The sequence below is a fragment of the Stenotrophomonas sp. DR822 genome (genome assembly GCF_019793815.1).
GTDB classification, from domain to species: domain Bacteria; phylum Pseudomonadota; class Gammaproteobacteria; order Xanthomonadales; family Xanthomonadaceae; genus Stenotrophomonas; species Stenotrophomonas indicatrix.
On the sequence record NZ_CP081826.1, the window covers coordinates 2387501 to 2444561 of the forward strand.

At 67.1% G+C, this 57061-nt stretch carries 52 protein-coding genes and 1 pseudogene (1 of these 53 only partly in view); 33 read left to right on the forward strand and 20 right to left on the reverse strand.

Annotated features, from left to right (window positions below):
- Nucleotides 1-111: 111 nt before the first annotated feature.
- On the reverse strand, nt 112-1320 hold the full coding sequence (gene tyrS / locus K5K93_RS11035) for a tyrosine--tRNA ligase (RefSeq protein WP_032977018.1): 1209 nt from the start codon (nt 1318-1320) through the stop codon (nt 112-114).
- A 167-nt stretch (nt 1321-1487) separates the two neighbouring features.
- On the opposite strand from tyrS, the gene K5K93_RS11040 reads away from it, so the two are divergent.
- Together K5K93_RS11040 and K5K93_RS11045 are read left to right on the forward strand one after the other, a co-directional pair.
- Entirely contained in the window at nt 1488-2957 is a 1470-nt protein-coding gene (locus K5K93_RS11040; RefSeq protein WP_222387893.1) for a peptidoglycan DD-metalloendopeptidase family protein, read from the forward strand.
- A 64-nt stretch (nt 2958-3021) separates the two neighbouring features.
- Nucleotides 3022-4149 carry an anhydro-N-acetylmuramic acid kinase gene (locus tag K5K93_RS11045; RefSeq protein WP_222387894.1) on the forward strand — a complete coding sequence of 376 codons (1128 nt, stop codon included), beginning with the start codon at nt 3022-3024 and terminating at the stop codon, nt 4147-4149.
- A gap of 87 nt (nt 4150-4236) precedes the next feature.
- On the opposite strand, the gene K5K93_RS11050 is transcribed toward K5K93_RS11045, so the two are convergent.
- From K5K93_RS11050 to K5K93_RS11060, 3 genes are all read right to left on the reverse strand, one after another.
- On the reverse strand, nt 4237-4467 hold the full coding sequence (locus tag K5K93_RS11050) for a hypothetical protein (RefSeq protein ID WP_025879428.1): 231 nt from the start codon (nt 4465-4467) through the stop codon (nt 4237-4239).
- 80 nt (nt 4468-4547) lie between these two features.
- Nucleotides 4548-5912: an MFS transporter gene (locus tag K5K93_RS11055; protein WP_222387895.1), complete on the reverse strand. Its 1365-nt coding sequence runs from the start codon at nt 5910-5912 to the stop codon at nt 4548-4550.
- Entirely contained in the window at nt 5909-6709 is an 801-nt protein-coding gene (locus K5K93_RS11060; protein WP_222387896.1) for an exodeoxyribonuclease III, read from the reverse strand. Before K5K93_RS11060 ends, K5K93_RS11055 begins: the two co-directional genes overlap by 4 nt.
- 163 nt (nt 6710-6872) lie before the next feature.
- Between K5K93_RS11060 and pyrE the strand changes: the two genes are divergently transcribed.
- From pyrE to K5K93_RS11100, 8 genes are all read left to right on the forward strand, one after another.
- Nucleotides 6873-7532, forward strand: a complete 660-nt coding sequence (gene pyrE, locus K5K93_RS11065; protein ID WP_025879424.1) for an orotate phosphoribosyltransferase — start codon at nt 6873-6875, stop codon at nt 7530-7532.
- Between the two features lie 19 nt (nt 7533-7551).
- Nucleotides 7552-8226 carry a hypothetical protein gene (locus K5K93_RS11070; RefSeq protein ID WP_093821298.1) on the forward strand — a complete coding sequence of 225 codons (675 nt, stop codon included), beginning with the start codon at nt 7552-7554 and terminating at the stop codon, nt 8224-8226.
- 174 nt (nt 8227-8400) lie between these two features.
- On the forward strand, nt 8401-8493 hold the full coding sequence (locus K5K93_RS11075) for a potassium-transporting ATPase subunit F (protein WP_005407770.1): 93 nt from the start codon (nt 8401-8403) through the stop codon (nt 8491-8493).
- Between the two features lie 12 nt (nt 8494-8505).
- Entirely contained in the window at nt 8506-10215 is a 1710-nt protein-coding gene (gene kdpA / locus K5K93_RS11080; protein ID WP_222387897.1) for a potassium-transporting ATPase subunit KdpA, read from the forward strand.
- A gap of 9 nt (nt 10216-10224) precedes the next feature.
- Nucleotides 10225-12285: a potassium-transporting ATPase subunit KdpB gene (kdpB, locus tag K5K93_RS11085; RefSeq protein WP_222387898.1), complete on the forward strand. Its 2061-nt coding sequence runs from the start codon at nt 10225-10227 to the stop codon at nt 12283-12285.
- Entirely contained in the window at nt 12282-12926 is a 645-nt protein-coding gene (gene kdpC / locus K5K93_RS11090; protein ID WP_222387899.1) for a potassium-transporting ATPase subunit KdpC, read from the forward strand. The genes kdpB and kdpC overlap by 4 nt, the downstream gene beginning before the upstream one ends.
- A 51-nt stretch (nt 12927-12977) precedes the next feature.
- Nucleotides 12978-15638, forward strand: coding sequence for a sensor histidine kinase KdpD (locus K5K93_RS11095; protein ID WP_222387900.1), 2661 nt, complete (start codon nt 12978-12980; stop codon nt 15636-15638).
- Nucleotides 15619-16332 carry a response regulator transcription factor gene (locus K5K93_RS11100; protein ID WP_080150427.1) on the forward strand — a complete coding sequence of 238 codons (714 nt, stop codon included), beginning with the start codon at nt 15619-15621 and terminating at the stop codon, nt 16330-16332. The genes K5K93_RS11095 and K5K93_RS11100 overlap by 20 nt, the downstream gene beginning before the upstream one ends.
- 336 nt (nt 16333-16668) lie before the next feature.
- Here K5K93_RS11100 and K5K93_RS11105 read toward each other — a convergent pair whose 3' ends face one another.
- The 3 genes from K5K93_RS11105 to coaBC are packed head-to-tail and all read right to left on the reverse strand — an operon-like array spanning nt 16669 to nt 20771.
- Nucleotides 16669-19017, reverse strand: a complete 2349-nt coding sequence (locus K5K93_RS11105) for a phosphomannomutase/phosphoglucomutase (RefSeq protein WP_222387901.1) — start codon at nt 19015-19017, stop codon at nt 16669-16671.
- A 12-nt stretch (nt 19018-19029) separates the two neighbouring features.
- Nucleotides 19030-19518, reverse strand: a complete 489-nt coding sequence (gene dut / locus K5K93_RS11110; protein WP_108264953.1) for a dUTP diphosphatase — start codon at nt 19516-19518, stop codon at nt 19030-19032.
- Nucleotides 19515-20771, reverse strand: coding sequence for a bifunctional phosphopantothenoylcysteine decarboxylase/phosphopantothenate--cysteine ligase CoaBC (gene coaBC, locus K5K93_RS11115; protein ID WP_222387902.1), 1257 nt, complete (start codon nt 20769-20771; stop codon nt 19515-19517). Before coaBC ends, dut begins: the two co-directional genes overlap by 4 nt.
- A 225-nt stretch (nt 20772-20996) precedes the next feature.
- On the opposite strand from coaBC, the gene K5K93_RS11120 reads away from it, so the two are divergent.
- The 4 genes from K5K93_RS11120 to K5K93_RS11135 all read left to right on the forward strand — a co-directional run bounded on the left by K5K93_RS11120 (nt 20997) and on the right by K5K93_RS11135 (nt 25117).
- Nucleotides 20997-21623, forward strand: a complete 627-nt coding sequence (locus K5K93_RS11120; RefSeq protein WP_093821309.1) for a response regulator transcription factor — start codon at nt 20997-20999, stop codon at nt 21621-21623.
- A gap of 71 nt (nt 21624-21694) precedes the next feature.
- Nucleotides 21695-22399 carry a DNA repair protein RadC gene (gene radC, locus K5K93_RS11125; RefSeq protein ID WP_222387903.1) on the forward strand — a complete coding sequence of 235 codons (705 nt, stop codon included), beginning with the start codon at nt 21695-21697 and terminating at the stop codon, nt 22397-22399.
- Nucleotides 22400-22513: 114 nt separating this feature from the next.
- Complete coding sequence (gene argS, locus K5K93_RS11130) at nt 22514-24202, forward strand: arginine--tRNA ligase (protein ID WP_222387904.1); 1689 nt, start codon at nt 22514-22516, stop codon at nt 24200-24202.
- 21 nt (nt 24203-24223) lie between these two features.
- Nucleotides 24224-25117 carry an SPOR domain-containing protein gene (locus tag K5K93_RS11135; protein ID WP_222387905.1) on the forward strand — a complete coding sequence of 298 codons (894 nt, stop codon included), beginning with the start codon at nt 24224-24226 and terminating at the stop codon, nt 25115-25117.
- Nucleotides 25118-25202: 85 nt separating this feature from the next.
- Here the strand turns inward: K5K93_RS11135 and K5K93_RS11140 are convergent, their stop codons facing one another.
- The gene (locus tag K5K93_RS11140; protein WP_222387906.1) at nt 25203-25955 is read right to left on the reverse strand and encodes an SDR family NAD(P)-dependent oxidoreductase; all 753 of its coding nucleotides are present in this window, start codon (nt 25953-25955) and stop codon (nt 25203-25205) included.
- Between the two features lie 88 nt (nt 25956-26043).
- Complete coding sequence (locus tag K5K93_RS11145; RefSeq protein WP_222387907.1) at nt 26044-26538, reverse strand: hypothetical protein; 495 nt, start codon at nt 26536-26538, stop codon at nt 26044-26046.
- 85 nt (nt 26539-26623) lie between these two features.
- Between K5K93_RS11145 and K5K93_RS11150 the strand changes: the two genes are divergently transcribed.
- Nucleotides 26624-27091, forward strand: coding sequence for a DUF1456 family protein (locus tag K5K93_RS11150; protein ID WP_033832824.1), 468 nt, complete (start codon nt 26624-26626; stop codon nt 27089-27091).
- On the opposite strand, the gene K5K93_RS11155 is transcribed toward K5K93_RS11150, so the two are convergent.
- Entirely contained in the window at nt 27060-27947 is an 888-nt protein-coding gene (locus K5K93_RS11155) for a LysR family transcriptional regulator (RefSeq protein ID WP_222387908.1), read from the reverse strand. The two genes, K5K93_RS11150 and K5K93_RS11155, sit on opposite strands and share 32 nt — an antisense overlap.
- Nucleotides 27948-28046: 99 nt before the next feature.
- Between K5K93_RS11155 and K5K93_RS11160 the strand changes: the two genes are divergently transcribed.
- Nucleotides 28047-29240 carry an MFS transporter gene (locus K5K93_RS11160; RefSeq protein WP_222387909.1) on the forward strand — a complete coding sequence of 398 codons (1194 nt, stop codon included), beginning with the start codon at nt 28047-28049 and terminating at the stop codon, nt 29238-29240.
- Here the strand turns inward: K5K93_RS11160 and K5K93_RS11165 are convergent.
- Entirely contained in the window at nt 29237-29935 is a 699-nt protein-coding gene (locus K5K93_RS11165; protein WP_261311834.1) for a TorF family putative porin, read from the reverse strand. The two genes, K5K93_RS11160 and K5K93_RS11165, sit on opposite strands and share 4 nt — an antisense overlap.
- A gap of 165 nt (nt 29936-30100) precedes the next feature.
- Here K5K93_RS11165 and K5K93_RS11170 point away from each other — a divergent pair, with 165 nt between their 5' ends.
- Nucleotides 30101-30490 carry a DUF6165 family protein gene (locus K5K93_RS11170; protein WP_025878366.1) on the forward strand — a complete coding sequence of 130 codons (390 nt, stop codon included), beginning with the start codon at nt 30101-30103 and terminating at the stop codon, nt 30488-30490.
- 9 nt (nt 30491-30499) lie between these two features.
- Here K5K93_RS11170 and K5K93_RS11175 read toward each other — a convergent pair whose 3' ends face one another.
- Together K5K93_RS11175 and K5K93_RS11180 are read right to left on the reverse strand one after the other, a co-directional pair.
- On the reverse strand, nt 30500-31177 hold the full coding sequence (locus K5K93_RS11175; protein WP_093821277.1) for a response regulator transcription factor: 678 nt from the start codon (nt 31175-31177) through the stop codon (nt 30500-30502).
- Between the two features lie 191 nt (nt 31178-31368).
- On the reverse strand, nt 31369-31941 hold the full coding sequence (locus K5K93_RS11180) for an Ax21 family protein (protein ID WP_093821275.1): 573 nt from the start codon (nt 31939-31941) through the stop codon (nt 31369-31371).
- Between the two features lie 278 nt (nt 31942-32219).
- Here K5K93_RS11180 and K5K93_RS11185 point away from each other — a divergent pair, with 278 nt between their 5' ends.
- Nucleotides 32220-32579, forward strand: a complete 360-nt coding sequence (locus tag K5K93_RS11185) for a DUF1428 domain-containing protein (protein ID WP_222387911.1) — start codon at nt 32220-32222, stop codon at nt 32577-32579.
- Nucleotides 32580-32594: 15 nt separating this feature from the next.
- Here the strand turns inward: K5K93_RS11185 and K5K93_RS11190 are convergent, their stop codons facing one another.
- Both K5K93_RS11190 and K5K93_RS11195 read right to left on the reverse strand, forming a co-directional pair.
- Nucleotides 32595-33290 carry a hypothetical protein gene (locus tag K5K93_RS11190; protein WP_222387912.1) on the reverse strand — a complete coding sequence of 232 codons (696 nt, stop codon included), beginning with the start codon at nt 33288-33290 and terminating at the stop codon, nt 32595-32597.
- Between the two features lie 137 nt (nt 33291-33427).
- On the reverse strand, nt 33428-34309 hold the full coding sequence (locus K5K93_RS11195; protein WP_222387913.1) for a histone: 882 nt from the start codon (nt 34307-34309) through the stop codon (nt 33428-33430).
- Between the two features lie 489 nt (nt 34310-34798).
- Here K5K93_RS11195 and K5K93_RS11200 point away from each other — a divergent pair, with 489 nt between their 5' ends.
- The 9 genes from K5K93_RS11200 to K5K93_RS11240 all read left to right on the forward strand — a co-directional run bounded on the left by K5K93_RS11200 (nt 34799) and on the right by K5K93_RS11240 (nt 42783).
- On the forward strand, nt 34799-36232 hold the full coding sequence (locus tag K5K93_RS11200) for a Do family serine endopeptidase (RefSeq protein ID WP_093821269.1): 1434 nt from the start codon (nt 34799-34801) through the stop codon (nt 36230-36232).
- Between the two features lie 104 nt (nt 36233-36336).
- A complete protein-coding gene (locus K5K93_RS11205; RefSeq protein ID WP_025878359.1) occupies nt 36337-36699 on the forward strand; it encodes a hypothetical protein in 363 nt (120 codons plus the stop codon).
- A gap of 8 nt (nt 36700-36707) precedes the next feature.
- The gene (locus K5K93_RS11210) at nt 36708-37178 is read left to right on the forward strand and encodes a phage holin family protein (RefSeq protein ID WP_222387914.1); all 471 of its coding nucleotides are present in this window, start codon (nt 36708-36710) and stop codon (nt 37176-37178) included.
- Entirely contained in the window at nt 37175-37615 is a 441-nt protein-coding gene (locus K5K93_RS11215; protein ID WP_222387915.1) for a protein sip-5, read from the forward strand. Before K5K93_RS11210 ends, K5K93_RS11215 begins: the two co-directional genes overlap by 4 nt.
- A gap of 67 nt (nt 37616-37682) precedes the next feature.
- Nucleotides 37683-38789, forward strand: coding sequence for an AI-2E family transporter (locus tag K5K93_RS11220; RefSeq protein WP_222387916.1), 1107 nt, complete (start codon nt 37683-37685; stop codon nt 38787-38789).
- 86 nt (nt 38790-38875) lie between these two features.
- Complete coding sequence (locus K5K93_RS11225) at nt 38876-39604, forward strand: HAD-IA family hydrolase (RefSeq protein ID WP_025878355.1); 729 nt, start codon at nt 38876-38878, stop codon at nt 39602-39604.
- A gap of 3 nt (nt 39605-39607) precedes the next feature.
- Entirely contained in the window at nt 39608-40975 is a 1368-nt protein-coding gene (locus tag K5K93_RS11230; protein ID WP_222387917.1) for a M17 family metallopeptidase, read from the forward strand.
- Between the two features lie 168 nt (nt 40976-41143).
- Nucleotides 41144-42250, forward strand: coding sequence for a catalase family peroxidase (locus tag K5K93_RS11235; RefSeq protein ID WP_222387918.1), 1107 nt, complete (start codon nt 41144-41146; stop codon nt 42248-42250).
- Entirely contained in the window at nt 42247-42783 is a 537-nt protein-coding gene (locus K5K93_RS11240; protein WP_222387919.1) for a cytochrome b, read from the forward strand. The genes K5K93_RS11235 and K5K93_RS11240 overlap by 4 nt, the downstream gene beginning before the upstream one ends.
- Nucleotides 42784-43387: 604 nt before the next feature.
- On the opposite strand, the gene K5K93_RS11245 is transcribed toward K5K93_RS11240, so the two are convergent.
- From K5K93_RS11245 to K5K93_RS11255, 3 genes and pseudogenes are all read right to left on the reverse strand, one after another.
- On the reverse strand, nt 43388-43990 hold the full coding sequence (locus K5K93_RS11245) for a response regulator transcription factor (RefSeq protein ID WP_025878350.1): 603 nt from the start codon (nt 43988-43990) through the stop codon (nt 43388-43390).
- Nucleotides 43987-45201, reverse strand: a complete 1215-nt coding sequence (locus K5K93_RS11250) for a sensor histidine kinase (RefSeq protein WP_222387920.1) — start codon at nt 45199-45201, stop codon at nt 43987-43989. Before K5K93_RS11250 ends, K5K93_RS11245 begins: the two co-directional genes overlap by 4 nt.
- Nucleotides 45202-45234: 33 nt before the next feature.
- Nucleotides 45235-45542 (reverse strand): annotated as a pseudogene (locus tag K5K93_RS11255) (ATP-binding cassette domain-containing protein); the annotation flags it as partial.
- A gap of 202 nt (nt 45543-45744) precedes the next feature.
- Between K5K93_RS11255 and K5K93_RS11260 the strand changes: the two are divergent.
- The 5 genes from K5K93_RS11260 to K5K93_RS11280 all read left to right on the forward strand — a co-directional run bounded on the left by K5K93_RS11260 (nt 45745) and on the right by K5K93_RS11280 (nt 53791).
- Nucleotides 45745-46992, forward strand: coding sequence for an efflux RND transporter periplasmic adaptor subunit (locus K5K93_RS11260; protein ID WP_222387921.1), 1248 nt, complete (start codon nt 45745-45747; stop codon nt 46990-46992).
- A gap of 117 nt (nt 46993-47109) precedes the next feature.
- Entirely contained in the window at nt 47110-47799 is a 690-nt protein-coding gene (locus K5K93_RS11265) for an ABC transporter ATP-binding protein (protein WP_025878346.1), read from the forward strand.
- 14 nt (nt 47800-47813) lie between these two features.
- Nucleotides 47814-48971 (forward strand): FtsX-like permease family protein, encoded by a 1158-nt coding sequence (locus K5K93_RS11270; RefSeq protein ID WP_222387922.1) that lies wholly within the window; start codon nt 47814-47816, stop codon nt 48969-48971.
- A gap of 13 nt (nt 48972-48984) precedes the next feature.
- Entirely contained in the window at nt 48985-50301 is a 1317-nt protein-coding gene (locus tag K5K93_RS11275) for an ABC transporter permease (protein ID WP_093821259.1), read from the forward strand.
- A 631-nt stretch (nt 50302-50932) separates the two neighbouring features.
- Nucleotides 50933-53791, forward strand: a complete 2859-nt coding sequence (locus tag K5K93_RS11280; RefSeq protein ID WP_222387923.1) for a TonB-dependent receptor — start codon at nt 50933-50935, stop codon at nt 53789-53791.
- Nucleotides 53792-53927: 136 nt separating this feature from the next.
- On the opposite strand, the gene rarD is transcribed toward K5K93_RS11280, so the two are convergent.
- Together rarD and yedA are read right to left on the reverse strand one after the other, a co-directional pair.
- The gene (gene rarD, locus K5K93_RS11285; RefSeq protein WP_222387924.1) at nt 53928-54827 is read right to left on the reverse strand and encodes an EamA family transporter RarD; all 900 of its coding nucleotides are present in this window, start codon (nt 54825-54827) and stop codon (nt 53928-53930) included.
- A complete protein-coding gene (gene yedA, locus K5K93_RS11290) occupies nt 54824-55729 on the reverse strand; it encodes a drug/metabolite exporter YedA (protein ID WP_222387925.1) in 906 nt (301 codons plus the stop codon). Before yedA ends, rarD begins: the two co-directional genes overlap by 4 nt.
- Nucleotides 55730-56380: 651 nt before the next feature.
- On the opposite strand from yedA, the gene K5K93_RS11295 reads away from it, so the two are divergent.
- Nucleotides 56381-57061 carry the 5' portion of a HEAT repeat domain-containing protein gene (locus tag K5K93_RS11295; RefSeq protein ID WP_222387926.1) on the forward strand. It continues 255 nt past the right edge of the window, so 681 of the gene's 936 nt are visible here — the first part of the coding sequence; its start codon is at nt 56381-56383; its stop codon lies beyond the right edge, outside the window.

The following is a 57061-nucleotide window of genomic DNA, read 5'->3' on the forward strand; positions in this document are numbered from 1 at the left end:
CATCCGTTCATGCAAAGGCGCCGCCGCAGGACCCCGCGAACAGCGGCAGAGCGCCAGCGCCGCTCTGCAGGAGCAGAAGCAGGGGCCGGCTGCGCCGGCCCCTGCCTCCGGTCAGGCAGCGACCAGGCGCACGCGGGCGAAGGTGCGCTTGCCGACCTGCAGCAGCCCCTCGAAGCCGGGCTGCAGTACCTGTTGGCCGTCTTCCACCACTTCACCGTCCACCTTCACCGCACGCTCCTTGAGCTTGCGGTTGGCCTCGGAGTTGCTCGGGGTCAGGCCGGCGGCGGTCAGCAGGGCCGCGATGCGCAGGCCCTCGGCCGGAATGGCCACATCCTGCAGCGGCAGCTGGGTGATGTCGCCCTGCCCGGTAACGGCGGCTTCCCAGCCGGCAATCGCCTGCTCGGCCGCTGCCGCATCGTGGAACCGGGTCGCCAGTTCACGGGCCAGGCGCAGCTTGACCACGCGCGGATTCAGGCCGGCGGCGATCTGCTCGCGCAGGGAGGCCGCTTCGGCCTGGCTGATATCGAAGGACAGCAGCTCGATCCAACGCCACATCAGGGCATCATCGACCTTCATGGTCTTGGTGACGATGTCGATGGCCGGCTCGCTGATGCCGATGTAGTTGCCCAGCGACTTGGACATCTTGTTGACGCCGTCCAGGCCTTCCAGCAGCGGCATGGTCAGCACCACCTGCGGCTTCTGGCCGTGGTGTTCCTGCAGGCCACGGCCCATCAGCAGGTTGAACTTCTGGTCGGTACCGCCCAGCTCGACGTCCGCTTCCAAGGCTACCGAGTCGTAACCCTGCACCAGCGGGTACAGGAATTCGTGGATGGCGATGGACTGCTGGGCGGCATAGCGCTTGGCGAAGTCGTCGCGCTCGAGCATGCGTGCCACGGTGTGCTGGCCGGCCAGGCGGATCATGTCGGCCGCGCTCATCTTGCCGAACCACTCCGAATTGAAGCGGACCTCGGTGCGGCTGCGGTCCAGCACCTTGAACACCTGTTCCTCGTAGGTACGGGCGTTGGCCAGCACGTCGTCGCGGCTGAGCGGCTTGCGGGTCAGGCTCTTGCCGGAGGGGTCGCCGATCATGCCGGTGAAGTCGCCGATCAGGAAAATGACCTGGTGGCCGAGGTCCTGGAACTGACGCATCTTGTTCAGCAGCACCGTGTGGCCCAGGTGCAGGTCAGGCGCGGTGGGGTCGAAGCCGGCCTTGATGCGCAGCGGGCGGCCTTCCTGCAGGCGCGCGCGCAGATCCTCGAGCTTGAGGATCTCGTCGGCACCGCGGCCGATCAGGGCAAGGGCTTCTTCAATCGAGGACACGTGACTACTCCCGGCAACGCCGTTTCTTATGTGGGGTGTTAAAGCGAAGTTAACCCGATCGGCTTCACAAAAGCCAATAGGCACAAGGGTTTGACGCGAATTTGTTAGGTGTCTATGTTACCGGCGTTTGGGCCCGCGTTCCCGGGTCAGCCAGAGACCGACATCTGATGCTCAATTCCGATCAAGGCCGCGCACGCAAGCAGCGCTTCCAGGAACGACTCCACGTCCTGCACGACAACGCCCTGCACCGGAAGCTGAGGCAACACCTTCCCGCTGCGTTCAATGAGCGCTGGACGCGCCGTCACTGGATGCACGCCAGCCTGTTTGTGACCATCGGCGCGCTGGTGGCCACGATCGTGCCGGGCTTCTCGCACACCATCGATGCGCCCTACGCCGACAGCCACACCAGCCTGGCACTGCCGTTGCCGCCGTTGGCAATGGCCCGCCAGCAGCAGATCCCCGGCGACAGCTGGCAGGTGCTGCGGGTGCAGCGCGGGCAGACCCTGAGCGACCTGTTCGACAAGGCCGGCATCTCCGCCACCACCCTGCACCGGGTGCTGGACCATCCGGGTGCGCGCGAATCGCTGACCAAGCTGCGCCCGGGTGCCGAGATCGCCTTCGACATGCCGCTGTCCGGTGACCTGCGCAGCATCCGCTTCGACCGCGATGCCGACAACCGGGTCGAACTGAGCCTGAGCGGCAATGACATCAAGGAAACGGTGACCAAGCGCGAGACATCCACGCGCACGGTGGTCACCAGCGGCGAGATCACCAGTTCGCTGTATGCGGCCGCGCGCCGTGCCGGACTGTCACCGTCGGCGATCGCGACGATGACCGACGACATCTTCAAGTACGACATCGACTTCTCCAAGGACCTGCAGCCGGGCGACCGCTTCAGCGTGGTGATGGATGAGACCTGGCGCGAGGGCGAGAAGGTCGATACCAGCAAGATCCTGGCGGCGACCTTCACCACCGGCGGCAAGACCTACTCCGGCTTCCGCTTCGACCGCAACGGCAAGTCCGAGTACTACGACATCAGCGGCCGTTCGCTGAAGAAGAGCTTCATCCGCATGCCGATCCCGTTCGCCCGGCTGAGTTCGACCTTCGGCGCGCGCAAACACCCGGTGCTGGGCAAGATGCGCATGCACAAGGGCGTGGACTACGCCGCGCGCACCGGTACCCCGATCATGGCCGCCGGCGATGCGCGGGTGCAGTTTGTCGGCGTGCAGCGCGGTTATGGCAACGTGGTGATCCTCGACCACGGCCGTGGCCACACCACTCTGTACGGCCATATGTCGCGCTTTGCCGGGATCAAGAATGGCCAGCGCGTGGCCCAGGGCACGGTGATCGGCTACGTCGGCTCGACCGGCCTGGCGACCGGCCCGCACCTGCACTACGAATTCCGCGTCAATGGCGAGCACCGCAACCCGCTGACGGTGACCATGCCGCCGCCGGAGCCGCTGAAGGGCGCCGAGCTGGTGGCCTTCCGGGCGCAGACCGCGCCGGCGATGGCCCGCATCCAGGGCATGGAGAAGCTGATCTACGCCGACGCCAGCCCCGCGCCGGCCGCCGAAGGCGCGAGCACCGAGGTGGCCAGCGCCAAGGACAAGGCACCGGCCGGCCGCAAGCGCGGCTGAGCCCTGCGTTGACGAAGGAGGACACGGCAGCACAAGCTTGCCGTGTCCTTTTTTTATGCCCGCCATGAACACCACTGCCGATCCGTCCCTTCCCCTCTACCTGGGCCTGATGTCGGGCACCAGCGCTGACGGCATCGATGCCGCGCTGGTGCAGTTCCCGGCCGATGGGGGGTGCCGCTTCGTGCACGGGCTGACCGCCCGCTGGGAGCCGGTGCTGCGGGCGCGGCTGGTGGCCCTCGGCGAAGGCGGCCCGCTGCAGTCGCTGGAGGAGCTGGGCGAACTGGACGCGCGGATTGCGATCAGCTTCGCCGCCGCCGCCAACCAGCTGCTGGAAGAAGCCGGTGTCGACCGTTCGCAGGTACGAGCCATCGGCTCGCACGGGCAGACGGTGCGCCATCGACCGTTGGCCGACCCGGCCTTCACCGTGCAGCTGGGCGACGGCAACCGCATCGCCGAGCTGACCAGCGTCACCACCGTGTGCGATTTCCGCCGCCGTGACGTTGCCGCCGGTGGCCATGGAGCGCCGCTGATGCCGGCTTTCCACCAGGACATGCTGGGTGCGGCCGATGAGGACCGTGCGGTGCTGAACCTGGGTGGGATCGCCAACCTGACCCTGATTCCCCGCGAGGGCGTCGTACGTGGCTTCGATACCGGCCCGGCCAACGCGTTGATGGATGCCTGGTGCCAACGCCATACCGGGCGCAGCTTCGATGCTGACGGCGCCTACGCAGCCAGCGGTGCGGTGGATGACAGCCTGCTGGCCGGCTGGCGCGCGGACCCGTGGTTCGCGTTGCCGCCGCCCAAAAGCACTGGGCGCGAGCAGTTCCACCTGCCGTGGGCGGAGGCACACATGGAGGAAGGCCAGTTCGCCGCAGCCGATGTGCAGGCGACACTGCTGGAGCTGACCGCGGCCACGGTGGTTGATGCGCTGCTGGTCCAGCAGCCGCACACCCGGCGGGTGCTGGTGTGCGGCGGTGGCGTGCGCAACGCCCAGTTGATGCGGCGGCTGGCGGCGCGGTTGCCGGGCGTGGTGGTGGAGTCCACGGCGCTGCACGGGCTGGACCCGGAGTATGTGGAGGCGATGGGGTTTGCCTGGCTGGCGCAGCGGACGATGGACGGGCTGCCGGGCAACCTGCCGAGCGTGACCGGGGCGACGGGGCCGCGGATTCTCGGGGCGATCCATCCGGCGTGAGGTGACGCCATCCGCCGGGCATGGCCCGGCGCTACCCGTCGGCGGTGCGCGGTAGCGCCGGGCCATGCCCGGCGACTCGACATCAGATCAATCGAAGCCTTGGCCGGCGGGAAGCGCCTGCAGTGCGGCGATCGCGTCGGAAAGCGCGTCGACTTCGGGATCGCCGAAGCCGGAGCGGACCTCCAGTTCACTGCTGAACAGGCCCTGCTCCAGCAGGACCGCACAGGTCTGTTCGTGGGTCCAGCCCCGGGCCACCGAGACCCGTTTGATGCGTTCCAGCAGCAGCGGGTCCAGGTCCCGCAGCACTACGTCGGCCATGCTCACTTCCCCGTTCGCAAGGCACCGCCCCCTCGGCGCGTCGGGGCGATCATCCCGCACGCCGGGGACGCGGGCAACTGTCAGGCCACGGCACGCCGGCGTTGCTGCAGAATCAGCATCGCGCACAGGATCACCACCGGGATCGCGACAAGGGCAGTACCGATGAAGAACAGTGCGTAGCCTTCCAGCAGCGTGCGTCCCTGAGCCAGGGTCTGCACCGACCAGCCGGAAAAGCCCTTCAGCGCCTTGCCGGGCATCGCGTAGAACGAGCTGAGCAAGGCGTACTGGGTGGCGGTATAGCCGATGCTGGTCAAGCTCGACATGTAGGCGATCAGCGCGGTACCCGCGAAACCGCTGGCGAAATTGTCGACGGCCATTGCGACAGCAAAGTGGGTGGTGTCCGGCCCCGAATAGGCCAGCCAGGCGAAGGCGAGGTTGGAGGCCGGGCCCAGCACGGCGCCAGCCAACAGCGCCGCCAGCACGCCCCAGCGCACGGACACCAGGCCAGCGGCGGCGATGCCGATGAAGGTGGCCACCAGGCCAACCGACCCACGCACAGCGCCCACGGTGTCCTCGTCCAGCCCGAGATCGACGTAGAACGGATTGGCCATTGGCCCCATGACGAAGTCGGCCATGCGGTAGACGCTGATCGCCACCAGGATCAGGATCGCGCCGCTGCGATGTTCGCGTACGAACGCCACGAACGGGCCGACCACTGCATCGAACAGGCCGCGTGGCGTCCACAACGAGGCGGCCTGCGCCTGCACTGCCTGGATCTCGCGGGCCGGCTCGCGGGCCATGACCACCGCCACCACGCCCAGTGCCATCAGCGCGGCCATCAGCTCATAGGACACCTGCCAGCCGACGCGGGCGGCGATGATCAGGATCAGGGCATCGGTGACCAGCAGCGCTGTGCGATAGCCCAGCGCGGACGATGAAGTCAGCAGGCCAAGCTGTTCACTGTTGTCTGCGCTCTCGATGCGCCAGGCGTCGATCACGATGTCCTGAGTGGCCGAGGCGAAGGCCACCACCACGGCCATCGCGCCGAAGACCACCACATGCTCCCAGGCGATTCCCAGCAGCAGCAACTGGCCGCCCTTGGGCTGGACCAACGCCATGCCGACCAGGCCCACCGCGGCGACGATCTGCGACAGCAGCATCCAGCCACGACGACGCCCCAGCCGACCGAACAGTGGCACGTCGGCCTTGTCGACGATCGGCGCCCACAGGAACTTCATCGTGTAAGCCAGGCCCACCCACGACAGGAAGCCGATGGTGCTCAGCTCGATGCCTTCCTTGCGCATCCAGAAGCCAAGCGTGTTGCCCACCAGGTAGATCGGCAGCCCCGAACTGAAGCCCAGCAGCAGCATCGCCAGCACCTTGCGCTGGCGCAGGTTGGCCAGCACCTGCCGCCAGGATCGGCGCGGCTTGGCAGCCTCGGTCACAGGTCGTAGTCCACGATGAACGGCGCGTGGTCGGAGAAGCGCTGGTCGCGGTAGATCGAGCAGCTGCGCAGGCGCTCACGCAGGCCCGGGGTGATGAACTGGTAGTCGATGCGCCACCCCACGTTGTTGGCGCGGGCGGCGCCACGGTTGCTCCACCAGGTGTAGTCCTCGCCGGTCGGGTTGAGCAGGCGGTAGGCATCGGCCCAGCCGCGACCTGCGCCCACATCGGTTGCCTGGCCATGGTCGGCACACAGGGCATTGAGCCAGTCGCGTTCCTCGGGCAGGCAGCCGGAGTTCTTCTGGTTGGACTTCCAGTTCTTGATGTCCAGCGCCGAGCGGACGATGTTCCAGTCGCCACACAGCACGTAGTCGCGGCCGCTGCGCGCCCATTCCTCGAGGATCGGCCGCAGCCACTCCATCACTTCAAACTTGAAGCCCTGGCGCAGGTCGCCCGAACTGCCGGACGGGATATAGAAGGAGACCACGCTGAGGTTACCGTAGCGCGCCTCGATGTAGCGGCCTTCGTCGTCGAACGGGGCCCAGCCCAGCGAGGTGATGACTTGGTCCGGTTCGCGCTTGCTGTAGATCGCCACGCCGCTGTAGCCCTTCTTGGTGATGGCATCGCGGTAGAAGCAATGGTGGCCGTCCGGGCGGAACATCGGGTCGGTCAGCTGGTCTTCCTGGGCCTTGGTCTCCTGGATGCAGAGGACGTCGGCGTCCTGGCCACGGAACCAGTCGAGGAAGCCCTTGGTGGCGGCCGAGCGGATGCCATTGGCGTTGAAGCTGATGATGCGCATGCAGAAGAACCTACGGCGGGAAACCGGGCAAGCATACCGGTTGCCTGCTGGGCTGAGCAGCCCGCGGGGGCAGCTGCCGATCCCCACGTGAAGGCGCCGGACGAGCGCAGAAAGCCCAGCTGGATTAGGATTTGCGCTCCAAATGAAGATGAATCGAGTTTTGATGAGCGACCACCGTCACCGTTTCCTGCAGCTGGCCCTGACCGCCGATGCCCTGCGCTTCGGCCAGTTCACCCTCAAGTCCGGCCGGCTGAGCCCCTATTTCTTCAACGCCGGCCGTTTCGACTCCGGTTCCCTGCTGTCTCAGCTGGGGGCGTGCTATTCCGACGCCATCGACGCCACCGGGATCAAGTACGACGTGGTGTTCGGCCCGGCCTACAAGGGCATTCCGCTGGCCACCGCAATGGCCTGCGAGCTGGCCCAGCGTGGCCGCGACCTGCCGCTGTCGTTCAACCGCAAGGAAGTGAAGGACCATGGTGAAGGCGGCCAGTTGATCGGCGCCGACATGACCGGCAAGCGCGTGCTGATCGTCGACGACGTGATCACCGCCGGCACCGCCATCCGCGAGGCGCTGGCGATCATCCGCGCTGCGGGCGGTATTCCGGCCGGCATCGTGGTGGCCCTGGACCGCCAGGAGATCGCCTCGGACAGCGACCATCGCTCCGCCGCACAGGCCGTGGCCGAGGAAGCCGGCATCCCGGTGATCGCCGTGGCGACGCTGGCCGACCTGCTTGATTTCGCGTCCGGAAATCCGGAACTTGTAGGTTACCGGCAGCCGCTGGAGGCCTATCGCGCCCAGTACGGCGTCCGTTCCACGCGCTGACCACCAGGGGGAAGGTCGCATGTTCCGAGTTCCTGCCATCGTTGCTGCCAGCCTGCTGCTGGTGATGCCGCAGACGCTGCTGGCACAGTCCAGAGGCAAGGCCGCAGACAAGAAGCTGTACTGCTGGAACGAGGGCAAGGAGCGGATCTGCAGCGATGCGCTGCCGGCCGACGCGGTCAACCACGCCCGCGATGAGTTCAGCGCCAACAGCGGCCTGCGCAACGCGCAGGTGCAGCGCGCGTTGAGCGACGAGGAACGCGCTGCCGCCAGCACGGCGGCGGCGCAGGTCCAACTGGACCAGATGGCCGAGCAGACCCGGCAGCGTACCGAACAGGCGATGCTGACCACCTACGGTGATGAGAATGCGCTGCGGCGCGTGTTCGCCGAGCGCCAGGAGGTGCTCGACAACAACCTCAAGACCGCCCAGTACAACGTGGCCAGCCTGCGCGAATCGCTGGTGGGCCTGCTTGCTGCCGCCGGCGACCGCGAACTGGCCGGCGCCAAGGTGGCCGACAAGCAGGCCCAGGCGATCGGCCAGCGCCATGCGCAGCTGCAGTCGCAGCAACGGCTGCTGGCCAGTTTCGAACAGCAGCAGCAGGCATTGAAGGTCGAAATCGAAAGCAGCCTGCAGCGCTATCGGCAGCTGAAGGGATTGGCGCCGGTGGACGTACCGGCACAGCCCCCGGCGGGTTGAACGGCGCGCTGCTCGCCGGGCATGGCCCGGTGCTACCGCATGCCGGGTTACGGCCTGGCCCCCGAAATTTATGCACTTTTTACGCGTCGGCCCTGTCCGGCGCGTAGTGCGTTTATGGGGGCGGGGACGACGATGGCGGCCTGAGGTGGAGGGGTTCCACCAGGTCTCAATTCCATGTCCCCCTGGCTGTCGTTGCTGTGTGGCGTGCTGGTGCTGGTTGCCGCCGCCTATCTTCTTTATGTCGTGCTGCGGCCCGAGTCGTTCTGAGCGGAGCCTGCCATGACTGAAATTCTTGCCATTCTTGCCGCCAGCCTGCTGCTGGCCTGGCCCCTGGGCCTGTATCTGGCCCGGGTGATGCGCGGCACGCCGATGAAGGTCGACGTGCTGTTCCACTGGATCGAAAAGCCGCTGTACAAGGTGCTCGGCGTTGATCCTTCACGTTCGATGTCCTGGCGCGGCTACGTGCTGGCATTCGTGCTCAGCAACGTGGTGATCGCGGTGCTGACCCAGGCCGTGTTCATGACCCAGGCGTGGTTGCCGTTGAATCCGGACCAGATCCCGAACATGCGCTGGGACACGGCGCTGCACACGATGATCTCGTTCCTGACCAACACCAACCAGCAGCACTATTCCGGCCAGGCCCAGCTGTCCTACTTCTCGCAGATGACCGGTATCACCGGCCTGCAGGTGGTGACGCCGATGATGGGCCTGGCGCTGGCCGTGGCCACGTTGCGTGCATTGTTCTCGCGCGCGCCGAAATCGGTTACCGCGCCCGCCGCGGGCGATGACCGCCAGGTGGCGGTGGGCAATTACTACGCCGACGTCGTGCGCCTGTGCGTGCGCTTCCTGCTGCCGCTGTGTCTGGTATGGGCGCTGCTGCTGACCAGCCAGGGCGTGCCCTCCACGATGGACGGTGGCCCGCAGGCCACGCCGATCGATGCCAGTGCCGGCATGGCGCAGCAGAAGCTGCCGCTGGGCCCGGTTGCGGCGATGGTCGCGGCCAAACAGCTGGGCGCCAACGGCGGCGGCTGGTATGGCCCCAACAGCAGCTTCCCGCTGGAGAACCCGACCCCGGTGTCGAACATGCTGGAGGTGATCGGCATCCTGCTGGTGCCGATGGCGGTGATCTTCATGATCGGCGCGTTCACCGGGCGCCGTCGTTTCGGCGCGCTGGTGTTCAGCTGCATGCTCGGCATGTCGCTGCTGTCCACCGGTGCGATGGTATGGAGCGAGGGCCATAGCGCCAGCGCGACCACGCCGCTGCTGATGGAAGGCAAGGAAGTACGCTTCGGCGCCGATGGCACCGCGCTGTGGGCGGCGGTGACCACCCAGGTCTCCAACGGTTCGGTCAACGGCATGCACGATTCGCTGAGCCCGCTGTCTGGCGGCCTGGCGATGGTCAACATGCTGGTCAGCGCGATCTGGGGCGGCATCGGCTGCGGCCTGCAGCAGTTCATCGTGTACCTGCTGCTGGGTGTGTTCCTGGCCGGGCTGATGACCGGCCGTACACCGGAACTGTTCGGCCGCAAGCTGGAAACGCCGCAGGTGCGCCTGCTGGCACTGCTGGTGCTGCTGCAGCCGATCACCCTGCTGCTGTTCACCGCGATCACGCTGGCCGTGCCCGGTCTGGCGGGCACCTCCAATCCCGGCTTCCATGGCATCAGCCAGGTGTTCTACGAGTACGTCTCGGCCTACGCCAACAACGGCTCGGGCTTCGAGGGCCTGGGTGACGCCACGCCCTGGTGGAACCTGAGCTGCTCGCTGGTGCTGCTGCTGGGCCGCTTCCCGCTGCTGATCATCCCGCTGGTGGTGGCCGCGCAGCTGGCCGCCAAGCGGCAGGCCCCTGAATCGGCCGGCAGCCTGCAGATCGAAACCCCGACGTTCGCCCTGACCCTGGTCTCGGTGATCGTCATCCTGACCGTGCTGCAGTTCATGCCGGCGCTGGTACTCGGCCCGATCGCCGACCACCTGAGCCTGGGACTGCACTGAGGACACCCCATGAGTAGTCACGCAACCGCAAACCGTTCCTCTTCCGTGGCTTCCCGCCCGGCCCTGCTCGATGCCGCCGGCCTGCGCCGCGCGCTCATCGAGGCCGTACGCAAGCTGTCGCCGATGCATCTGGTACGCAGCCCGGTGATGGCGGTGGTGATGGCCGGTACGATCGTCGCCGCGATCATCACCCTGACCGGCAATGCGCCACTGGGCTTCGGCCTGGCGGTGACCGCGATCCTGCTGGTCACCGTGCTGTTCGGCAATTTCGCCGAGGCCGTGGCCGAAGCACGTGGCCGTGGCCAGGCCGCCTCGCTGCGCCGCGCTCGCCAGGACCTGGTGGCGCGCCGTCTTGCATCGGCGCAGGCCGGTGCCAGCGAGACCCAGGTGCCCGCCGCGGAACTGCGCCCCGGTGACCATGTGATCGTCAGTGCCGGCGAGCTGGTGCCGGCCGACGGCGAGATCGTGCAGGGCCTGGCCACCATCAACGAAGCGGCGGTGACCGGCGAGTCGGCACCGGTGCTGCGCGAGGCGGGTACTGATCGCTCCGGCGTGATCGGCGGCACCAAGGTGCTGTCCGACCAGATCGTCGTACGCATCACTGCCGAGCCGGGACACAGCTTCCTGGACCGCATGATCGCGCTGGTGGAAGGCGCCAACCGTCAGAAGACCCCGAATGAAATCGCGCTGACCCTGCTGCTGGCGGCGATGACGCTGACCTTCCTGGTGGTGGTGGCAACGCTGCCGGCGATCGGTGCGTCGGTGGGCGTCAAGGTGGATCCGCTGCTGCTGATAGCGCTGCTGGTGTGCCTGATCCCGACCACCATCGGTGGCCTGCTGCCGGCCATCGGCATCGCCGGCATGAACCGTGCGCTGGCCGCCAACGTGCTGGCCAAGTCGGGCAAGGCGGTGGAAGTGGCCGGTGACGTCGACGTGCTGCTGCTCGACAAGACCGGCACCATCACCTACGGCGACCGCCAGGCCAGCCACTTCCACGCACTGGCCGGAATCGACGCCGACCAGCTGCGTGAGGCGGCGCTGCTGTCATCGCTGGCCGACCCGACCCCGGAAGGCAAGTCGATCGTGCGCCTGGCCCGCGAACAGGGCTGCAGCACCGCCGAGCCGGACCAGGCCGACTACCTGGCCTTCAGCGCGCAGACCCGCATGTCCGGTGTCGACCTGGTGCACGGCCGGCAGATCCGCAAGGGCGCTGCCGATGCGATCCGTGCCCATGTGCAGGCGCTCGGCGGCACCGTACCGGCCGAACTGGCCGGGCGCGTGGACCAGGTCGCGCGCAACGGTGCCACGCCGCTGGTGGTGGCCGAGGGTCGCCATGTGCTGGGCGTGATCGAGCTGTCGGACGTGGTCAAGCACGGCATGCGCGAGAAGTTCGCACAGCTGCGGGCGATGGGCATCCGTACGGTGATGATCACCGGCGACAACCCGCTGACGGCTGCTGCGATCGCCGCCGAAGCCGGTGTGGATGACTACATCGCCGAGGCACGGCCCGAGGACAAGCTGGCCCGCATCCGTGCCGAGCAGGCCGGTGGCCGCCTGGTGGCGATGGTCGGCGACGGTACCAACGATGCGCCGGCGCTGGCCCAGGCCGACATCGGCCTGGCGATGAATTCGGGCACGCAGGCGGCCAAGGAAGCGGGCAACATGGTCGATCTGGATTCGGACCCGGCCAAGTTGCTGGCGGTGGTGGAGGTGGGCAAGCAGCAGCTGATCACCCGCGGCGCGCTGACCACGTTCTCGCTGGCCAACGACGTGTCCAAGTACTTCGCGATCCTGCCGGCGTTGTTTGCCGCCACCGTGCCTGCGATGGCCGCGCTGAACGTGATGCAGCTGTCGAGCCCGCGCAATGCGGTGCTGGCGGCGCTGATCTTCAATGCCCTGGTGATTCCCGCCCTGATCCCGCTGGCGTTGCGCGGTGTGCGCTTCCGCCCGGCCACCGCAACGGCGCTGCTGCGCCGGAACATGCTGGTGTACGGCCTGGGTGGCGTGCTGCTGCCGTTCGCGGCGATCAAGTTGATCGACCTCCTTCTTGTCCTGGTATTCGGCGCATGAACCGTTCTGACTCCCCTTCCCTTTCCCGCGAGCTGAAGCGCGAGGCGCGCGTGGCCACGCTGCAGGATGGCGCCAGCTGGCGCCCGGCCATTGCCCTGGGCGTGGCCACCCTGCTGCTGGCCGGTGCGGTCTACGCCGGCATCGCCACCGGTTTTGCCGGCCTGTCCTTCCCGGCGCAAGCCGAAGGCAGCCTGCTGCGCGATGGCAGCGGCCAGGTGCGTGCGTCGGCATGGCTGTCGCAGCCGTTCACCGGCGATGGCTACTTCCAGGCGCGACCGTCGGCCGCCAACTACGACCCGATGGCGGCGGCCGGCTCCAACCTGGCCCGCAGCAACCCGGCGCTGGCCGAGCGTGTGGCGGCGAGCACCGCAGCCGTGGCCGCGCGCGAAGGCGTAACGCCCGCGCAGGTGCCTGCCGATCTGGTCACCCAGTCCGGCGGCGGCCTGGATCCGCAGTTGTCGCCGGCGGCAGCGCAGCTGCAGGTGGCCCGGGTGGCACGTGCACGCGGCCTGCCCGTCGAGCAGGTGCAGGCACTGGTGAAGGCCAACACGCAGGGCCGGCAATGGGGCGTATTCGGCCAGCCACGGGTGAACGTGGTGACGCTGAACTTCGCACTGGACCACGCGGCACGCGCGCCGTGATGCAGGGCTGCACGCGTTGCGCGCACAATGGCGGCCATGACAGCGGCTCCCATGACTGATCTGCGGACCCGCCAGGCCAACGCCCTGGTGGAAGGACTGCAACGCGAGGCCGGTGGCAAGCTCACCGTGTTCCTGGGCGCTGCGCCCGGCGTCGGCAAGACCTACGCCATGCTGACCCGCGCGCAGGAACAGCTGCGCCGTGGCGTGGACCTGGTGGTCGGGCTGGTGGAGACCCATGGCCGTGCCGATACCCAGGCCCTGCTGGAAGGCCTGCCGCGGCTGCCGCTGAAGGACGTGGCCTACCATGGCCACGACCTGCAGGAGATGGATCTGGACGCCGTGCTGGCGAGGAAACCCGCGCTGGTGCTGGTGGACGAGCTGGCCCATCGCAATGCGCCGGGCAGCCGCCACGAACGGCGCTGGCAGGACGTGATGGAACTGCTGGACGCCGGCATCGACGTCTGGACCACGGTCAACATCCAGCATCTTGAAAGCCTCAACGATGTGGTGATGCGCATCACCGGCGTGCGTGTCAGCGAGACCGTGCCCGATGGCGTGCTCGACCGCCTGCATGACATCGTGCTGGTCGACCTGCCACCGCGCGAACTGATCGCACGCCTGCAGCAGGGCAAGGTGTACGTGCCCGAGCAGGCCGCGCAGGCCCTGCAGGCGTTCTTCTCGCCGGCCAACCTGACGGCATTGCGCGAGCTGGCGATGCAGGAGGCCGCCGACCGTGTCGACAGCAGCCTGCGCGAAGCCCGCGCCGCGCGCGGCGAGAGCAATCTGCCGCTGCGACGTGGCGTGCTGGTGGCGATCGACGGCGGTGGCCAGAGCGAATACCTGGTGCGGGTGGCACGGCGCATCGCCGAACGCCGCGATGCACCGTGGACGGTGGTGACGGTGCAGGGGCGCCGCCAGGACGAAGCGACCCGGCGCGAGATCGATGCTGCGTTCGCGCTGGCCCGCCGCCTGGGCGGCGAAGCCGAGCTGCTGCATGGTTCAAGCATCGCCGATGCATTGCTCGACCACGCCGCGCACAACGGCGTATCGACGCTGGTGCTGGGGCGTACCCGCGAACGGCCGCTGGCGCGGATGTTCAACCGCACCCTGACCCAACAGCTGATCCAGCGCGGCGCGCACTACGAGATCACCATCATCAGCACGCCGCAGGCGCGTGCGCGTTCCCGTCGAGAGGGGCTGCTGCCACCGATGCGCGGGGTCAGCCACGAGCCGTTGCAGGCCCTGATCGCCACTGCCCTCGCCTGCGCGGTGGCATGGCTGGTCGAACGCTGGGTGGGCATGGCTGATCTGTCGATGGTGTTCATCGTGGCGGTAGTGCTGGTGGCTGCGCGTACCCGCGCCAGTGTCGCGGTGATGGCGGCGATCCTGTGTTTCCTCGCCTACAACTTCCTGTTCATCGCGCCGCGCTTCACCTTCGCCATCGGCGCGCGGCAGGGCGTGATCACCGTGTTCCTGTTCCTGGCGGCGGCGCTGGTGGCCGGACGCCTGGCGTCGCGCCTGCGCATGCAGGTGATCGCACTGCGCGCGGCCAACCGCCACGCACGCGCACGCCAGCAGCTGGGCCGGCAGCTGGCCAGCGCGGCCGGCAACGGCGAAGTGGCACAGGCCGGCCGGCATGCGCTGGAACAGGCAATGGACGTACCGGCCTGGCTGCGGATTGGCGCCGATACCGCGTCCGGTGGCCGCAGCCTGCCCGGTGATACCGATATGGCGGCGGCCGACTGGGCCCTGCGCCATGGCCAGCCCAGTGGCCGCTTCACCGATACCCTGGCCGGCGCGCAATGGTGGTTCCTGCCGCTGCTGGACGGCGAAGACCGCGCGATCGGCGTCGCTGGCCTGTACCTGCCGGGTGCGCAGGCGCGGCTGCTGCCCGAACAACGCCAGCTGGCCGAAGCGATGGTCGACGACATCGCCCAGGCCGCGTTGCGCACGCGCCTGGTGGCCGAGCTGGAACAGGCGCATGTAAGCAACGAGACCGAGCGGCTGCGCTCTGCCCTGCTTTCCTCGGTTTCGCACGACCTGCGTTCGCCGCTGGCAGCGATGATCGGCTCGGCCGACAGCCTGGCCAGCTACGGCGCGGCGATGGATCTGGCCGACCGCCGCGCGTTGCTGGACACCATCCTGATCGAAGGCGAGCGCCTGGACCGCTACATCCAGAACCTGCTGGACATGACCCGGTTGGGCCACGAGGGCCTGAAGATCAACCGCGACTGGATAGGCGTGGACGAGCTGATCGGTTCGGCGGCCCGTCGCCTGCAGCGCTACCAGCCGAAGGTACGGCTGGAGCTGGATATTCCGGCGACGCTGGCACCGATCTGGGTGCATCCGGCATTGGTGGAACAGGCAGTGTTCAACGTGATGGAGAACGCTGCCAAGTTCTCGCCTGCCGATGCCGCCGTGCAGGTGCAGGCGCGGGAGCTGGACGGTCAGCTGCGCATCGACGTGATCGATGCCGGCCCCGGCATTCCCGACGACGAGCGCGCCCGCATCTTCGACATGTTCTACAGCGTCGAACGCGGCGACCGCGGCCGGCACGGCACCGGCCTGGGCCTGACCATCTGCCAGGGCATGATCGGCGCACACGGCGGCAGCGTGCAGGCGCTGCCCGGGCGCGACGGTCGCGGTACCCTGATCCGCATCACCCTGCCCCTGCTCAAGCCAGCCTCCCACGATGAGTCCGACCCCGACTGATGCCAGCACGCCGGCCCCGCGCGTGCTGGTGATCGACGATGAAACCCAGATCCGCCGGTTCTTGGACATCAGCCTGCGCGCACAGGGCTACCAGGTGCGCCAGGCCGCGACCGGCCAGGAAGGCCTGCAGATGGCTGCCAGCGAGGACATGGACCTGGTGATCCTGGACATCGGCCTGCCGGACATGGAAGGCCACGAGGTACTGGAGCAGCTGCGGCAATGGAGCCAGGTGCCGGTGATCATGCTGACCGTGCGTGCCGGCGAAACCGAGAAAGTGCGTGCACTGGACAACGGCGCCAACGACTATGTGACCAAGCCCTTCGGCACCCAGGAACTGATGGCGCGGGTGCGGGCGCTGCTGCGCACACGCAGCGTGCCGACCGATGGCACGCCGCCGGTGTTCGACGATGGCCACCTGCACGTGGATCTGGTGCGCCGTGAAGTGGCGATCGATGGCGAGCTGGTGGCATTGACCCGCAAGGAGTACGCATTGCTGTCGCTGCTGCTGCGCAATGCCGGGCGGGTGGTCACCCAGCCACAGATCCTGCAGGAAATCTGGGGACCCACCCACCAGCACGACACCCACTACCTGCGCATCCTGGTCGGCAAGCTGCGGCACAAGCTGGGCGACTCGGCGCTGGATTCGCGCTACCTGTTCACCGAACCGGGCGTGGGGTTGCGGTTCAAGGGGTGAGGCGTGCCGACCAACGGTCGGCACCCACCAGACAAGTAGATCCACGCCATGCGTGGATGGACATCCATCGAAGAGCATCCACGCATGGCGTGGATCTACTGTGTCGAGCAAGGTCGACACCCACCAACAGCACCGGGAAATTGTCAGAGGTGGGGCGGTGTCGGAGTGCGGGGTGTCAGCCGCATGGATGCGGCTGCCAAGCCTACAAGGACGTACTTGCGGCGTCCCCGCACTCCGACACCGCTCCACCAACCCATGGAGTGCCCGCTGTTGCTGTTGAGGTTGCCGGCCAGCGGCCGGCACTACCGCGGGTGCCGGGCGCAGCCCGGCGCCACCTCAGAACCCCAGCGGGGTATCGCCCAGCACCGGCTGCAGCTGGCTGCGGAACAGTGCCTGGATACGCTCCAGCGCCGCCTCGTCGTTGCCTTCGAAACGCAGCACCAGCACCGGCGTGGTGTTGGAGGCGCGAACCAGGCCCCAGCCGTCGGCGAAGTCCACCCGCAGGCCGTCGATGGTCGACAGGCGACCGCCGACATACGGGTTGTCCTGCGACTGCGCAGCGGCCACCAGCATCGCCATCAACGCATGCGGGGTGCCCTCGGCCACCGGCACCTTCAGCTCCGGCGTCGCCACCATTTCCGGCAGTTCGGCCAGCACTTCGTCCGGCGTTTCCTCGCGCTGGGCCAGGATCTCCAGCAGGCGTGCAGCGGCGTACAGGCCATCGTCAAAGCCGAACCAGCGTTCCTTGAAGAAGAAGTGGCCGCTCATCTCGCCCGCCAGTTCGGCGTCGGTCTCGCGCATCTTCGCCTTCATCAGCGAGTGCCCGGTCTTCCACATCAATGGGCTGCCGCCGTTGCGCAGCACGTGATCGGACAACCTGCCGGTGCACTTCACGTCGTAGATCACCATCGCGCCCGGGTTGCGCATCAGCACGTCGGCGGCGAACAGCATCAGCAGACGGTCGGCGTAGATGATCCTGCCTTCACTGGTGACCACGCCAAGGCGATCGCCATCACCATCGAACGCCACGCCGAGGTCGGCGCCAAAGCGCTTGACCGTCTGCACCAGGTCTTCCAGGTTGGCCGGCTCGCTGGGATCGGGGTGATGGTTGGGGAAGGTGCCGTCGACATCGCAGTACAACGGGATGACTTCTGCGCCGATCGCTTCCAGCAGCTGCGGGGCGAAGGCACCGGCCACGCCGTTGCCCGCGTCGGCCACCACTTTCAGTGGGCGGTCCAGCTGCACGTCATCGGCAATACGCTGGATGTAATCGGCGGCGACCTCGCGCTGCTGGTAATCACCCGGCTCCGCAGCCTGCACCAGACGGCCTTCGACAATGCGCTGGTAAAGGTCGGTGATCGCATCGCCGGACAGGGTCTCACCACCGATGACGATCTTGAAACCGTTGTAGTCCGGCGGATTGTGGCTGCCGGTGACCGCTACACAGGTACCGGTGCGCAGGTGGAAGGCGGCGAAATACACCACCGGGGTCGGCGCCAGGCCGATATCGATGACCGCACAGCCGGCACGCCGCAGGCCTTCGGCAAGGCCGGCCGACAGTTCGGGACCGGACAGGCGCCCATCGCGACCGATCACCACCTCGCGCAGGCCCTGCTCAAGGGCGACGGTGCCGATGGCCTGGCCGATCAGCGCGGCGGTACGCGCGGTCAGCTCGCTGCCGACGACGCCGCGGATGTCGTAGGCGCGGAAGATGCCTGCAGCCAGCTCCTCGGCCGGAACCGGTGGCGGCGGAGGTGGCGCAGCCTCGGCCACGGCCTCGCCGGGCACCGCCGGCGGGACCATCTGCAGGCTTTCACGCAGGGTCGGGCCGTGATCGGCGTCGGCCACCGCGCTGCGCCGGCTGGGCAGCGGCAACGACTTCGGCAGCCGGCCACGGCCTACCACCAGCAGTGCCGCGATGAAGGCCAGCAGCAGCGCGACAATCGCGCTGGTCAGGGCTCCCAGCCCCAGCGGGCCAGGTTCCACATTCGGCACCCCGGCGGCCAGCCGCAACGGCGTTCCCGCCACCGGGCGCGCCATTGCTTCGGCGCTCTCGGACAGGCCGGTATCACCCTGTACTACGATGTTGTGCGTCCCCTGGCGCAGCGCCAGGAAGCCATTGCCGGGGGCCTGTACCTGGTCCAGCGGCGCAGTCAACCGCAGCAGCGGCTGGCGGACATAGACCACCGCCGGTCCGACACCGGCCAGCTGCACCGGTGCGGCCAGACCCAGGCGGTTGCCGCCGCCATCGCGGACCACGCGCAGGCTTGCCTTGCCGTCGGCAAGCGCCGATTCCAGCAGGGCCAGGCGTGCGTATCCAAAGGTGGCCGCGTCGGCATAGCCTGCGGCCAGGTCAGCGCCCAGCACCTCCACCTGTTCGACGCCGGTCCAGCTTTCCCGCAGCGCCAACGCGGCGCCGGCGGCATCACCGGCCTGCAGCGCCTGCTGCACGCGGTCGCCCTTCAACTGCTGCTGCAGCTGCTGCAACTGGCCGGAGGCAGCCTGCTGCAGCCCCTGCACAGCCTGGTCGCGCGCCTGTTCCAGCGCGTCCCCGCTGGCGGCCTGCCGCCACTGCTGCACCGCGCTCCAGCCGAACCAGGCGGCCAGCAGTACCAGCAGCACGCCCAGCAATGGCGCGCTGCGTCCCAACGTCTTTCCCCGCTGTGCTTCCCCGATGCCGCTCATCGATGTCCCCTGTCAACGCACCCCGGTATGGCCGAATCCACCCGTTCCCCGCACGCTGTCGGTGAAAGTATCCACCACCTGCAGGCTGACGCGGGCAATCGGCACGACCACCAGCTGGGCGATGCGATCGCCCGGCTCGATGGTGAAGGCCTCGCGGCCACGGTTCCAGACACTGATCAGCAGCGGCCCCTGGTAGTCGGCATCGATCAGGCCGGTGCCGTTGCCGAGCACGATGCCATGGCGGTGGCCGAGGCCCGAACGCGGCAGGATCACTGCGCACAGATGAGGATCGGCGATATGGATGGCCAGGCCGCTGGGGACCAGTGCGGTATCGCCCGGCTGCAGGGTCAGCGCGGTTTCCAGCGCCGCGCGCAGGTCCATGCCAGCGCTGGCCTCGGTGGCATAGGCCGGCAGCGGCCAGCTGTCGCCGAAGCGGGGGTCGAGCAGCTTTACCTGCAACGGTTGCGGGGAGAGTCCGTGGGTGTTGCTTGCCTGGGTCATGCCTGAAGCCTCCGCGCGATCAGCGCCAGCAGTTGTTCGGCCAGCTCACGCTTGGAAGTAGCCGGGAATACCTGTTCGCCATCCTGCCAGAAGGCCGTGGCGGCATTGTTGTCGCTCTCGAAACCACCGCCGCTGATGCCCACCTGGTTGGCGATCACCAGGTCCAGGCGCTTGTCGACCAGCTTGCCGCGCGCATATTTCTCCACGTCGTGGGTCTCGGCGGCAAAGCCGACCACCAGCTTCAACGACTGCGTCTGCGCGGCAACCTCGGCCAGGATGTCCGGGGTGCGCACCAGCTCGATCACCAGCGACTGGCTGTCGGCGGTCTTCTTCAGCTTCTGCGCGGCAACCTGGCGTGGGGTGTAATCGGAAACGGCGGCAGCACCGATGTAGATGTCGGCCGGCAGCGCAGCCAGTACCGCCTCGCGCATCTGCGCGGCAGAGCGCACATCGATGCGCTGCACGCCGGGCGGCGTTGGCAGCTGCACCGGGCCGCTGACCAGGACCACCTGGGCACCGAGCCCGGCGGCAGCGGCGGCCAGCGCGTAGCCCATCTTGCCGCTGCTGCGGTTGCCCACGTAACGCACCGGATCGATGTCTTCATAGGTCGGGCCGGCGCTGATAAGCAGGCGCAGGCCCTGCAGGGCGCGCGTTTCCGGCGCGGCGGCAGCGGCAGTGCCGTTGGCGGCCAGGGCGGCGACGATGTCGGCCGGCTCGGCCAAACGACCGGGGCCGGATTCGCCTTCGGCCAGCGGCCCATCGACCGGACCGATCACCTGCGCACCGCGCTGGCGCAGCAGGGCAATATTGGCCTGGGTGGCCGGATGCAGCCACATCCGATGGTTCATGGCCGGGCACACCGTCAGCGGTGCGGTGCTGGCCAGGCACAAGGTGCTGACCAGGTCGTCGGCGTGGCCCTGGGCCAGGCGGGCCAGCAGGTCGGCGGTACCCGGCGCGATCACGATGCGATCGGCCCAGCGTGCCAGTTCAATGTGGCCCATGGCCTGTTCGGCGGCGCTGTCCCACAACGTAGTGCGGGTCAGCTGGCCGGAAAGGGCCTGGAAGCTGAGTGGAGTGACGAACTGCTGGGCGCCGGCCGTCATCGCCACCTGCACCAGCGCACCGGCATCACGCAGGCGTCGAACCAGTTCCAGGGCCTTGTAGGCCGCGATCCCGCCACCGACACACAAGAGCAGTTTCTGGCCTTCCAGCGCGCGGATCCGCGTCGGGGAAGCGTTGGGAGAATCAGCCACCTGGAATTCCTGTGCAAACGAGGGCGTTAGCTTACCCGAAGGCCAGCAACCTCCCGGTGCACGCGGCACATAGCGGGCGGCTATCAGCACATGGGCGGGGGCCCAGGGCGTTTTCCGGGTTTGCTGCACGCCGATTCGGAACTTTCCTATACCTCTTCGCGTCACCGCTTTGCAGAATCGTCGCTGGCCACCCAGGTGCGCCGTTCGATTTCCGAGGAGTTTCCCGTGCAACCGCGCATCATCATTGCCGACGACCATCCGGTCGTCCTGCACGGCATCCGAATCGTGCTTGAGCGTCACCAGATGGATGTGGCCGGTGCCGCTGCCGACGGTGCCGGACTGCTGCAGTTGCTGGTCCAGCAGCCCTGCCACGCCGTACTCACCGACCTGTCCATGCCCGGCCCTGGCCCGGACGGGCCCGAACTGCTGGCCGAGCTGCGCCAACGCCATCCCGACCTTCCCGTGGTGGTGCTGACCGGGGCCAGGCACCCGGGGTTGCTCGATGGCCTGCTGCGCGATGGCGTACACGGTCTGGTCGACAAGAGCGCCGACTTCGCCGAACTACCGCAGGCCCTGCATGCCGCCATGGCCGGGCAGGTGTTCGTTTCCGACCAGCTGCGGCGCCACCTGCAGGCCCGCGATCTGCTGTTTCCCCACCCACCGGCCGCTTTGTCGACACGCGAACTGGAAGTGCTGCAGCTGCTGACCGACGGCCTGAACATCAACGCCATCGCCGACCGCAGCGGACGCAGCCCGAAGACGATCAGCCGGCAGAAGGCCGAAGCCATGCGCAAGCTGGGCCTGCAGACCAACCAGGAACTCTACGACTACCTGCAGACCCGGCGCGGCTGAGGGCTTGGCCGACCCGCAGGTGCGGCAAGGGCTTATGGGAGCGGTCGGCGATGATCGCCATGATGGGTGCCATGCCCATCCATGATTGGCCCGAAGAAGAGCGCCCCCGCGAGAAGCTGCAGGCCCGCGGCCCCGCCTCACTGTCCGATGCCGAACTGCTGGCGCTGTTCCTGGGTTCCGGCATTGGCGGCCGGGACGCGGTACAGACCGCGCGCGACCTGTTGCTCGCCCACGGCCCATTGCGGGTGCTGCTGGACCGCTCCGCCCGCGAACTATCGAAACTCCCTGGGTTGGGGCCGGCTCGCAGCTGCACGCTGGCCGCAGGGCTGGAACTGGCCCACCGCTACCTGGCCGCTGAACTGCAACAGGGCGAAGCGGTAGGCAACAACCCGGGCGCCGTCGGCCGCTACCTGCAGCACCGCCTGCGCGGGCAGGCCCGGGAACTGTTCGTGGTCCTGTTCCTGGACAACCGCCACCGCCTGATCGCGTGCGAGGAACTGTTCGCCGGCACCATCAATGCGGCCCCGGTCTACCCCCGCGAAGTGGTGCGCAGAGCCCTGCTGCACAACGCCGCTGCGGTCATCCTCAGCCATAACCATCCCTCTGGCGACCCGGAACCCTCGGCCGCCGACGCGCAGATCACCGAGGAACTGCAACGGGCCTTGGCACTGGTCGACATCCGCCTGCTGGACCACTTCGTGGTCGGCGAAGGGCGGCCCGTTTCATTTGCTGAACGGGGTCTTCTGCCACCGCTGCAGGCCCGCCTGGTCGGATGAGCCCCGCAGCAGCACGCCGCGATGCGTGCCCTGGCAGGCAGGCCCCGGTCAGCGTTGAGGCCGGCATCTGCGCTAAAATGGGCGATTCCGCCGCTCATTCTCACAGCAGGCCTCGTGAAAAATCTCCTCCGCGCCCTGATCAGCCAAGGCATCGAAGCCTTGCGCGCCAATGGCACCCTGCCCGTCGACTCCCTGCCGCCGGACTTCGTGGTCGAGCGCCCGAAGACCCGCGACCATGGCGACTTCGCCACCAACGCCGCGATGCTGCTGGCCAAGGCCGCGCGCAGCAATCCGCGCGCACTGGCACAGGCGCTGGTCGAGGCACTGCCGCGCAGCGAAGACGTCAGCAAGGTCGAGATCGCCGGCCCCGGCTTCATCAATTTCCACCTGGCGCCGGCCGCGTACCAGCGTGAAGCCGTCACCGTCATCAAGGAAGGCGCCGATTACGGCCGCAACCTGTCCGGCAATGGCCGCACGGTAGGCGTGGAGTATGTGTCGGCCAACCCGACCGGCCCGCTGCATGTCGGCCACGGCCGCGCCGCGGCCATCGGCGACTGCGTGGCACGCGTGCTCGATGCCAACGGCTGGAACGCCAAGCGCGAGTTCTACTACAACGATGCCGGCGTGCAGATCGAGAACCTGGCGCTGTCGACCCAGGCCCGCGTGAAGGGCATTGCCCCTGACCAGGAAGGCTGGCCGGAAGGCGGCTACCGTGGCGACTACATCGCCGACGTGGCCCGTGCCTACATGTCCGGCGCCAGCGTCGACCTGGAAGGCACCCTGGTGGTCGGCGCCAAGGACCCGGACGACCTGCAGGCGATCCGCCGCTTCGCCGTGGCCTACCTGCGCAACGAGCAGAACCTGGACCTGGCCGCGTTCGGCGTGGATTTCGACATCTACTTCCTGGAAAGCTCGCTGTACGCCGACGGCAAGGTCGCCGAGGCGGTGGCCAAGCTGCAGGCGTCGGGCCATACCTATGAGGAAGGCGGCGCGCTGTGGCTGCGCAGCACCGACTTCGGTGACGACAAGGACCGCGTGATGCGCAAGTCCGACGGCACCTTCACCTACTTCGTGCCGGACGTGGCCTACCACCTGTCGAAGTGGCAGCGCGGCTACGAGCGGGCGATCACCGAACTGGGCGCGGACCACCACGGTTCACTGGCGCGCGTGCGTGCCGGCCTGCAGGCCATGGAGGTGGGCATCCCGCAGGGCTGGCCGGAATACGTGCTGCACCAGATGGTCACCGTCATGCGCGGCGGCGAGGAAGTGAAGCTGTCCAAGCGTGCCGGCAGCTACTTCACCCTGCGCGACCTCATCGAAGAAGCCGGCCGCGACGCGACCCGCTGGTTCCTGATCGCGCGCAAGCCCGATTCGCAGCTGACCTTCGACATCGACCTGGCCCGTCAGCAGAGCAACGACAACCCGGTGTTCTACGTGCAGTACGCGCATGCCCGCGTCTGCAGCCTGCTGCGCCAGGCGCAGGAGAAGGGGCTGATCTACGAACAGGGCACCGGCCTGTCCAATCTGGGCCGCCTGGCCGATGACGCATCGCTGGCCCTGATGAACGAGATCTCGCGTTATCCGGAAGTGGTGGAAGCGGCCGGCGTGGCGCTGGAACCGCATCTGGTCGCGCAGTACCTGCGCGAATTGGCGCACGCCTTCCACACGTGGTATCACGGGACGCCGGTGCTGGTGGACGACGCGACCGATCGCAATGCCAAGTTGACCCTGGCCTGCGCGGCGCGCCAGGTACTGGCCAACGGCCTCGACCTCCTGGGCGTTTCCGCCCCGGAAAAAATGTAAGCCTCAGGAGACGCAGTAGACATGGCAGCACGACGCGGCAAGACACAGGCTCGGCGCAACAGCAGCCAAGGCACGCCCGGATGGGTGTGGCTGGTTGCCGGCGTGGCGATCGCCGCCGTGGTGTTCCTGGCGGCGCCGAACCTGTTCAAGGGCGAGGGTGATGGCTTCCTGCGCGCCGGTCCGCAGCCGAACCCGAACGCGCAGCCGGCGCCGGTCGCCGATGGCGAAAACGATGTCGGCAGCCAGCCGGCCGCACAGCCGGCCACGCCGAAGCCGGCTGAGCCGGAAAAGCCGGCGGCCACCCAGTACGACTTCTACACCCTGCTGCCTGGCAAGGAAGTGGAGATGTCCGACGCCGAACTGGCCGCCAGCGCGCGCGCCGAGGAACAGCGCCGGAGCAAGGCCGAAGCGCAGCGCGCGCAGGCGGCACTGGAAGGCAAGCCCGTGCCGGCGGCGGTTGCGGCCGCAGCCCCTGCGGCGACGGCGAGCGTTGCCAGCACCGCGCCGGTGACCGCCACCAGCCGTCCGCTGCCGACGCCGGTGAGTGAACGCCCGACGACCGCCGCGCCAGCGGCCACCACCGCGCCGGCCAGCGCCAGCACCGTTGCCGCCGCTCCTGCGGCACGCAGCGAAACCGCGCCGGCCGCCGCCAGCACTGCAGCAGCCCCGGCACCGGCCGACAACGCCCGTTACATCCTGCAGGCCGGTGCGTTCGGCGCGTCCGGCGATGCCGAAGCGACCAAGGCCAAGCTGGCGATGATGGGCCTGGCCGCACGCGTGGAGTCGGCGCAGATCAACGGCAAGACCGTGTACCGCGTACGCATGGGGCCCTATGGCACCGCCGGTGAGCTTTCCGAAGCCAAGCAGAAGCTGGATGGCACCGGCCTGCAGGCGATGGCGATCAAGGCGCAGTAAGCGTGCGGGCATAATGAAGAAAGCCGGGCATTGCCCGGCTTTTTTTTGCCCGTGCAACGCCGGGCTCGACGCTGCAGACAGCGGATCAGCTCTCGCGGGCAACCTGGAAACCGGCGAACGACTGGCTGACCGGCATCAGTTCCAGGCGATTGATGTTCAGGTGCGGGGGCAGGCTCGCCACCCAGAAGATCTGCTCGGCGATGTCTTCGGCGGTCATCGGGTTGGCGCCGGTGTACAGCTTGTCCGACGCAACCTGGTCGCCATGGGTGCGGACCACGGTGAACTCGGTTTCGGCCATGCCCGGTTCGATGGTGGTCACGCGTACACCGGTACCGTGCAGGTCCGAACGCAGGCCCAGCGAGAACTGGCTGACGAACGCCTTGGTGCCGCCATAGGCGTTGCCGCCCGGATACGGATAGACACCGGCCACCGACGAAATGTTGATGATGGCGCCCTTGCGCTCCACCAGCTGCGGCAACAGGCGATGGGTCAGGGTGACCAGCGCGGTGATGTTGGTGTCGATCATCGTCGTCCAGTCCTTCAGGCTGGCGCTCTGCGCCGGCGCGGTGCCCTGGGCGAGACCGGCATTGTTGACCAGCAGATCGATGTCACCGAAGGCCGGCGGCAGCGCCAGCAGTTCCGCTTCCATCGCGACCGGATCACGCACGTCGAACACGGCCGCGTGCACCACCTCCTTGCCGTAGCGCTCCACCAGCGGCTGCAGGCGTTCGCTGCGACGGCCGGTGGCGATCACTTTCCAGCCCGCCTGGGCGAAGCGGTGTACGGCAGCGGCGCCGAAGCCGGACGTGGCGCCGGTAATCAGGACGGTTCGGGTCATCAGACAACTCCGTGGGAAACCAGACCGCCATTCTGGCACCGTCGGCCCACGGCTGCGTTGCCTGATCGGCCCGCTGCGGTGCACGCGGTCAGCGCAGGCGGAACACGCGTGCCTTCGGCAGATCTTCGTCGACCTGCAGGAACCAGCGCCCGGCGATACCCGGAATCACCTCGATCTGCGGTGCCTGCAGGGTCTTGCGCAGCTTCATCTGGCCCTTCATCACCTGCCACTGCTGACCGTTGTCGAGGGTGAACACCGTGCCCGGCTGCCAACCCGCAACGTCGCCGACCACGCGGGCGCTGACCGGCCCCTCTTCCAGGCCCAGGTGCATCGCCGCCGGGGCGGGAACGTTGGCCGGCAACGGCGCGCCGGTGTTGGCTGTAACCGCCGCCCGCGTGGGTACGGGCGTAGATGCCTCTGCCTCGCGCAGCACGCGGTTCAGGGTCTGCAGCTGGGCAGCGTCCAGGCCCACTTCGGCCAGCTGGGCCGCGCTGAGACGCTGCTCCACGGGCACGAAACGGTCCTGGGCGGTGGCGGCGAAGCTGCTGGCGACCAGCAGAACGGAAAGGAGGTACCGGCGCATCGGAGAGGGTCTCTGCAGAACAGCGCTCACGATGCTGCAATCCGGTGACAGTCCGGTTACAGCCGCAGGCCCGGTACAATGGGCCATGATCAATAATGATGTACTGCGCAGCGTGCGCTATTCCCTGGACCTCGGCGACCACCACGTGGTGACCCTGTGCCAGATGGCCGATCCGGCGTTCGAAGTGGATGTCGACCAGGCCAAGGCCTGGCTGCTGCGTGAAGACGAGCCGGGTTTCCAGCCGATGAGTGACAGTGCGCTGGCGCACTTCCTCGATGGCCTGATCCTGCACCTGCGCGGTCACGATGAGGGCCAGGCGCCGCGCGCGGTGGAAACCCGCATCGACAACAACCTGGTGTTGAAGAAGCTGCGCGTGGCCTTCCAGCTGCGCGATGTCGACATGATGGAGATCTTCACCAGCATCGGCTTCAACGTCTCCAAATCCGAACTCGGCGCGCTGTTCCGCCAGCCCGGCCACAAGAACTACCGGCGCTGCCTGGACCAGATGCTGCGCAACTTCCTCAAGGGCCTGAGCCTGCGCCTGCGCGGCTGAGCACGGCGTCGACGAAGGCGCGTGCGGCCGGCGTCGGCAGGCGCTGCCAGACCAGATGTACGCGCCGGGTCGGGGTCGGTTGCAGCGGCACCTGCACCACCCCTTCGAAACCGTCGGCGATCCGCACCGGCACGATGCCCACCGCCAGGCCGTGGCGGACGAAGCGCTCGACCAGTTCCATCAGGTTGACCTCGAAACGCACCTGATGCGGCAGGCCCGCTGCGGCGAACGCATCATCGGTCTGCCGGCGCGCGCCGGTCCCCCGCGGGAAATCGACCAGGGCCTCATCCTGCAGCGCCGCCAACGGCAACCGCTGGCGCGTGGCCAGCCGATGCTGCGGCGCCAGCACGGCCACCAGATCCTCTTCCTGCAGCATCTGGTGGCAGACGCCCTCCAGATGGGCCGACGGCGCCAGCCCTACCAGCGCCACGTCCAGTGCGCGCGACTGCACCTGCTGCAGCAGGGTCTCGCTCTTGTGCACCCGCAACTGGAACTCCACCTGCGGGTGCTGCTGCTGGAAGGCAGCCAGCATGGCCACCACGTCGACGCCGGTCAGCGACGAGATCTGCCCGATCGCCAGCAGCCCGCGCACGTCACCACTGACGGCAGCGACGTCGGCACGCAGGTGGCGCAGGCTGGCCAGCACCTGCCGGGCGTGCACCAGCAACGCCTCTCCCGCCGCGGTGGCGCGCACCTGGCGCGGCAACCGCTCGAACAACATCGTGCCCAGCTCCTGCTCCAGATGGGCAATCTGATGGCTCAGGGCCGACTGCACGACGTGGCAGCGCGCGGCCGCACGGGTGAAGTTGCCCTCTTCAGCCAAGGCCACGGCGAACTCGAGCTGCTTGAGGTTCACACCCGTATCTCAATTCCAGATGACAGCGATGATGATGATTCATTTCCATCATGAGAGCAGCAGGCGGACACTGTGCTGCCCTGCTTCACGGAACATCGCGTGTCCCCTTCCCTTCCTCCCCTGCAGCGCTGGCAGATCCTGTTGATGTCGGTCGCCACCGGTGTCGCGGTGGCCAGCAATTACTACGCGCAGCCGTTGCTGCATACCATCGCCGATGCCTTCGGCGTGCCTTTCGGCCAGGTCGGCATGGTGGTGACCGCTGCGCAGTTGAGCTACGCCGCTGGCCTGATCCTGCTGGTGCCGTTGGGTGACCTGTTCGAGCGCCGCCGGCTGATCGTGGTGATGACGTTGTTGTCGGCCAGCGGACTGGTGATCAGCGCGTGCGCGCCGTCGTTGCCATGGCTGCTGGCCGGTACCGCGATCACCGGGTTGTTCTCGGTGGTGGCGCAGGTGCTGGTGCCGTTCGCCGCCACCCTGGCCGCACCGGAGCAACGCGGCCGCGTGGTCGGCACGCTGATGAGCGGGCTGCTGCTGGGCATCCTGCTGGCACGCACCGTGGCCGGGCTGCTGTCGAGCCTGGGCGACTGGCGCCTGGTCTATGCGATCGCTGCAGGTACGCTGGTGCTGACCGCGCTGGCCCTGCAGCGCGGCCTGCCGCGTTTCCACCACAGCGCCGGGCTGAGCTACTTCGCGCTGCTGCGCTCGATCGGCACGCTGTTCGTGCAGGAGCCGGTGCTGCGCCAGCGCACGCTGCTCGGCGCGTGCAGCTTTGCGATGTTCGCGATCTTCTGGACGCCACTGGCCTTCCTGCTGGCGCAGCCGCCGTATGCCTACAGCGACGCCACCATCGGCCTGTTCGGGCTGGTCGGTGCCGCCGGTACGCTGGCTGCCGGCCTTGCCGGGCGCATGTCGGATCGTGGCCAGACCGGCCGGGCCACGGCCATTGCGCTGGTGCTGTTGCTGCTGTCCTGGCTGCCTCTGGGGCTGTCGGCGAATTCGCTGCTGGCGCTGCTGGTCGGCGTGGTGGTGCTGGACCTGGCCGCGCAGCTGCTGCATGTCAGCAACCAGAACCTGATCTACGCACTGCAGCCGGAGGCACGCAACCGCCTCAATGCCGGTTACATGACCGGCTATTTCATCGGGGGTTCGCTGGGCTCGCTGCTGTCGGCACAGGTCTACCAGCGTTTCGGCTGGAGCGGCGTGTGCGTGGCCGGTACCGCGGTGGCGGTACTGGCCCTGCTGGTGTGGCTGCCCAGTGCCTGGCGCGCACGCCAGGCCGCGTCGGCCGACTAGAAGCTGCCCTGCAGCGCCAGTTCCCAGCGTCCACCGGCATTGCCCGGGAACAGACGCTTGGCGGCGCTGTCGGTGTCATGCACGGTGGCGCGCAGTTCCCAGGCCGGCGTCAACGTGGCAATGGCACTGAGCTGGCCATGCAGGTAGTCCGGCCCCTGCGCGGTGGCCAGCCAGTACTGCCCCACCGCCGCTTCCAACCGCACGCGCTCGTTCAACGGCACCCGCGCGCCCAGCTGTGCGTAGGTGCCGCGACGGCCGCCGGCCAGGGCATCGTTGGAGTGGGCAACCTGCAGCCAGGCGCGTTGCTTCCAGGTGGCGGTGACATTGAGTTCGGTCCAGTCCAGTGCGCGGCCAGTGCCCGGATAGACATACCGGGTGAGGTTCGCATCCAGGCTCCAGTCCGGCGACAGCGCGCCGGACCAGCCGGCGACGAGATCGAACTCGCTGCGTGCCCCGCTGTCCGGCGTGAACGAGACATTCGAGCCCCATGCGCTGGCATACCAGCCCGAACCCACCGTGACCTTTGCCCCCACCTGCGCGGCCGGATCGCCCTCGCTCTGTGAACTGCCGCGCCAGACATAGTCGCTGGTCAATGCCGCCGTGCCACTCACCTGCACCTGCGCCTGCACGCTGCCGGCGCACAGCAGCCCCGCCAGTACGGCCGCGCTGGCCACGATCATCCCCTTGCTCTTCACTGCACTCACTTCCTCGTCGAAGGCGGTCTGTCCGCCGGGACGGCAGTGTCGATGGCAGGGCCGTAACGGTTCGATGGCGATGCTGCCGTGCCAGCGCAAATTCAGCGTAAATCCGCGCTGCGGTGGGCGCGGTATCATGCGGGCCTATTTCCAGGAACCAACCACGTGGACGCCATCCTGACCCCGGTATCGATCGGCGAGCTGATCGACAAGATCACCATTCTCGAGATCAAGGCCGAGCGCATCGACGATGCGACCAAGCTGGCCAACGTGCGCACCGAGCTTGACGGCCTGCTGCCGCTGCTGCAGCAGCAGCTTGACGCGCAGCCGGCACTGGCCGCGCTGAAGACGCAGTTGAAGGCCATCAACGAGCGCATGTGGGAGATCCAGGACCAGCTGCGCGACAAGGAAGCGGCGCAGGTATTCGACGAGGCGTTCATCCAGCTGGCGCGCGGCGTGTACGGCACCAACGGCGAACGCGTACAGGTGAAGAACGAGATCAACCGTGTTGCCGGTTCGGCGCTGGTCGAGGAAAAGCAGTACCAGGGCGAGTAAGCGCGCCCGTCAGCCGCACTCCAGCAGGTGGCGGATGCGGAACAGTTCGACATCACTGCGGATGCCGAGCTTCTGGTAGGCCGCTTTCTTCTGCGTGCTGATGGTGCTGGCCGAGCGCTGGAAGCGCCGGGCCACTTCGCCGGTGCTGCACCCCTGCAGCACCAGCCGCAGGACTTCGCGTTCACGCCGGCTCAGAGGCGTCAGGCTGGGCGCCGACATGCGCCGCGCGCGTGATCGATTCAGCTGCGTGCGCAACTCCGGGGGCACGAACCGCCCACCGCGGGCCACCACGTCCACCGCGCGCAGCAGCATTTCCGGCGTGGTCGCCTTGGACAGGAAGCCGCGTGCGCCGGCCTGCATCGTCGTGGCCACGGTGCTGGCATTGCAGTGCGCCGACAGCACCAGTATCGGCATGCACGGCCAGCGCAGGGACAGTGCGCGCAGCAACTGCAACCCGTCGCCAAGATCCCCCAGCGGCAGCGCATCGATCAACAGCAGGTCAACGCAGCCCGGTTCGCTTTCCAGCAGCGCCACCAGCTCACCTTCGTCGGCGTAGCTGCCGCGCACGTGCACGCCGCTGTGCTGGCGCAGCAGCACTTCCACCCCCAGCCTCAGCACCGGATGCGGATCCAGCAAGGCCAGGCGGCGTGGCCGATCAGGGAGCAGCGGTGGGAGTACGGGCGGCATCGCGGTGTATCCGGCAGCACGGGATATCCACCGTAGGCCGCCACTGGCGGTGGCGGAATCCAATTCATTGCAATGCAACATAAGGCCGCGCATCGCAGTCAGACTCTGTTCTGATTCCCCACAACGCAACAGGCCCGGCAATGCCGGGCCTGTTGCAGCACGAACAGCGCGCAGACGCGCCGTAGATGCAATTACCAGCTGAAGCGCGGGCCGACGGTGTATTCCTTGTCGCCGTGGCGGTTCATCTTCAGTTCGCCGTTCAGGCCCCAGTTCTGGTTCAGCTTGACCTGACCACCCAGGCGGCCGTACCACTGGCTGTCGATGTCAACGCCGTGCTTCTTCGAATAGTCTTCGTAACCGACCAGGCCGTAGACCTCAGCGTGGGCACCGAACGCGGTACGGATACCGGCTTCAGCGCTGTAGCCGTTGAAATCCAGGCCGTGCTTCTGGTCGAACTTCTGGTAGGCGACGCGGGCAACGAAGTCGGTCGACGGAGCGATTTCGACGTTGTAGCCGGCACCGACCTTCCACTGGTCAACCTTGATGTTGGTGTGGTCGACTTCCTGACGGTTGTATTCGCCGAAAGCGTGGAAGTTCGGCAGGAAGCCGTAGGAACCCTTCACGCCCCAGCCATCAGCCTTGATGCCGTCAACGTCGGTCTTGGCGTAGTCGGCCTCGGCGTAGTTGTAGGACAGGTTCTCGGCGGCCGAAGCGGTGAACGGCAGGGCAGCGGCCAGAGCCAGAGCAATCAGCGAATTCTTCATGGGGGTACACCTTTACTTTCTTATGGTGTGCAGCAGCGCCAGGGCGCCATCGCATCGGGAATGTAAATTCTCCGTTATTCGCCACAACGCTCCCTGAAAACAGCGGTCTTCGCATTGCTGAATTTTTTGCATTGATTCAGCAAGGCTCAGGCATACGCGCGCGGTACGCGCACGCGCTTCGATTCAATGGCGCGGCAATCGATGTCGATTTGCCGCACCGTGAAGCGTCGACTCAATGAAGGCCGTGCAGCTGGCACGGTCCATTCCGGAGGCAAGCGATGAGCTACATCGATGGTTTCGTACTGGCGGTGCCCACCGCCAACAAGGAGAAGTTCCTCGCCCACGCGCGCAGCGGCGACCTGGTGTTCCTTGAACACGGCGCGCTGCGCGTGGTCGAGTGCTGGGGCGATGACGTGCCGCACGGCAAGACCACCGACTTCTTCGGCGCGGTCAAAGCCACGGCAGAGGAGACCGTGGTGTTTTCCTGGATCGAGTGGCCGGACAAGGCCACCCGCGATGCAGGCATGCAGAAAATGATGGAAGACCCGCGGTTGGACCCGTCGAAGAATCCCATGCCGTTCGACGGTGCACGGATGATCTACGGCGGATTCGAGCCGATCTTCGAACTCAAGCGCTGACCCGGGCGGGCGTCCTCAGCGGGCGCCCGCTTCATCCTCACCGGCCGCGTGGCCGGCACCCAGCGCAGCACCGGCACCAACACCCAGCCCGCCCATTCCGGCACCCATGCCGCCACCGCCGCCACCTCCACCGGTGCGACCGCCCTTGGCTTCGCCCTCGTTGCGGCCCTTGCCACTTCCGCCGCCGCCGGCCGCAGGGCGGGTAGGCCCCTGGCGCGGGATCTCCAGGTCGGCCGGTACCGGCGCAAGGTCCAGCGCCTCGCGGACGAAGTCACGCAGCGAGATCACCAGTTCGTGAGTGTGTACCGCGCGCCCCTGTGCCAGTTCACTGGCAGCGCGGGCGGCCAGCCGTACCTGTTCGTCGGTGCCCAGCAGCAGGATGTCCGACAAGGCCGCTTCGACCGCATCGCGGATGCGCCGGGCCCGGTCCGAGCCCGGCTCGGCGATGCCCTCTTCGTGAGCCCGCTGCCGCAGGTCGCGCAGGTGGGCCGGATCGACCCCCAGCTCACCGGTGAAGGAGCCGCCCAGCGTCTTGTAGGCCGCCATCAAGGTACGCAGCCGCTCATTGATCTGCCGGTTCTCTCGTTCGCGGCGCTGCTGCAGGGTCTGCATCACCAGCAGGCGGATGCCCACGCCGAGCAGGGTGATCAGGACCAACCCGGCCAGAGTGGACAGCACGCCCTGCCAGGAACTGAAATCGATGCCGCGCATGGTCAGGGCTCCTGCGGAAGACCTTCATCTTGCCCCAGGCTGCTGCCGCAGATCCACGTCACGCACCGATCAGCCCGCCCAGAAACGCAGAAGGCCCTCCCGCCCGATGAGCGGAAGGGCCTTCAAACCACGCGCGATTACTTGCGCTTGGCAGCCTTGCGTACGGCCTTCTTGGCCGGAGCCTTCTTGGCCACGGCTTTCTTCAGCGGTGCAGCCCTCTTGGCGACCGTCTTGCGGGTAGCGGCGACCTTCTTGCCGGCAACCTTCTTGGCGACGGCGGTCTTCTTGCCGACAACCTTCTTGGCAGTGGCGGCCTTCTTGCCGACGACCTTCCTGGCAGCGGCGGTCTTCTTGCCGACGACCTTCTTGGCAGCGACAGTCTTCTTGCCGACGACCTTCTTGGTAGCGACGGTCTTCTTGGCCGCAGCCTTCTTGGCGGTAGCGACCTTCTTGCCGACGACCTTCTTGGCGGCCACGGTCTTCTTGGCCACCGCCTTCTTGGCGGTAGCGACCTTCTTGCCGACAACCTTCTTGGCGGCAGCGGTCTTCTTGGCCACAGCCTTCTTGGCGGTCGCAACCTTCTTGGTGGCGGCCTTCTTCACGGTAGCGACCTTCTTGCCGGCAGCCTTGGTGGTCTTCTTGGCAGCAGCAGCCTTCTTGGTCACGGCCTTGCCGGCAGCCGCCTTCTTCTTGGCCACTTCTTTCTTCAGGGCAGCCGCTTCGGCCTTGGCGTTCTTCTTGGCCGCTTCCAGCTTCTTCTTGGCGTTGGCAACGGTCTTGCCGACCGACTTGGCAGCCTTCTCGGCCTTCTTGGCAACGGTCTTCTCGACCTTGGCCACGACCTTCTTGGCCTTGGCGACGCGGGTGGTGGCAGCCTTGCTGGCGCGCTTGACGGTCTTCTTGACCGACTTCACTGCGTCTTCGGCGGCGTGGGCGATGGTCTCGCCGACATTGGTGGCGGTTTCTTTCACGTTCTCGACGGCGTCGGTCACGACCGACACACCATTACCGTTGCTCATGTTGCCCTCCTGGGGGCCTGGATTGTCAAAACGGGGCGATGCTATACCGACAATGGCTATCGTGGAACGGGCACGACCGGTCAATCGCATCCGGTGCGACGCAACTGATGTAAGCGATGGCGGCAGCTGACGCGCCCCGCAGTCAGGAAACCCCTTTTTTTAAGCAGTGTGCTGCACAGCCTGCCTGGCGTTGGCATGCCGATGCAGGCACTGGCAGCAGCCACACATCCGCACAGCACTGGGCGTCATCGCAAGGTCGGGATGCGCGGAACTGCGCAAGTGTCACGGTGTATCAGGGCGCTGCCGGCATGCCTTGCGGCGCTCGCTCGCGGCTGTCGCGAACAGCGTTGTGGTGCGCGCGTCAGCTTTCCGGCGCCTGCGGCAAGGGTCGGATTTTCATGGGCCATTTATCCAGATCGCGACACACTCATTCAGCTTGTTCTACCGTATGCGTCAACGGCCCCAACCTCAGCCTGCGAACCGACTCCCATGCGACCGCTTCCCACCCTGCTTACGCTCGCAATCGCCGCTGCCTTCGGCGGCTTCGTTGCCACCGGCCTCAATGCGCACCTGGACAACCGTGCCGATGCCGCTCCGCTGCCGGCGGTACTGCCCACCTCCGCAGCGCTGCCGGCCGCGGTTGCCGGGCAGGCGGTGCCTTCGCTTGCACCGATGCTGGAAAAGGCGATGCCGGCGGTGGTCAGCGTCAACACCAAGCAGGTGGTGCGGGTACGCAACCCGTTCTTCAATGACCCGTTCTTCCGCCGCCTGTTCCCGGACATCCCGCAGGAGCGGATCAACGAGTCACTCGGTTCGGGCGTCATCATCGATGCCACCGAAGGCCTGGTGCTGACCAACCACCACGTCATCGACAACGCTGATGACGTGCAGGTGACATTGGCCGATGGGCGCACGGTGAAGGCCGAGTTCCTCGGCTCGGACCGCGACACCGACATCGCGCTCATCCGCATTCCGGCGCAGAACCTGACCGACATCAAGCTGGGCAACAGCGACCAGCTGCGGGTGGGCGACTTCGTGGTTGCCATCGGCAATCCGTTCGGTTTCAGCCAGACGGTCACCTCGGGCATCGTCTCGGCGGTGGGCCGCAGTGGCATCCGCGGGTTGGGCTACCAGAACTTCATCCAGACTGATGCATCGATCAACCCCGGCAATTCCGGTGGCGCGCTGGTCAACCTGCAGGGCCAGCTGGTGGGCATCAACACCGCCAGCTTCAACCCGCAGGGCAGCATGGCCGGCAACATCGGCCTGGGCCTGGCGATTCCGTCGAACCTGGCCCGCAGCGTGGTGGACCAGCTGGTCAAGCATGGCGTGGTGGTGCGCGGCACGCTGGGCATCGAAAGCCAGAACCTGAGCGCGCAGATCGCGCAGGGCCTGGGCCTGGGCGAAACCCGTGGCGCTCTGGTGACCCGCGTGCTGGCCGGTTCGGCCGGTGCCGCCGCAGGACTGAAGCCGGGCGATGTGGTGGTTTCGGCCAACGGCCAGCGTGTGGACAGTGCCGAAGCACTGCACAACGTGGAAGGCCTGGCGGCGGTGGGCAGCGTGCTGACCCTGGACGTTCGCCGCGAAGGCAAGCCACTGCAGATCAAGGCAACGCTGAAGGAACAGGCGCGCGTGGTCAGCGGCGAGAGCCTGGACCCGCGCCTGACCGGTGCCAGCTTCGTCGACCTGCCCGAATCGCTGCGTCAGTCCGGGGTGGGCGGCGTGCTGGTCAGCGAGGTCAAGCGCGGCAGCCGCGCCGCCGGCAACGGCCTGCAGCAGGGCGACATCATCACCGACGCCACGGTGGGCGAGTTCGCCGACCTGGCCAGCTGGCGCGCCAATTTCCAGCAGCGCCCGCCCACGCTGGTGCTGCGCGTGCTGCGCAACAATGGCCAGCAGCAGGGCCAGTTGGTGATGCGCTGATCGCCTGGCCGTAACGCCCCCTATACCCACGTGATGCTATTGCTGTACATCCAGGTCGGCCAAGCGCCGATCGCCCGTTCCCCCATCGCAACAGGAGTGATTCGATGAGCCCCACCAATACCGAGAACCTGAAGGACCACCTGGGTGAAGCCGGTTCCCACCTGAAGCAGGCCGCCAGTGCTGCCGGCGGTGCGATCAAGGGCGCCACCGGCGCCGCGACCGACGAACTGCGCATCGGCAAGGCCAACGTCAAGGCTGAACTTTCCGACAGCGCGCTGTCGGGCCTGGCGGCTGCCGAGTTCGGTGGTGCCGCCGCCAAGGAACAGGTCGATGCGCTGATGGACAAGGGCAAGGACCTGATCGACAGCGCTGCTGAGCTGATCCGCGAACGTCCGCTGGCCTCGTTCGGCGTGGCCTTCGCTACCGGCTGGATCATCGCCAAGCTGGCCCGCGGCAGCGACAAGTAAGCTGCGGCGTGAGCGAAGACACCACGCAACGTCCTGATCCGGCGGCCACGCCGCCGTTGGACGAAAGCATCCGCCAGGTCGGCGCAGCCGGCCGGGCGACTGCCGATTCGGCCAAGCATTCACTGCGTTCGTTGCGCCGGTTGGCGTCGGCGGACTTCGCGCTGGCCCGCAGCGCGTTCGGCCGCGCATTGGCCTGGGCCGGCGTCGCCATCGTGTTCGGTGCGTCGGCCTGGCTGTTGATGGCCGCCACCCTCATCGCCCTGCTGCAGAGCTTCGGCCTGAGCTGGCTGCAGGCCCTGCTGATCACCTCGCTGCTGAGCCTGGCCGTCACCGGCTATGCGATCTGGCGCGTTTCCTACTTCTTCCACCACACCGGCATGCACGCCACCCGGCGTCAGTTGTCCCGGTTGGGCCTGTTCGATGAGCCCACCGATGATGATCCCGATGCCGGCGTGCAGATTCCGGAGGGCAAGCCATGAAGTTCGGTGCACTGCAGCGGCGTGTGAAACGTTGCGAACAGGTGATGGCCGTGCGCCTCGGCGAGACCCAGGACCACTGGAACGTGCTCAGCCAGGTCTGGCGACAGGGCTGGTCGCCACTGCGCATCGTGGTGGTGGGTCTGGCCGGCGGGTTCATCGCCGGCAAGCTGGAGGTTCCGGGCAAGGTCAACGGAGCGCGTTGGCTGCAGATGGTCGGTTCGGTGTCCAGCCTGTTCGCCAGCGCCCAGGCCGCGTTTGCTTCGGTGGTGGCGGCGCAGGCGGCGGAAACCGCAGACGATGCTGCCGACCAGGTGGATGAAGCGGCCGGGCCGCCACCCGCCGCCGCCGCACGACCGGCAGCGCGCCCCCCGGTGGCCGAGGCCGAGCCGCATGAGCCCCGTCCGGCCGAAGCGGCGACCGAGTTGTCCGAACGTTGACGAACCTTACCCGCCGCGTTGATCGCGGCGGGCCGATAATGGGCTTCTCTTTCTGGTCGGTGCGTCGATGAGCGAGCCCCTGTTGTCCCCGTCGTCGCCTGCGCCGGACGAGTCCGCACCCCTGCCGCCGCCCTCGCGCCCACGTGGCCCGATGTCGCTGGTGATCCTGGCGACCCTGGCCGTGGCGTTCACCCTGTGGGCGGCGCAGGACATCATCCTGCCGGTCCTGCTGGCGATGTTCTTCGCCCTGGTCGGCAACCCCATCCTGCGCCTGCTGCAGAAGCTGTGGATTCCGCGCGCGCTCGCCGCCCTGCTGGTGCTGGGCGCCGGCCTGGGCGTGACCGGTGCGCTGGCGGTACAGCTGATCGGCCCGGCGATGGATTGGGCACAGGAAGCACCGCAGCAGCTGCGCAAGGTTGCGCGCCAGGTGCAGGACCTGACCAAGCCGGTGCAGCAGGCCAACCAGGCCGCAGAGAATTTCGCGCGCGTGGCCGGCGGCGACGGCAACCGCAAGGTGCAGGTGATCCGCACCCAGCTGGACGACCCCTACCGCATGCTCACCCGTGCGCCGCGGCTGGCCGCCTCGGTGCTGGCCGTCGTGCTGCTGACGCTGTTCTTCATGATCTACGGACAGAGCCTGCAGCGTGCAGCGATCGCCCTGTTCCCGAACCGGCAGCAGCAGCGCTTCACCAGTGACATCCTGCGCTCGATCGAGCATGAGGTGTCGCGCTACGTATTGACCATCAGCGTGATCAACACGGTTGTCGGCCTGCTGTTGGCCGCGGTGCTGATGCTGCTGGGCATCGGCCTGCAGGAGGCGCTGCTGTGGGGCACCGTGGCGGCCCTGCTGAACTTCGCCCCCTATGTCGGCCCGCTGCTCGGCGTCGGGTTGATGCTGCTGATGGGCTTTGTCGAGTTCCGCGACCCGCTGCAGGCACTGCTGCCTGCGGCCGCCTACCTGATCCTGCATACCCTGGAAGGGCAGCTGGTGACACCGATCGTGCTTGGCCGGCAGATGAAACTGTCACCGCTGGTGCTGATCCTGGCGCTGATGGTGTTCGGCTGGGCCTGGGGCATGATCGGCCTGCTGCTGGCGGTACCGCTGCTGGTCTGCATCAAGCTGGTGCTGGCGCGGCTGGACGGCATGCACGGCTGGGCGCGGCTGCTGGAGTGAGGCGCGCTCCATCGACGGGCGTTACAGCTGCAGCGCCTGCCCGCCTCGCGCATGAAAGCCCGCGCGGGCAGGCGTAGAATGGCGGGGTGAAATTCCCTGTCCTTGCCATCACCCTCGACCTCGACGATACGCTGTGGCCGTTCGCTCCGATCGGCGCCCGCATCGACCAGGTCCTGTTCGACTGGATGCGCGAACACAGCCCCGCCACTGCCGCGATGTATCCGGTGGCGGCCATGCGCGAACTGCGCGAGCGCTCGTTCCGCGACAACCCCCACCTGCATTTCGACCTGAGCGCGCTGCGCCGGCTGACGATCCAGGAGGCGCTGGAAAACAGTGGCGCCAGCCTGGATCTTCTGGAACCGGCGTATGAAGTGTTCTACGCCGCGCGCAACCAGGTGGAGTGCTACCCCGATGCGCTCGACGCACTGGCGCGTATCGCCGCGCGGGTGCCGGTGGCCGCGTTGAGCAACGGCAACGCCGATCTGGAACGGATCGGCCTGGCCCATCACTTCAGCTTCCAGCTGGGCGCCCGCGAGCATGGCGCAGCCAAGCCGGAAGCGAGCATTTTCCACGCTGCCTGCGACCGCCTGGGCGTCGCCCCGGCGCAGGTGCTGCACGTGGGCGACCACGTCGAGATGGACGTGGCCGGCGCGATGGCTGCCGGCCTGCGCGGCTGCTGGATCAACCGCGAAGCGGCCACCTGGAACCATCCGCAGCTGCAGCCTGACCTGCAGTTCGACACCCTCACCGGCCTGGCCGATTGGCTCGATGCCAACCTCGACGCCGCCGACGCTGACGCATCCCGGAGTACCTGACGCATGAGCGAGATCACTGGCTTCACCGCCGACACCACCGCCGCACTGCCGCTGCACGTGCTGGACCGCAGCCAGTTCGAGGCGTGGAAGAACAGCCAATCGGCTGCCACCCAGGCGTGGTTGAAGTCGCAGGGCTTCACTGCGGGCGCGCATTCGGTTGCGCTGCTGCCCGGCGCCGATGGCCTGGCTGGCGCGGTGATCGGCGTCGGCGATCGTGCCGATGCCTACAGCTACGCCCATGCACCGCATGCCCTGCCGGAAGGCAGCGTGTGGCAGCTGGCCAGCGAACTGCCGGCCGCCGAACAGGCACTGCTGCAGCTGGGCTGGGGCCTGGGCAGCTACCGCTTCGACCGCTACCGCAAGCGCAACCGCGCGCCAGCCCAGCTGGTGGCTGCACCGACCGGCGAAGTGGCCGACCTGATCGCCGCCAGCCTGCGCGTGCGTGACTGGGTCAACACGCCGACCGAAGACATGGGCCCGCAGCAGCTGGAAGACACCGCGCGTGCCCTGGCTGAAGCGCATGGCGCGCAGGTGGAAGCCATCACCGGCGACGAACTGCTGGCGCAGAACTTCCCGGCCATCCATGCGGTGGGCCGTGCCTCGCACCGTGCGCCGCGGCTGATCGTGCTGCGCTGGGGCAAGGAGACCGACCCGGCGCTGGCACTGGTCGGCAAGGGCGTGTGCTTCGATACCGGCGGCCTGGACATCAAACCGGCCGATGGCATGCGCAACATGAAGAAGGACATGGGCGGTGCCGCCCACGCGCTGGCGCTGGCCGGGCTGGTGATGGCCCAGCAGCTGCCGGTGCACCTGACCCTGCTGGTACCGGCGGTGGAAAATGCGATCGGCCCGGATGCCTTCCGCCCGGGCGAAGTGATCGCCACCCGCAAGGGCCTGAGCGTGGAGATCGATAACACCGATGCCGAAGGCCGGGTGATCCTGTGCGACGCGCTGACGTTCGCCGGTGAGCAGAAGCCGGACCTGGTGCTGGACTTCGCCACGCTGACCGGCGCGGCACGCATCGCGCTGGGCCCGGACCTGCCGGCGCTGTTCAGCAACGATGACACGGTTGCCCAGCAGTGGCTGCAGGCTGGCGACGCCACCCGCGATCCGGTGTGGCGCATGCCGTTGTGGCGTCCGTACCTGCGTTACCTGAGCAGCGGCATCGCCGACCTGGCCAACGCCGGTTCGCGCATGGCCGGCTCGGTCACCGCCGCGTTGTACCTGGAACGCTTCCTGGAAGACGGACAGCGCTGGGCACATCTGGACGTGTATGCCTGGAACGATGGCGAGCGCCCGGGCCGCCCGGCCGGTGGCGAAGCCCTGGCCCTGCGTTCGGCCTGGACGATGCTGAAGGCACGCTACGGCTGATGGAGCCGCCGGGCATGGCCCGGCGCTACCCATGCCGGTGGGTGCCGACCTTGGTCGGCACTGCATGACCCTGCAAATCTGACGAAAAATTGAATTTCGGCCCCGGCCGGGTTCTGCGAGGATGGTGTGGTCGCCCACCCACACATCCGTGAAGGCAGGACTCCGACCATGTCGCTCTTCCGCTACACCCGCGCCGGCCAGGAGCCGGGCGCGCCGCGCCGGCATTCGCCCTTGCCCTGGATCGCGCTGATCGCACTGATCCTGGGCATCGTTGCCCTCGCCTTCGCCTGGCTGGCCGGTTGGATCGGCCGCGACCGGCTGACCGCACAGCGCTTCACCGACACCATCGAGGCCACCGGCCCTGCGCATCCCGGCTTCCGCCGCGCGCATAGCAAAGGCGTGTGCGTGAGTGGCTGGTTCGAACCCAGCGCACAGGCGCCCACGCTGTCCAGCGCGCGGGTGTTCTCGCAGGCGAAGGTTCCGGTGCTGGGCCGGCTATCGATCGGCGGTGGCGATCCGCACGGCGCCGATGGCAGCGCGCGCGTGCGCAGCATCGCCGTACAGCTGGTGGGCGATGACGGGCAGGAATGGCGGATGGCGATGAACAGCTTCCCGTTCTTCGCCGTGCCCACCGCCGAGGCGTTCTACGAGCAGACCCGCGCGCAGATTCCGGATCCGGCCACCGGCAAGCCCGACCCGCAGAAGATGGCGGCCGTGCTGGCCAGGTACCCCAGCGCACAGGCCTTCCAGCAGTGGGCCAAGAGCGCACCGTGGACCAGCAGCTGGGCCAACACCACCTTCAACAGCGTCAACAGTTTCTGGTTCACCAACGCGCAGGGGCAGAAACGCGCGGTGCGCTGGCGCTGGCAGCCGCAGGCGCCGCTGGTGGAGATGGATGCAGAGGCACGCAAGCAGGCCAATGTCGATTTCCTCAGCCAGGAACTGCAGCAGCGCCTGGCCACCGGCCCGGTGCGCTGGAATCTGGTGGTCAGCTTGGCCGCGCCGGGCGATGCCATCGATGATCCCTCGGTGCCGTGGCCGGAATCGCGCGAACAGGTGGTGGCGGGCGTGCTCAGCCTCGACCGCATGCAGTCGCAGGAAGAAGGCGTCTGCGGCCAGCTCAACTTCGATCCGCTGATCGTGCCCAGCGGCGTGCGCGGCAGCGACGACCCGATCCTGGCTGCGCGCTCGGCGGTGTATTCGCAGTCGTTCAACCGCCGCGAGCGCGAGCGCGCCAGCGGTGCGGCGGCACAGACGAAGGGGGACGCACGATGAGTACCGGCAACGGCCACTTCAACCTGCTCGCCCGGGTACTGCACTGGTCCATGGCGCTGATGATCATCGCCATGCTGTTCATCGGCGTGACCATGGTCGCCTCGCTGCACCTGCGCCCCATGCTGATCGACCTGCACCGGCCGCTGGGTATCGCCATCCTGCTGCTGGCGGTGCTGCGCCTGTACAACCGCCTGCGCCATCGCCCACCGCCGCTGCCAGCGGATCTTCCCGCGTGGCAGGTGCTGGCGGCGAAGGCTTCGCACTGGATGCTGTACACGTTGATGCTGGCGATGCCGCTGATCGGCTGGGCGATGCTGTCGGCCGGCGGCTACCCGATCGTGCTGGGCGGTGGCCTGCACCTGCCGCCGATCGTGCCGCACACGCCAGCGCTGTACGCCGCGCTGCGCAATGCGCACAGCCTGCTGGCCTACGTGCTGTTCGCCACGGTGCTGATGCACGTGGGTGCGGCGCTGTTCCACCTGTGGGTGCGCCGCGATGGCGTGTTCCAGGCGATGGCACGCGGGAAGGAGTGAATGGGTTCGCCGGGGGTTCCCGGCTGCCCTTTTCCGCGACTGCGGAGGGGTGTCACTTTTCTTTTCGCGCGAAAAGAAAAGTAACCAAAAGAAACGCGCCGCCAGCCGCGAGCCGGCGTGCTTCGCACGCCGGTGCCCTGTGCTCCTCGGTCCGTCGAGGGACGGCGCGGGAACTCGCTGCGCTCAGACACCCGCGCCTCTTCGCCCTCGCCGGACCTGCGGTGCTCGGCTCGCTTGAAGGCGGACCCAACGTCAAAAGCCGCAGCTGCACCCAGTAGATCCACGCCATGCGTGGATGCCTTTGCCGTTGATCTTGACCTTCCATTCCGCCTTGAGCGAGCCGAGCACCACAGGTCCGGCGAGGGCGAAGAGGCGCCGATGTCCTGTAGAGCCGACTGTTAGTCGGCTGACTTCTGCGCGCCGTCCCTCGACGGACCGAGAAGCGCAGGGTACCGGTGCGCAGCACCGGCTCGCGGCCGGCGGCGCGTTTCTTTTGGTTACTTTCTTTGATGGCGCACATCCATGTGCGCCACCCTACGGGCCGGCTACGCCGTTCCGCGCTGCTCCTGCAGCGCGGTGCGCGCGAAAAGAAAAGTGACACCCCCTACAACCACCCCTTCTGCCGCGCCAGCCGGTACGCCTCGATCCGGTTGGCCACACCCAGCTTGCCAATGCATTCGGACAGGTAGTTGCGCACTGTGCCGTGCGACAGCCCCAGCTGCTCGGCGATCTCGCTGGCGGTGCGGCCCTCGCCTGCCAGGCGCAGTACGCGGCGCTCACGGTCGGTCAGCGGGTCGGCCTGCGACCACGCATCCAGCGCCAGCTGCGGATCGATCGCACGGATACCCTGTTTCACCTTGCGCAGTGCTTCGGCCAGGTTCTCGGCCGGTGCATCCTTCAACAGATAGCCCAGTACGCCCGCTTCCAGCGCGCGGCGCAGGAAACCGGCACGGGCGAAGGTGGTCACGATCACCACCTTGATCGGCAGTTCATGGCGGGCGATGCGCTGGGCCAGTTCCAGCCCGCTCAGCCCCGGCATCTCAATGTCGGTGACCAGGATGTCCGGCTGCAGCTGCTGCAGCATGCGCCAGGCGGCTTCGCCGTCGGCAGCACTGCCCAGTACCTCGATATCCGGTTCCAGACCCAGCAGCGCCGACAGCGCGCCGCGCACCATCGCCTGATCCTCGGCCAGCAGGATGCGGATCATGCCGCGCCTCCCTGTGCCAGCGATGCCGGCGACAGCGGTGTAGTCGCGGCCACCAGGGGCACGCGCACGGTCAGCAGCGTGCCTTCCCCGCGCGGCGACTGCAGCGTCAACTGGCCACCCAGCGCCGCTGCGCGCTCACGCATGCCACACAATCCGTTGCCCTCGGCCTGCACACCACCACGGCCGTCATCGCGTATCTGCATCACCAACTGTCGGTCCTCAAGCATGAAATCCACCTGCACCCGGGTCGCCTGCGCGTGGCGCACGATGTTGGTCGCCGCCTCGCGCAGCACCAGTGCCAGCCCACGCTCTACCTCCACTGGCATCGGTGGCGGCGGCATGTACTGCAGGTGTACCTGTTGGCATTCCAGCAGCAGGCGTGCCGAGGCCAGTTCGCCGGCCAGGTCGCTGGCGCGGATGCCGGTGACCGCACTGCGTACCTGCGCCAGCGCCTCGCGGGCAATGTCCTCGGCCTCGCCGATTTCCTGCCGGGCACGCGCGTCATCGCGGTCGTACAGCTTGCGCGCCAGTTCCAGCTTCAGCGTGATCAATGACAGCGTATGCCCCAGCAGGTCATGCAGATCACGGCCGATGCGCTCGCGCTCGGCGGTGGTCGCCAGGCGCCGCACCTCGTCCTGGGACAGCTGCAGGGCAACGTCGCGCTGATGGCTCAAGGCCTCCACGTTGACCACCAGCCCGACAATGAACGACACCGCCGGCATCCACACCATGGCCTGCCACGGATAACCGAAGTAGAGCGCGGTGCTGCAGAACAGGAGATTCAGGCCAGTGAGCTGCAACAGGTACACCCACCAGCCGCCGCGGCTGCTCATGCGGATCATCACGCAGCCGAACACGAAGTAGCTCAGTCCCGACGGATACCACGGCAGCAGCACCAGGGCCATCGCAATCATGCCCAGCGCGTAGCGCCAGGCGTGGTGCCGTGGCGCCAGCATCACCCTGGCATAGAACAGCAGGAACAACGGATAGCTGGCCAGCGTCAGCAACAACCAGCGCAGCGTGAAGCCATTCCCGAGCACCGGGGTGAGGAAGATCCAGACCGACCACAGCAGGTGGATCGCACCACTCCAGGGCGACTTGCCACGCCGCAGCAGTTCGGCCACCGCCGAATCCGGCGCGGGGCGCAGCAGGGACGCAAGCCAGCTCGGTGGCATGGGAGATTCCAGGCGGGGACGATCGCTGCCGATCATGCCAGTTCAGCCGACCCGGCGCAGGCGGCGGCGCGCCTGCGCCACCAGTTCATCCACCTGCAGCAGCGGCGGCAGGCTGGTGCTCTGCAGCATCACGCCGAGGCCGAGCCGATGATCGCGCTGCTGCGGATCACCGCCCAGCAGCTCGACCTGGCCGGCGTCGGCACGGCGCAGGCCCAACAGCACGCTGATCGCGGTACTCTTGCCGGCACCGTTGCGGCCCAGCAGGGCCAGTACCTGGCCAGCGCGCACCTGCAGGTCGATGCCGTGCAGGGCGGTATGGTCGCGGTAACGCACCTGCACCTGCTGCAGGCGGCCAGCGACGGGGCGATCGTATCCATGGGCGGTACCGGTAGCGGGGACGTTGCCATCCTGTGCCGCCGTGGTCACATTTCGCAGTTGCCGCCGTCAATGACATCGGATGACAGCTGTCACTGCCATCGCCGATGCACCTGCCTTCATGCTGTGCCGCACGCTCCACCGCCGGAACCGCCGCTGCCTGCCCTTCCGGTCACACCCGCCCGAACGCCTGTGATGGAACGAATGAACGCTTCTGCCGAGCTGTTGAAGGAACTCCGTATCGACCGCAAGTCGCCGCCGCCCGCCTCCAGTGGCGGCAGTGGTGGCCGCCGCTGGCTGTGGATCGCCGTGGCCGTGATCATCGTGCTGCTGGCCGGTGGTGCATTCGCACTGTTCGGCCGCGCGCCCACCGTGGAAGTGGACACCGCGCCGGCGGTGGCCATCCAGCAGGGCAGCGCCAGCAGTTCGGTGCTCGACGCCAGCGGCTACGTGGTCGCCCGGCGCATGGCCACGGTGTCGGCCAAGATCACCGGCAAGGTGCGCGAGGTGATGATCGAAGAAGGCATGCGGGTGGAACAGGGGCAGATCATGGCCACCCTGGACCCGATCGATGCCGACGCGCAGCGCAACCTGTACGCCTCGCAGCTGCAGGCCGCACGCAGCCAGGTGGTCGGCCTGGAAGCACAGCAGAAGCAGGCCTCCGCTGAGGCCAACCGCCTGCAGGCACTGATCGGCCAGCAGCTGGTCTCGCGTTCGCAGTACGACCAGGCCGTGGCCCAGCGTGACAGCCTGCGTGCGCAGCTGGAAACCGCACGACGCAACGTCAAGGTTGCCAACGACCAGCTGTCCATCGCCGACCTTGGCGTGGACAACAACATCGTGCGCGCGCCGTTCTCCGGCGTGGTCACCGCCAAGGCCGCGCAGCCCGGCGAAATCGTCTCGCCGCTGTCGGCCGGTGGTGGCTTCACCCGTACCGGCATCGGCACCATCGTCGACATGGAATCGCTGGAGATCGAAGTCGAGGTCGGCGAAGCGTTCATCGGCCGCGTGCAGCCGAAGATGCCGGTGGAAGCCACGCTCAACGCCTACCCGGACTGGAAGATCCCGGCCGAGGTGATCGCCATCGTCCCCACTGCCGACCGCGGCAAGGCCACGGTGAAGGTGCGGGTGGCACTGAAAGTGAAGGACCCGCGCATCGTGCCGGAAATGGGCGTGCGGGTCAGCTTCCTGGAACAGGCCAAGCCGCAGACCGAAGCCAAGCCACAGGGCGTGCGCGTTCCGGCCACTGCGGTGGTCGAACGTGAGGGTGCGTCGGTGGCCTTCGCGCTGGGCGATGACAACCGTGTGCAGCAGCGCACGGTCGAGGCGGGCCAGGCGATGGGCAAGGACCGCCAGATCCTCAAGGGCGTGAGCGCAGGAGAGTCGGTGGTGGTCAACCCGCCGGACACCCTGCGCGACGGCACCAGGGTCAAGCAGAAACAAGCGCAGTAACGGCCCGGCGCCTGCATGGCGCCACCGGCAGTACCGCTGGATAGCACCACTGTTCGACGCGCGCCGGCCGTTGGCCGGGACGCTTTCCCGTTTCCCGCCTTTCGTGGAGAACCACCCATGTCGACCCTGGTTTCACTGCGCAACATCACCAAGACCTACCAGCGTGGCCCCGAAAAGGTGCAGGTGCTGCACGGCATCGACCTGGATATCGCCAGCGGCGATTTCGTCGCACTGATGGGCCCGTCCGGTTCCGGCAAGACCACCCTGCTCAACCTGATCGGCGGTCTGGACAACCCCACCGGCGGCGAGATCAGCATCGAAGGCGAGCGCATCGACCAGATGAGTGGCGGCCAGCTGTCGACGTGGCGCAGCCACCATGTCGGCTTCGTGTTCCAGTTCTACAACCTGATGCCGATGCTGACCGCGCAGAAGAACGTGGAGCTGCCGTTGCTGCTGACCCACCTCAGCGCGGCGCAGCGCAAGCGCAATGCCGAGATCGCGCTGACCCTGGTCGGCCTGGCCGACCGCCGCAGCCATCGCCCCAACGAACTGTCCGGCGGCCAGCAGCAGCGCGTGGCGATCGCCCGCGCGATCGTCTCCGACCCGACCTTCCTGATCTGCGACGAACCTACCGGCGATCTTGACCGCCAGTCCGCCGAAGAGATCCTGGGCCTGCTGCAGCAGCTCAACCGCGAACACGGCAAGACCATCATCATGGTCACCCATGACCCGAAGGCCGCCGAGTACGCCACCCACACGGTGCACCTGGACAAGGGCGAGCTGGCCGACGCGCCGCTGGCCCACTGACGGAGGCCACTGCGATGAAATACTTCTCGTTGGTCTGGGCGCAGCTGTTCCGCAGCCGCACCCGCACCCTGTTGACCCTGCTGTCGGTAGTGGCCGCGTTCCTGCTGTTCGGCATGCTCGACTCGGTGCGCGTGGCGTTCTCGTCCGGTGGCAGCGTGGAAGGTGCCAACCGGTTGGTGGTGGCTTCGCGCCTGTCGATCACCCAGTCGCTGCCGATCCGCCTGGAAACGCAGATCCGCCAGGTCAGTGGCGTGCGCGATGTCACCTACGGCATGTGGTTCGGCGGCATCTACCAGGACCCGAAGAACTTCTTCCCCAACTTCTCGGTAGCGCCCAACTACTTCGATGTCTACCGCGAGCTGCAGATCGACCCGGCGCAGCTGCAGGACTGGCAGCAGACCCGTACCGGCGCGATCGTCGGCGAGACGCTGGCAAAGCAGTTCGGCTGGAAGATCGGCGACACCATCCCGCTGCAGGCCACCATCTTCCCGCGTGGCGGCAGCAACGACTGGCCGCTGGAACTGAAGGGCATCTACCGCTCGAAGGATCGCGCACTGGCGGCCAATGAGGAACGCCAGCTGATGATGAACTGGAAGTACTTCGATGAGTCCAACGACTACATCAAGAACCAGGTGAGCTGGTACACGGTGACGCTGGACAACCCCGACCAGTCCTCGCGGGTGGCGCAGGCCATCGATGCGATCTCGGCCAATTCCGACCACGAAACCAAGACCCAGACCGAATCGGCGTTCCAGCAGGCGTTCGTGAAACAGTTCGCCGACATCGGCATGATCGTCACCTCGATCATGGGCGCGGTGTTCTTCACCCTGCTGCTGTTGACCGGCAACACCATGGCCCAGGCGGTGCGCGAGCGCGTTCCGGAACTGGCCACGCTGAAGACGCTGGGCTTCAAGGACAGCACGGTGCTGACCCTGGTGATGGTCGAATCGGTGCTGCTGATCGGCCTCGGTGGACTGATCGGCATGGGCCTGGCGGCGCTGATCCTGCCTGCCATCAGCCCCAAGAGCATGGGCATGCTGCCGCCGCACGTACCGACGCCGACCTGGCTGGTGGGCATCGTCCTGATCGTGGTGATCGGCATCGTGGTCGGGCTGCTGCCCGCACTGCGCGCCAAGCGCCTGAAGATCGTCGACGCGCTCGCCGGCCGCTGAAGAGGACACCGACATGAACAAGCTCAAGAAGTGGCTGGGGAACGCGGTGACCGTACTGCTGCTGGTCGTCGGCCTGGTGGTGTGGATCAGCCTGCCGTGGATCGGCGTCGCCGCCATCGCGGTGCTGCTGGGGCTGTGGCTGGCGCTCACCCGCAGTGGCCGGCTGGCCCTGGCCGCCACCCGCATCGGCATCGCCAGCCTGCCGCAGCGCTGGGGTGCCTCCTCGGTGATCGTGGTCGGTATCGCCGGCGTGGTCGGCGTGCTGGTGGCGATGCTGGCGATGGGCGAAGGCTTCCAGGCCACGCTCAACAACACAGGCGATGACACCACCGCGATCGTGCTGCGCGGCGGTTCGCAGGCCGAGACCAACTCGGTCATCACCCGCGAGCAGGTCCCGACGCTGTCCACCCTGCCCGGCATCACCCGCGATGCGCAGGGGCGGCCGCTGCTGTCGCCGGAACTCTCGCAGGTGGTCAACCTGGTGTCCAAGGCCGATGGCACCGACGTCAATGCGCAGTTCCGCGGTGTCGGCCCGCAGGCGTGGGCCGTGCATGACAAGGTCAGGATCGTCGAAGGCCGCCGGTTCGCCGCCGGCCTGCGCGAGATCGTGGTCGGCCAGGGCGCCAGGAGCCAGTTCCGCGACATGGATGTTGGCAAGACGCTCACCCTGGGCAACCAGACCTGGACGGTCGTGGGCGTGTTCGCTACCGGCGATGCGCATGACTCGGAACTGTGGACCGACGCCGACACGCTGGCCACCACCTACCAGCGCAGTGCCTGGCAGTCGATCAGCGTGCGTACCGACGGCAAGGCCGGCTTCGAGCAGTTCAAGGCCGCCGTGGCCGCCGATCCGCGCCTGAAGCTGGACGTGGAAACCACCCGCGTCTACTACAGCAAGCAGGGTGGTGGGTTGACCAAGCTGATCGACATTCTCGGCAAGGTGATCGGCACCATCATGGCCGTCGGTGCAGTGTTTGGTGCGCTCAACACCATGTATGCCGCCGTGGCGACGCGCGCACGCGAGATCGCCACCATGCGCGCGATCGGCTTCCGTGGCCTGCCGGTGGTGACTGCGGTGATGCTGGAAACCATGCTGCTGGCCCTGCTCGGCGGACTGCTTGGCTGCGCGGTGGCATGGCTGCTGTTCAACGGCTACAGCGTGTCCACCATCGGCAGCAATTTCAGCGCGGTGGTGTTCAAGTTCCATGTATCGCCGGAGCTGCTGTGGAGCGGGCTGAAGTGGGCGCTGGGCATCGGCCTGGTGGGTGGGTTGTTCCCGGCGCTGCGCGCGGCACGCCTGCCGATCACCACGGCGCTGCGCGAGACCTGAGCATCACGCATTGATTGAATGAACGTTGCGCAGGGGACGGAGCGAAGGCTCCGTCCCTTTTTTCTGCGCGTCATCCACGCATGGCGTGGATCTACTACTGGCCCATCCACGCATGGCGTGGATCTACTGGCCCATCCACGCATGGCGTGGATCTACTGGCCCATCCACGCATGGCGTGGATCTACTGGCCCATCCACGCATGGCGTGGATCTACTGGCCCATCCACGCATGGCGTGGATCTACTGGCCCATCCACGCATGGCGTGGATCTACTGGTCCATCCACGCATGGCGTGGATCTACTGGCCCACCCGCATGGTGTGGACGCCGACGTTGTTGCAGTAGATCCACGCCATGCGTGGATGGATGCGTGTACGCACGCAACAACGATTACAGATTGCGCAGACACCGCCGCTATCGGTGCCTCTGCCCATCGCAAACGCAGCGCGCGTGACGCTGCGCACAGTGCGCCTGTGGATTGTTGGTTGCGATTCATTTTCGCGGCGTAACAGCGCGCGCGGACAAACAGTTGCCGATGAAAACACTCTAGAATCCGGCCCCCACGTTGGTTTGCAGCAACCCACGCGTCCATAGAACGGACGCATGTTTTTTCTGAAACACGAGATTTCACGGATGTCCCTGAAGACCACCCCGCTGCGCAACGCGATCGTCATCGCGCTGGCCGCCAGCTGCACCACGCCCGCTTTCGCACAGGAAGCCGGCGATACCCCCACCAACCTCGACCGCATCGAGATCACCGGCTCGCGCATCCGCCAGGCCAGTGTCGAGACCGCGCAGCCGGTGGTGGCACTCAACCGCGCCGACATCGAGAAGAAGGGCTACGTCAACGTCGCCGACATCCTGCAGGACGTCACGGCAGCCGGCGCACCGAGCCTGAGCCGTTCGTCCTCGCTGAGCTCCTCGCGCGATTTCGGCGGCATGTATGTCAGCCTGCGCAACCTCGGCCCGGAACGCAGCCTGGTGCTGATCGACGGCCGCCGCATGGGCGTCAGCGCCGGCGGTTACTCCGACCTGGCCTCGATTCCGTCGGCGATCGTCGAACGCGTCGAAGTGCTGACCGATGGCGCCTCGGCGCTGTATGGCTCGGACGCCATCGCCGGCGTGGTCAACATCATCACCCGCAAGAACTTCGACGGTGGCGAAGCCAGCGTCTATGTCGGCCAGTACGATGAAGGCGACGGCCAGAAGCGCTCCTACAGCGCCACCTTCGGCAAGACCTTCGACCGCGGCTGGTTCAGCGTCGGCGCCGAGCGCACCAAGGAAGACGAGATCCTCGGCGATGCGCGCGCGTTCAGCCGCTACCCGGGTGGGCCGCGCCATGCCGACGACGTCGACGCGCTGAGCCCGACCACCCAGTGGGGCACGGTCACCGTCGGTGGCAAGCCGCTGACCGTGGGCCCGGGCGGCGACCCGAGCAGCGCCGGCAACTTCCACACGCCGGATCCGGCTGACGGCGCCAACGCCAAGACCAACATGAGCCTGCTGAGCGGCCTGGAGCGCACCTCGGTGTTCGCCAACGGCGGCTTCTCGATCACCGACAACCTGCGCATCGTCGCCGATGCGCTGTACAGCAAGCGCGAGTCGACCAAGCACCTGGCCGGCTACCCGTACTCGGTCTCGGCTGCGCAGTCGCGCAACGGCACGCGCGCTGCGCTGTCCAAGGACAGCACCTTCAACAAGTGGGGCCAGGACGTGCTGTTCTCGCACCGCACCGAAGAGCTGCCGCGCGGTACCGAGAACACGCTGGAAACCAAGCGTGCCAGCCTCGGCCTGGAAGGCAGCTTCGAAACCGGTTCGCGCTACTGGGACTGGAACGTCAGCTACATGTACAACCGCAATGAAGGCGAGCGCGTTGGCACCGGCAGCATGTACCAGCCGAACGTCAACCTGGCCGTCGGCCCGTCCTTCATGGACGGCGATGTGGCCCGCTGCGGTACACCGGGTGCGGTGATCGCCGGCTGCGTGCCGTGGAATCCGGCTGCGCCGATGGGTTACACCGGCCCGGGCTCGCTGGGCAACCAGGACGTGCAGGACTACCTGTTCACCCGCTTCGTCGACAAGATGCGCAGCACCACCAAGGTCGCCAGCGCCAACATCTCCGGCTCGCTGTTCACCCTGCCGGCCGGCGACATCATGGGCGCGATGGGCGTTGAGCACCGCAGCGAAGAAGCCAGCTACACCCCGGACCTGATGGTGCAGAAGGGCCAGATCGCCGGCACCACCGGCCAGCCGACCCGTGGCGACTACTCGCTCAACGAGGTCTACCTGGAAATGCAGGTGCCGCTGCTGGCCGACATGGCCTTCGCCCGCGAGCTGTCGCTGGACCTGGCCGGTCGCTACACCGACTACAACACCTTCGGCTCGACCACCAACAGCAAGTTCGGCCTGAAGTGGAAGCCGATCGACAGCCTGCTGGTACGCGCCACCTACGGCACCGGCTTCCGTGCACCGACCGTGGACGATCTCTACGGCGGCGCGGTTTCCAGCCGCGATTCGTTCACCGATCCGTGCGATACGAAGTTCGGCATCGCCGCCAGCAGCCCGACCGTGGCAGCACGCTGCCAGGCGCTGAACGTGCCTGCCAACTTCCGTCAGCAGACCGGTTCGGACGGCAACCTTGCCAACCGCCCGGGCCAGCAGGCCACCTCCGATTTCAACTCCGGTTCCAACCCGGAACTGAAGCCGGAAACCGCCAAGACCTGGACCGTCGGCCTGGTCTACAGCCCGGAATTCGTGCAGGGCCTGGACGTCAGCCTGGACTGGTGGAAGATCCGCATCGACAACGCCATCGTGGGCGAGTCGGCTACCGACATCCTCAACCAGTGCTACGTGCAGGGCGTGGATTCGGCATGCGGTCGCTTCACCCGTTCCACCGCTGCGGCCACCCGCGGCCAGGTTTCGGCGCTGGATCGTTCGCTGGTCAACGCCGGCTACCGCGAAACCGCCGGCTATGACATCGGTGTGCGTTACCGCCTGCCGGAAACCGCCTACGGCAAGTTCGCCATCAACTGGAACACCACCTACACCGACTACCTGGAGCAGCGCAACGACAGCGCCGCCACCACCCCGGTGGAGCAGCGCGTGGGCTGGGCCGGTGACTTCCGCGTACGTTCGACCTTCAACCTGGATTGGCAGTACGGCAACCTCGGCATCGGCTGGACCGCCCGTTACTACTCGGGCATGAAGGAAGCCTGCTCGTACGATCTGGGCGGTGGCCCGGACTGCAACATGGCCGACTTCGTTTCGCCATATACCGATGCACAGCCGAGCCGCAAGGTGGGTTCCAACACCTTCCACGACCTGCAGGTGCGTTACAGCCTGCCGTGGGATGGCACCGTGTCGCTGGGCCTGAACAACGTGTTCGACCACCAGGGTCCGATCATGTACAGCCAGCCCAACAGCAGCTTCACCTACTACGGTGGCTTCGACATCGGTCGTTTCATGTACATGAAGTACCAGCAGCGCTTCTAAGCCTGCAACCGCGTTCCCGCCCCGGCCAACTCTCTCCTGGCCGTGGATGGAAGCAGAACGGCGCCCCTCGGGGCGCCGTTCTTTTTTGCGGGGTCGGCTCCCTTTGCATCGCGAAGGCTCTGCCCCCCCCGAGGCGCTACCGTTTCGCGCCGCGCATCGCCCGTATGTTGTCACCGACGTACAGGACCAGGCCGGCCCAGATCGCGGCAAAGCCGATCGCCTTGGCCGTGTCGAACGCCTCGTGGAAGAAGAACACGCCCAGCAGCAGCTGCAGGCTCGGTGCGATGTACTGCAGGATGCCGACCAGCGACAGCGGGATGCGCTTGACCCCGTAGGCGAAGCCGATCAGCGGCACCGCCGTGATCACCCCGCCGAAAATCAGCATCAGGTCGTTGGCCCAGCCCCAGCCACCGAAGAAGCCACCGCCATGGCCGTTTTCCGACCACAGCGCGAAGCCCAGCGCGGGCAGGAACAGGTACAGGCTTTCCACGCCCAGCCCGGCCACCGGATCGACCGACACCAGCTTGCGCAGCAGGCCGTACAGGCCGAACGAGCACGCCAGGCCCAGCGCGATCCACGGCGGCGTGCCCGCATCGAGGGTCAGCCAGGCCACGCCCACCGCGGCGATGGCCACCGCCAGCCACTGCACGCGGCGCAGGCGCTCCTTCAGCACCAGCACGCCCAGCAGAACGTTCACCAGCGGGTTGATGAAGTAGCCCAGGCTGGTTTCGATCACATGTCCTGCGTTGATCGCCCAGATGTACAGGCCCCAGTTGAAGGCGATGGTCAGGCTCGATACCGCCAGGATCGGCAGCGCGCGCGGCTGCGCGGCGATCTTCTTCCACCAGCCCAGCCGTGATGCGATCAGCAGCCAGGCCACCACCAGCACGGCGCTCCAGATGATGCGATGGGCGATGATCTGGAACGAGGGCACTTCGTTGAGCAGATGCCAGTACACCGGCACCAGCCCCCACAGCACGAAGGTGGAGGCAGTGATCAACAGTCCCCGTCGCTGTTCTTTCTCGTCCATGCTCATCGCTTGCGTGTCCTTGCCATCGTCAGTACCACCACACCCAGAAGTATCACCGCCATGGCCAGGAAGTCGCGCCAACCAAAGCGTTCACCATTCAATGCAGCCCCCAACAGGACAGCAATCACCGGATTGACGTAGGCATAGCTGCCGGCCAGCGCCGGGCGCACGTTCTGCAGCAGCCAGACGTAAGCGGTGAACGCCACGATCGAACCGAACACGCACAGGTAGGCCATCGCCAGCAGGCCACCGCTGTCGGGCAGGGTGGTGGGGCGCTCGCCGACGACCAGGCCGATCAGCACCAGCAGCACGCCACCGCAGATCATCTGCCCGGCGGCCGTCATGAACGGGCCCGGCAGGTCCTGCCCGCGTGCCCACACCGAGCCGAACGCCCAGCCGACCGGCGCGATCAGCAGCAGCACCAGCCCGGTGGGCGATGCGGTCAGGCTGCTGCCGGCGTTGAGCCAGACCACGCCGACGAAGCCAACGGCGATGCCCAGCCATTCGCCCTTGCTGGCATGCTGCCCGCGCAGGGCCGAGAACAGCGCCATCCACAGCGGCACCGAGGCCACCGCGGTGGCGGCCAGGCCGGATGACACCTCGCGCTCGGCCAGCACCACCATGCCGTTGCCCAGCACCAGCATGGTCACGCCCATGATGACCAGGTTGCGCCACTGCCGCAGGGTGGGTCCGGGCATCTTCCAGAACAGGCGCAGCGCCAGGTACATCAGGCCGCCGGCAATGATGAACCGGCTGCCGGAGACCATCGTCAATGGCAGCGCGCCGCCATGCAGGGCCTTGGCGATGCCCAGGTAGGTCGAACCCCAGACCACATAGACCAGCAGCAGTGCCAGCACGACAAGGCCACCCCGGGGGGCAGCCGCAGACGGAACGGGGGGAGCCGACATGACACACCAGGGAGCCGGGGGAAGACGGATTCTAGGACGTTCGGCTGACGGATATCACCCCAGTTTTCGACAAGCTGATTTTCGCCTACGGCAGGCTCGGAGTTTTCCCGGCCCGCACTCAGTCTGCGGCTGATGACCTCCGGCCGAGGAGACACCTTTTCCGCGCGGCGGCTGACACGAATCAACCGGGGACGCGGAATTGGGAGTTGCGTCAAGGAATCACGGCGTTTGATGCACGACAACGAACCTGCCTGCACAGATCTGCGGGCCATCAGAACCTCACATGGAGAGAATCAAGTGCACACCTCGTTACCCCCTTTGGCCATACCGGTAGGGATGACTGGAACATCCCTGCTCTGCTCTCCCATCGAGCCGGTCTTGATTGCCGTCGCAATCGTAATTGCCGTTCTGCCTACCTGAGGAAATGACAATGAAATCCTCCGATCTGCCAGGGCAGAAGAGATCCGTAGGCATGTACGGATCCTGTGTTCTTATCGAAACCACTGGCCCAGGTTGCGCCGCAGTTGGCATTGTCGTCGGAATATTCATCAACCGGGGTATCCACCCAACCCCGCAGTGAATCGGATGCCAAGGTGGACCGGATTCCCGGTCCACCAACTCTTGGGAGGCACCATGGAGAATCCTCAAAGGATGTCCGATCTGGCTGACGAACCTGCGGAGCTGCGCAGTTTGAAAGCCATCTACGGCAGCAAGAACACGCTTTTCGATGTCTTGAGAGAATCTGGCTGCGCAGCGCGGGTTCGTCAGCTCAGCATGGATATCAATGGCCGCGGCGACGTACATCTGAACGAGCGCCTGATGATATCGATCTGCCGTCAGTTTGACCCGATCATTCTGGCAGACCATTTCCTGCACGAATGCAAAAAACATCTCAAAAGCCCGCTCTACGTCACCCCAGAGCGTTTTTTCGCCAAGTCACCGCTGAATGGTCTGGTCATCTACAAGGATTCTGCAGTACAGGTTCACTACATGCAGAGCCTGCCGACCAAGCTCAATCTCTCAACGCGATCAACTGCCGACACCGGGATTTCAATCTCCGGCTCAGACTCATTGATACTTTTCGCCCGTGGGCAGGATGTGGAGTACCGGACATTCAACGTCGAGTCTGGCGATGCCGACTGCGAAGCCCGTCTTTCCACACCACAGATCAAGCGAGCTTGCGCTGACGACCACGTCTTCCTTGAAGGCGGAAAACAGGGCATGCATCTCTGCAACGGAATGCGCCCGGTAGGCATGCTGATCTGCATCTCACGTCAACCGCGCCTGAGCACGACACAGCACTTCGCTGTAGGCAGCGGCACACTCTTTGGT

What these genes read in the sequence shown, in the direction of transcription:
- K5K93_RS11245 (WP_025878350.1), bottom strand. Translation starts at nt 43,990, where the DNA reads ATGATCCGCATCCTGCTGGCCGAGGATCAGGCGATGGTGCGCGGCGCG.
- K5K93_RS11270 (WP_222387922.1), top strand. Translation starts at nt 47,814, where the DNA reads ATGAAATACTTCTCGTTGGTCTGGGCGCAGCTGTTCCGCAGCCGCACC.
- K5K93_RS11265 (WP_025878346.1), top strand. Translation starts at nt 47,110, where the DNA reads ATGTCGACCCTGGTTTCACTGCGCAACATCACCAAGACCTACCAGCGT.
- K5K93_RS11180 (WP_093821275.1), bottom strand. Translation starts at nt 31,941, where the DNA reads ATGAAGAATTCGCTGATTGCTCTGGCTCTGGCCGCTGCCCTGCCGTTC.
- yedA (WP_222387925.1), bottom strand. Translation starts at nt 55,729, where the DNA reads ATGTCGGCTCCCCCCGTTCCGTCTGCGGCTGCCCCCCGGGGTGGCCTT.
- K5K93_RS11220 (WP_222387916.1), top strand. Translation starts at nt 37,683, where the DNA reads ATGAGCGAGCCCCTGTTGTCCCCGTCGTCGCCTGCGCCGGACGAGTCC.
- K5K93_RS11215 (WP_222387915.1), top strand. Translation starts at nt 37,175, where the DNA reads ATGAAGTTCGGTGCACTGCAGCGGCGTGTGAAACGTTGCGAACAGGTG.
- K5K93_RS11150 (WP_033832824.1), top strand. Translation starts at nt 26,624, where the DNA reads ATGATCAATAATGATGTACTGCGCAGCGTGCGCTATTCCCTGGACCTC.
- rarD (WP_222387924.1), bottom strand. Translation starts at nt 54,827, where the DNA reads ATGAGCATGGACGAGAAAGAACAGCGACGGGGACTGTTGATCACTGCC.
- kdpB (WP_222387898.1), top strand. Translation starts at nt 10,225, where the DNA reads ATGAGTAGTCACGCAACCGCAAACCGTTCCTCTTCCGTGGCTTCCCGC.
- K5K93_RS11060 (WP_222387896.1), bottom strand. Translation starts at nt 6,709, where the DNA reads ATGCGCATCATCAGCTTCAACGCCAATGGCATCCGCTCGGCCGCCACC.
- K5K93_RS11050 (WP_025879428.1), bottom strand. Translation starts at nt 4,467, where the DNA reads ATGGCCGACGTAGTGCTGCGGGACCTGGACCCGCTGCTGCTGGAACGC.
- radC (WP_222387903.1), top strand. Translation starts at nt 21,695, where the DNA reads ATGCCCATCCATGATTGGCCCGAAGAAGAGCGCCCCCGCGAGAAGCTG.
- K5K93_RS11045 (WP_222387894.1), top strand. Translation starts at nt 3,022, where the DNA reads ATGAACACCACTGCCGATCCGTCCCTTCCCCTCTACCTGGGCCTGATG.
- K5K93_RS11250 (WP_222387920.1), bottom strand. Translation starts at nt 45,201, where the DNA reads ATGATCGGCAGCGATCGTCCCCGCCTGGAATCTCCCATGCCACCGAGC.
- K5K93_RS11240 (WP_222387919.1), top strand. Translation starts at nt 42,247, where the DNA reads ATGAGTACCGGCAACGGCCACTTCAACCTGCTCGCCCGGGTACTGCAC.
- K5K93_RS11190 (WP_222387912.1), bottom strand. Translation starts at nt 33,290, where the DNA reads ATGCGCGGCATCGATTTCAGTTCCTGGCAGGGCGTGCTGTCCACTCTG.
- K5K93_RS11185 (WP_222387911.1), top strand. Translation starts at nt 32,220, where the DNA reads ATGAGCTACATCGATGGTTTCGTACTGGCGGTGCCCACCGCCAACAAG.
- K5K93_RS11040 (WP_222387893.1), top strand. Translation starts at nt 1,488, where the DNA reads ATGCTCAATTCCGATCAAGGCCGCGCACGCAAGCAGCGCTTCCAGGAA.
- K5K93_RS11075 (WP_005407770.1), top strand. Translation starts at nt 8,401, where the DNA reads ATGTCCCCCTGGCTGTCGTTGCTGTGTGGCGTGCTGGTGCTGGTTGCC.
- K5K93_RS11260 (WP_222387921.1), top strand. Translation starts at nt 45,745, where the DNA reads ATGAACGCTTCTGCCGAGCTGTTGAAGGAACTCCGTATCGACCGCAAG.
- pyrE (WP_025879424.1), top strand. Translation starts at nt 6,873, where the DNA reads ATGAGCGACCACCGTCACCGTTTCCTGCAGCTGGCCCTGACCGCCGAT.
- K5K93_RS11135 (WP_222387905.1), top strand. Translation starts at nt 24,224, where the DNA reads ATGGCAGCACGACGCGGCAAGACACAGGCTCGGCGCAACAGCAGCCAA.
- kdpC (WP_222387899.1), top strand. Translation starts at nt 12,282, where the DNA reads ATGAACCGTTCTGACTCCCCTTCCCTTTCCCGCGAGCTGAAGCGCGAG.
- K5K93_RS11070 (WP_093821298.1), top strand. Translation starts at nt 7,552, where the DNA reads ATGTTCCGAGTTCCTGCCATCGTTGCTGCCAGCCTGCTGCTGGTGATG.
- K5K93_RS11200 (WP_093821269.1), top strand. Translation starts at nt 34,799, where the DNA reads ATGCGACCGCTTCCCACCCTGCTTACGCTCGCAATCGCCGCTGCCTTC.
- K5K93_RS11145 (WP_222387907.1), bottom strand. Translation starts at nt 26,538, where the DNA reads ATGCGCCGGTACCTCCTTTCCGTTCTGCTGGTCGCCAGCAGCTTCGCC.
- K5K93_RS11195 (WP_222387913.1), bottom strand. Translation starts at nt 34,309, where the DNA reads ATGAGCAACGGTAATGGTGTGTCGGTCGTGACCGACGCCGTCGAGAAC.
- K5K93_RS11175 (WP_093821277.1), bottom strand. Translation starts at nt 31,177, where the DNA reads ATGCCGCCCGTACTCCCACCGCTGCTCCCTGATCGGCCACGCCGCCTG.
- K5K93_RS11235 (WP_222387918.1), top strand. Translation starts at nt 41,144, where the DNA reads ATGTCGCTCTTCCGCTACACCCGCGCCGGCCAGGAGCCGGGCGCGCCG.
- kdpA (WP_222387897.1), top strand. Translation starts at nt 8,506, where the DNA reads ATGACTGAAATTCTTGCCATTCTTGCCGCCAGCCTGCTGCTGGCCTGG.
- K5K93_RS11280 (WP_222387923.1), top strand. Translation starts at nt 50,933, where the DNA reads ATGTCCCTGAAGACCACCCCGCTGCGCAACGCGATCGTCATCGCGCTG.
- K5K93_RS11105 (WP_222387901.1), bottom strand. Translation starts at nt 19,017, where the DNA reads ATGAGCGGCATCGGGGAAGCACAGCGGGGAAAGACGTTGGGACGCAGC.
- dut (WP_108264953.1), bottom strand. Translation starts at nt 19,518, where the DNA reads ATGACCCAGGCAAGCAACACCCACGGACTCTCCCCGCAACCGTTGCAG.
- K5K93_RS11095 (WP_222387900.1), top strand. Translation starts at nt 12,978, where the DNA reads ATGACTGATCTGCGGACCCGCCAGGCCAACGCCCTGGTGGAAGGACTG.
- K5K93_RS11230 (WP_222387917.1), top strand. Translation starts at nt 39,608, where the DNA reads ATGAGCGAGATCACTGGCTTCACCGCCGACACCACCGCCGCACTGCCG.
- K5K93_RS11100 (WP_080150427.1), top strand. Translation starts at nt 15,619, where the DNA reads ATGAGTCCGACCCCGACTGATGCCAGCACGCCGGCCCCGCGCGTGCTG.
- K5K93_RS11140 (WP_222387906.1), bottom strand. Translation starts at nt 25,955, where the DNA reads ATGACCCGAACCGTCCTGATTACCGGCGCCACGTCCGGCTTCGGCGCC.
- K5K93_RS11275 (WP_093821259.1), top strand. Translation starts at nt 48,985, where the DNA reads ATGAACAAGCTCAAGAAGTGGCTGGGGAACGCGGTGACCGTACTGCTG.
- K5K93_RS11205 (WP_025878359.1), top strand. Translation starts at nt 36,337, where the DNA reads ATGAGCCCCACCAATACCGAGAACCTGAAGGACCACCTGGGTGAAGCC.